A 57671-nucleotide genomic window follows, 5' to 3' on the forward strand; every position below is an offset into this window, starting at 1 on the left:
AGCCTCGTAAGCTATCGTTATCTGTTGAAAACAGTCGTCGCCGTGGTCATCGTGCTGGCCGCGACGATCTCCTACTTCAGCATGAGGTACGGTACGGTCATCGACTACAACATGATCGGCAACATCCTCGAAACCGACATCAGGGAGGCCGGTGAACTTCTCAGCCTCCCCCTTGTCCTTCATTACCTGCTTTTTGCCGGACTTCCCCTGCTCCTCCTGCAGCAGGTTTCCATCAGGTGGCGCACCCCACTGAAGCAATGCGCCATCAATATGGCCGCCGTCACCGTCGCCCTTGCCATTGCCGGGATAACGATCTACGGCAACTACAGCAGCCTTGTCCTTATCGGACGCCAGCACAAGTATCTGCGGATGGTCATCAACCCCACCTATGGCCTCTATTCGGCGAAAAAATACTACCAGATACAACACAAGGTGGGGCAAACGGTCACCCCGATTGCTGAAGATGCGGTCCTTGAGAAGCACGGCATCAGCGGAAAGAGGAAATTGCTGGGTATCGTTGTGGTCGGTGAGTCGGCCAGGGCAAAGGAATTCTCCCTCAACGGCTACCAGCGTGACACCAACCCCTGTCTTGCCCGGGAACAGGCGGTGAGCTTCACCAAGGCCTACGCCAGCGGCACCTCAACCGCGGAAGCCCTGCCCTGCATGTTTTCCCACCTCAAAAGGGAGGAGTATTCGGCCAAAAAAGCGGCCGGTTATGAGAATATTCTTGATATCCTCCAGCGCCTGGGGGTTGCCGTACTCTGGCGGGATAACAATTCCAGCTCTAAAGGGGTAGCCAAACGAATCCCCTATGAAAAGATCCTGCCATCGTTGATTCCGGCCGGCGAACAACCCGACCTGGTCCGTGACGGGGAATGTTTCGACATGGCCCTGCTTCTCAACCTGCAGCAGGAGATCGACCAGAATCCAAATGACAACATCCTGATTGTCCTGCACCAGAAAGGCAGTCACGGGCCGGCCTACTGGAAGCGCCATCCGGACAGTTTTTGCCGCTTCACCTCCGAATACCGGGGTAATGCCCCCCAGAACAGTCTGACGGCCGAACTGATCAACGCCTATGACAACACCATTCTCTACACCGACTACTTCCTCGGGCAGACCATCGCCCTGCTGAAAAAGAATGCCGCTGATTACGACACCTTCCTGCTCTATATGTCCGATCATGGCGAGTCACTGGGGGAAAAGGGGATCTACCTCCACAGTCTTCCCTATTTTATGGCTCCCGAGGAGCAGAAGCACATTGGCGCCGTCGTCTGGCTGTCGGAAAGCTGCGCCCGTAACCGGGGGGTCGCCAACCTGAAAACCCTCCTGGCACGGCGAGAACAGCCCATCTCCCATGACCATATCTTCCATTCCCTCCTGGGCATCTACCATGTCAGGAGTACCATCTACAAACCACAGTTGGATATCTTCCATATCGACCAGAGTGATGTACCGTGGAGGGGTGGTTTGGGATGAACTGGTTTTTTGATCTGGCTGGGGCTGGAAAGATTCAAAAGAAAAGGCGCCGTGCATAGAACTGCACGGCGCCTTCGTTGTTGAGCGGGGAAAAGAACGTTGGTAGGCTAGCCTAAAAGTCCCCAGCCTAAGAGCAGCAGGCAGATTAAACCCGCAGCCAAACCGGCAAAGCCGAGGAGCTGACCAATGGCTTCCCGCAGCACACCGGGATATTTGGTGACCAGCTGATCCAGCTTACCCTGGGCCTTGAGCCGTTCATACTGTTCCGGTCGTTCTTCCTCCATCTCATAGCCTCGCAGCACACCATTAAAAATCACCATATCCATGGGGAATTTTTCCGGACGGATATGGGTGTTGAAAAAGTGCACCGTGAAGATGAATCCGGAAGCCAGCAATGCTTCGTCGGAATGGACAACGATGGCGACGTTGAACATCCAGCCGGGCAGGAAGGCGGAGAAGAATTCCGGTATCCACAGCATCAGGCCGGTAAAGCCGATGGCGAACATCCCCCAGAAGACGGCGATGAAGTCAAATTTTTCCCAGTAGGTCCAGCGGTCGAAACGTGGCAGCCCACCCATCCCGAAGAACCATTTGAACATGCCGGTGATGTCGTCAAGATCTTTTTTGCGCGGACAAAGGGAGTCAGGTCCAAACAGTTTTTGCAGGAAGGTTTCACCGGTCTGTTTGATGAACAGGTAGTAGATCACCCAAAGCAGCGTGGTGCCGAAGTAGGAGAAGGTCACCACCGCGGCCCAGCGGTGAATAAGGCCAGCCATCTGCGGGCCGCCCATCAGATCGGCAAGGCTCTGGGCCCAGGGGGCATGGTTGAACTTCAAGGGCAGGCCGCTGAGTACCAGGGCAATGAAGCTGACCATCATGGCAAAATGGAGCAGGATTTCAAGGAAACTGAACCGTTTGTAGAATACCTTCGGGTTGTGGGCATGGGGAACAAAGATACCCTGCTTGCGCAGCTCGTTCTTTTCAATATAGCTGCGAATCAGCCACAGAACGGTATGGAACCAGAAGAAGGCAAAGGTGGAAACCAGCAGGCCGGTCATGGCGACAAAGGTCCAGTAAAGGAGCGGGTAGTTCTCTTTATCGTGGTAATCAGCGTGCGGCATGTACTTGGCAAAATTGGCATTGGCTTTCGGGTGACAGGCGCCGCAGGTTTCAACCAGGCCCTCGGGCGAAACGGATGATTCCGGGTTATCAGTGGGCAGCTGTTTATGAGCCGTATGGCAGTCGGCACAGCCGGCAACATAGGCTGCTCCACCGAGATGCTCGACCTTGCCATGGTAATCATGTTCGTAGGTTTTGAAAGCCAGGGTATAGACATTATTGCGTTTCATCATTTCACTGTCGGCATGACACTTTTGACAGGATTTGGTATGGAATTCGCGGGCTTCCCGGGCGGTGTCCGAGTGGATGTCCGTGACATGCTGCTCCTTGATGTCATGGAGTCCATGGCAGTCGGAACAGGAAGGCGAATCCGGGTTGCCAGCCAGCAGCCCTTTACCATGAACGCTTTCCAGGTAGTCGCCGCTATCATGACAGCCACTACACATCTGGATAACTTTGGTTTTATCTCCCCTGAATGACTGGGATTCATGGATGTTGGAGTGGCAGTCGGTGCAGGTGACATCATTATCCGCATGAACGGAAAGGGTGTGCGCCTTGGCTTCGGCCTTATGGCAGAAGCCGCAGTTAACCGGCTGCATGGGAACTTCGCAGTCGGCATGTTTTTCCAGGTCGTAGATGTCACGGTGACAGCTGGTACAGGCATTGGTCCCATGAGAAGAAGCAGCAAATGTCGAGTTGCTGATCTCATCGTGGCATTCCAGGCATTGACCGACTGAAATACATTCCAGGCAGATCTCTTGGGCCGCCTCTTTTGCCCACGAGTGCATGGGGGAGCCGAAGGCACAGAGGAGAACCAGAACCAGTGCCAAGAACCCACAATAGTTGGTCGCAAATTTCTTCATAATAATCTTACCCCGCTCCTTTTTATGTCCATAATGACTTGCTGGGTGTTATTTTCTTATATGTGTAATAACATATATGCAATTCAATATTTTGTATACATGGGTGCTGTAAAATAAAGCAGGCATCTAAAAATTCGATGCCTGCGACTGAACTATACTTGACCGAAAGGGGTTTGCAAAAAAGCAAACAAATTAGATCTTCAGAACCAGCATCAAAGCAATAACCAAAGCATAAATAACCAGGGATTCGATCATCGCCAGACCGATAATCATCGGTGTGGTGATTTTGCCAGCAGCGCTGGGATTCCGGCCGATACTGTCAAGTGCGGATTTGATTGCCATTGACTGACCGAATGCGCCACAGGATGCAGCAACGGCGATGGCGATAGCCGCGGCATAAGCAAATGCCTGGCCGCCCATACCACCGGTAGCTCCTTCAGCAGCCATGGCGGCGGTTGCCAGTCCCAAGACTGCCAACGTGGTCAACAGTTGAGTCATTTTTTTCATCAGATTCACCTCCTTCCAAAATGGTTTATGGTACTTTTCCTATCTTAGTGATCGTGGGAAATTGCCCCACTGAAATAGGCCATGGACAACAGGATAAAAACAAAGGTCTGCACAAAGGCAACGAAGAGCCCCAGAAAGGCAATGGGAATGGGAACCAGAAGAGGTGCCAGCATGATGAAAATCGCTGCCACCAGATGGTCGCCCATGATGTTGCCAAAGAGCCTCAAGGAGAGAGACATGGGCCGGGCGAGATGACCGATGATCTCGATGGGAATCATCAGCGGCGATAGCCAGAGAAATGGTCCGGTAAACTGACGTAAGTATTTCGCCCCATGTTCCTTCCAACCAAAATAATGGGTAAGGCCAAAGACCGTAAGGGCGCAGGCGGCAGTGGTGTTGAGGTTGTCAGTGGGCGGGTTCATTCCAGGTACCAGGCCGGCCAGGTTGCTGAACAGAATGAAAAAAACCGAGGCGCCGATAATAAAAAGAAAATCACGGGCAACCTCGGCTCCCAGGGTGTCACTGATGAGCTTGAGAATAACTTCTACTATGGATTCAAGCAGATTCTGCAGGCTGAATTTGCCATCAGGAATCAGATGGTCTTCCGGGGTTCCTTTACGCAGTTTGGCCGTGCCGACCAGGACCAGAGCAACAATGATCAAGGCAATGAGAATCGCATTAGCGACATAAGCCGGCAGGTGGTTTAGGCCGGGAATAAGATCGGCAAACGTGATAATGGGATCATGATGCATTGAAGAAAACCTCCCTGAGTTTTTACATTCTTAATGAGGATGGCTGGTAATTAGCTTTTAGGTTTCAGGGTGCCAAACATGCCGGTGAACACTGCATCCGACAGGATTGCCACAAACATTGCCGAAAAGCCGATCAAGAAACCCACCGGCTGACATATTTTCGGTACCAGCAGGACCAGAGTGATGATGACTGAAAACATGGTGAGCGCTGATATCTTTAAAACAAGACGGGGCGATATGGTAATCTCCTCCGGTCCTTCAGTAGGGCTGGTGAAAGCCCCGTGCATGGTTTTTGCCAAAAAATGAAAATAGAGGAAGGCCAGCACTCCGCCCGCCAAGGCATCCAGGCCACGGAACAAAGGTTGTTTCATCATAAAAGCAGTAACCGCTATCAGTATTCCGAAGGCAACAATCAGCTTTTCTATCCGCTTCAGCCGTTTCAGTTCTAAATCCTGGTCGGCACTCTGCTTTCCTGCCATCTGCTTACTCCTGATTGTTCTGCTTTTCCTCTTTTTCAATCTCTTTCAAGGCATAAAAAAGACGCTTGAAGCCGGAGACAACCCCACACAGCATCATGAAGATCGTCAGCCAAGGACTGGTGTCAAGCCATTTGTCAAGATAGTAGCCGATAGCCACACCGATGGCCACCGAAATCCCCAGCTCCAAGCCCACCGTGCCGTAGCGGCTTACTTGATTAAAAACCTGCTTGTATTTTGGTGCTTTGTCAACTGGCACGAGAGTTGATGTCCCTTAGTCGGGCAACACCTTCTGGCGCCTTGCCCCGGTCGCTCATTTACTGTTGCATGGTTTGGAAAAGAACATCTGCGGTGCTCAAAGCACGCATCCCTTATCACAAGCTTCCCGGCAAAGTCAAGATGAAAGTAATCATGAGGCCGACAACTCGGTAAGTGTTGCATCCAGGGCTGTCAGCGTCTGTTCCAGATCGTCATTGGTATGGGCGGCTGAAAGGAAACCGGCCTCAAACTGGGAAGGTGCCAGGTAGATGCCTCGCTCCAGCATGCCGGCAAAATAGCGGGCAAAGAGAGCGGTATCCGACTCTTGGGCCTGCTGGTAATTATAGACTTCAGTGTCCGTGAAATAGGTGCAGAACATGGAGCCGACCCGGGTGCAGTAATGGGGAACCTGGTGGCTTTTTAACAGCTTAGCTGTTTCCCGGGCTAAAAAGGCGGCCTTTTCTTCCAGTGCCGGATAGGGGTTTTCCTCTTTGAGAACCTGCAGCGTTGCCCGTCCGGCTGCCATGGCCAGAGGGTTGCCTGAAAGCGTTCCAGCCTGGTAGACGCTGCCCAGCGGGGCCAGTTGAGACATGATCTCCCGGCGGCCGCCAAAAGCACCCACCGGCAGGCCGCCGCCAATGATCTTGCCAAGGCAGGTCAGGTCAGGATTGATATTGTAAAGCGTCTGGGCACCGCCGTAGGCAACCCGGAAGCCGGTCATCACTTCATCAAAAATCAACACGATTCCCTGCTTGGTGCATCGTTCCCGTAATCCTTCGAGGAAGCCAGGAACGGGGGGGATGGTACCCATGTTGCCGGCTATCGGTTCAACAATAATGGCGGCGATATCACTGCCAAACTGGTCGATGAGGAGGTCAACGGAAGCCAGGTCGTTGTAGGTTGCCGAAAGGGTCAGGCTGGTGAATTCTGCCGGCACTCCGGAACTGTCCGGAACACCAAGGGTAGTCGCCCCCGAACCGGCTTTGACCAGCAGGGCATCAACGTGGCCGTGGTAGCAGCCGGCAAACTTGATAACCTTCTTGCGGCCGGTTGCCCCACGGGCCAGGCGGATGGCACTCATGGTGGCTTCAGTGCCTGAATTTACCATGCGGACCATTCCCATTGACGGCAGAGCCTCGAGCAGTAGTTCGGCCATCTCAATTTCCAGGGTTGTCGGGGCACCGAAACTGGACCCGCGGGAAGCCTGTTCTTTGATGGCATGGGTGACTGCCGGATGGTTGTGGCCGATAATCAAAGGGCCCCACGAGCCGACATAATCGATATACTGGTTGCCATCAGCATCAAAAATATGCCCGCCACGGCCGCGGACAATAAACCTGGGTGGCAGGCCGACAGCGCGAAATGCCCGTACGGGACTGTTGACTCCTCCGGGAATTACCTTTTGAGCCCGGGCAAAAAGTTTTTCCGACATGGTTGATTTCATCATGAGAGTTCTCCTAGCCTGGTGGGCAAATAGTCCATTGTAACAACGATGGGCTTACCTTATCTGCCGGCCGAAGTCAAGGGGTGATAGCCACTGATATTCACTTGCGCCATAAATCCTTCCTGTGCTAGTATCCCCAAAGGTTTTGGTGGGGAATGCACGCTATAATTTCCCGGCGTTGCCATGCTTTCAGTACCCACCAAAAAAGGGTTGTCAAACGGTTCTTAAAGGGTGGTTGGCGGCGCTGCCGGCCACTGACATAATATATGGAAAGGGTAGATGGTGAGAAATTTACAGGTACTTGGTGTCATGCTCCTGCTGCTGGTTTTTCTCGTGGGGCCTGCGGCAGCCAGCAGCGCGGGGAAATCGCTTCATATTTTCTATTCGGGCGACGAGCGCGGTGCCGTCACCCCGTGCGGTTGACAGAAAAATCCGCGTGGCGGTCTGGCCAAGCGAGCAACATACCTAGATGAAGTGAGACAGGAAGCGGGTCCCCTGCTGGTGGTCAATGCCGGCAACCTGCTGTTCCGGCGGGAAGAGGTGAAACCTGAAAAAATGGTGGAAGCGCAGCTGACTGCCGACCTGATAGTGGCCTCGTACAATACCATGGGGTGTGATGCCTTTAATGTTGGCGCCTATGATCTCTCCCTGGGGATTGATTATCTGATGCAAAAAAAGGCCAAGGCCCAATTTCCCTTCCTGTCGGCAAACCTTTGTGATCGGCACGGCAAGCTGCTGTTTCAGCCTTCGTTGATGAAAACGGTGCAGGGAGTCAAGGTGGCCATCTTTGGCTTGCTGTCCGATGATGTGAAGCTTGATAAAGTTGCCGGCGGCAACAAAATTATGGTCAAAGATCCCTATGCTGTGGCAACCGAGCTCGTCCCTGCATTGAAAAAGGCCGGCGCGGATTATGTAATTCTGTTGACCGATATGGTGGGTCGTGATTGCCGGCGGCTGGCCCAGCAGGATCTGCCCATCAACCTCATTGTCGGCAGCAGCAGGAAGAATCAAATTTCCCTGCCAATTAACATCAATCAGACCTATATTACTCATCTGGACCGGGGAGGAAAGAGTGTCGGCTTGTTGGAAGTCAAGTTCCTTGATGCGCAGGGGCTGATGGCGTTGCCGGTGGCTGAGCGGATGAAAGGCAGTGAAGTTGGTCGCTGCTTCTACCTCAATAAGTTTTTCCAGTTGCGGCTTTCAATTCCCGATCACCCTGTTATTGCTCCGAAAGTCGTAGCTCTGGCTGAAAAGATCAAACGTCTGCAACAGGTGAAGGCAACCCAGTCGATGACCATTCCCGGCAAGAAGTCCATGGGGGTTGATGGCGGCAACCAGTATGTTGGGGTCGAGGTCTGTGCAAAATGCCATCAGGATCGCTATGCATTGTGGCAGGCAAGTGAACATTCTCGGGCATACCAAGCCCTGGTCAAGAAAAATCAGCAATTTGATGCTGACTGTATTGCCTGTCATTCTCTGGCTTATGAACGGGAGGGCGGTTTTACGGATATGAAGCATATTGGTTTTTATACCAATGTTCAGTGTGAGTCATGCCACGGTCCGGGGCATCTGCATGTATCATCCGATGGCGACCCGAAAAAAATCGTCAAGGAGAGAAACGAGGCAATTTGCCTCCAATGCCATATCTCGGAAAAAAGCCCCGATTTTGATTTTGAAACCTATCAGATAAAGGTGTGCGGTGGGGCGAAGTAACCCACCTGCCTGCGGATGGTACCCATAATCTATGGAAAAACGGGAGCAGCCTTTGCAGCTGCTCCCGTTTTTTTGTGGCCGTCGGAGATGGTACTAGCAATTGCGGGGGAGGGGGGGCAGGTAGCAGCCGGTGTCCCCCTTTACGGTCCTCAACTAAGTGCCATGCTCTTGTGGTCCCTGGGGCCTATGGGCAGTGAACTTTGCCTGTCTGTCGTCCATGGTGGGAGTGGCCACAAATACCCAAACAAGTAGTATGTCGGCAGTCTTTGGCCGCTTCTGACTACATGATATCTCTGGGTGATCGTGGTTCCGGGGCACGCATGCTCAGCTGGCTTTTTCACCGAGAAGACCTTGCGTAAATCAGCGATCGGTAGGTAGGAAGGTGATTGGTGTGCCGCCCGCGGGCGGCAGGCCGGTGGACAGCAAGGATTGTTGATGCACCAGGGGAGTGTGAAACAAAAAGGGTGTGGTGAATGAACCATAAAGGGGCGGCTTTTCAGCCGCCCCTTTATGATTGCTTTTGCCAGCCGGTGAAGGATCTACTTATACTCTCCTTCGCTGAGCGTCTTAATGGTTGAATAGTGCAGCAGTTTTCCTTTAGCCTTCTCCAGCAGACTGCGGACTTTGCCGGCCAGATCCTTGGAGAACTCAAGGTTGTGAATCGGGTTGCCTTCCGCCAACTGCTTCAGGTTCTTCTCGGCGTTATTGAGCAGGTCCTGAGCGTCGTAGGTGTACTGGCCGTTTCTGATGGCGTTGAGGACCATCCGTTGGAGATTCTGCAGGTCCTGGGCAAGTTTTTCTATGTCCATGGCTTCCACCTGGGCCTGCCAGTCATCAACCATTGGTCCGTAACTGTGGTCATGACATTCGATGCAGGTGGCCTTGATGCCTTCAAGCGAGCTTTCCTCGCCGGCGGCAATCTGGACATGGCATTCCTGGCAGGTTACCCCTTCGGCCATGGAATTGGCTGCACCGCGAACGTCACAGCTGATCTCATCGCAGGCATTCTGGCCCTTGTAGAGGTTGAAAGCTGCTACGTGGCAATCTTCACACTGGACGGAGCCCATGCCGGAGCCGTGGTGGCAGCTGCTGCAGTTCTGCAAGAACGTCTTTCCGTGCTGTTCCCGGGCGCTGTGACATTCTTCACAACTGAGCCCTTCATCAATAACATGGGTATCGTGGGGGAACTGGACGTTGCCGAACGGTACCGGTTTAGTCTCAATACACTCGACACAGCTGTGGCAGAGGTCGGTGCAGCCGGTTGGTGAGAGCACCTCCTTGGCAACATATTTCGGTATCACCAGGGCAAGCGCCTTCTCCACGTTTTCCCGGCAGCTGGCAAGAATTTTCAAGGCGTAGTCGATGTTGTGCAGACCATGACCATTTTTGGTGAACTGCAGGTTATTGTGGGCCTGTTCCAACAGCAGGGAGGCGTCACCATAGCGGTCTGCTTTCTTGTAAGCAGCAATCTTGTTGCGGGCTTTCAGCAGCGTCTCTTCTGTGCTTTCCAGTTCCTTGTTCAGCAGTTTCTTCCAATGTTTGGCCATGTCGTCATAGCCGGGGCCGTGGCAGTCTGAACAGGATGTAATCAGTTCATCGTAGCCCTGCCGTTTTACGCCCTTAACCTGGCCGCTAGTTGTCTCGGTGAGGGCAACATGGCAGCTGGCACAATCCAGGTGAGCCAGATACATGGCGCTTGGCATATCGGTGATTCCTTCGGCCCCCTTACCCATGAACATCTGCCGTTTTACACTGTGCTCGCCGAAGGTATGGCACTTGATGCAGTTGCTGTCATAGTGATAGCCGCTGAGGACCGTTTTTTCCACCTGTTTTTTGCTTGGCACCGGGCTGTCCGAGGGCCGGGGAATGAAGTGATTGATGTCCGCATGGCAACGGAAACATTCCACCTTATGAAGGTTTACATGATTCAGGTGGATGTGTTCGCTGGTATGCTGACTTTCAAGAATTTCCGGTTCGGCATGGCACTGGACACAGATGTTGTCCTTAGTGTGTCCTTCTCCGAAAACCACGTCAAAATGGCACTGCTGGCAGGTAACCCCCCGATCGACATAATCCTTGTGGATGAAAGGCAGGTTTTCATTGGCATCAATAAAGATCTTGGCTTTGGTCTGCTGGTGGCACAGGGTGCAGTCGGCCATTTCAGGATGCTGGTCTTTCTTGTAGAAATGGCAGGTGAAGCAGGTGGTTTCCGTTACCGTCAGATGTGCCCCCTGGACGATCTGCGAGTGGCAGCTGGTGCATTTCAGCTTTTTCCCCCGGCGGAGTTCGCTCAGATGGGTGTCGTGACTGAAGTTTACCCCTTTGAAAACCACTTCACTTTTACTCAGGTCAGTCTTTGAATGGCAGCCTTCCCGCAGGCAGCTGGCATCGCTGACCTGGGTATGGGGACGGGGCGGAGCAGTGCCGGTGATTTTCAAAACCACATGCGTCTGGGCTTTCCATTTGCCTTTCAGTTCCCCCATCAGGCCCGGTTCAAAGTGGCATTCAAGACAGCTCACTTCCCGGTGGGAGGACTGTTTCCAGGACTCAATGTAGGTGCCCATATTGTGGCACATGGCGCAAAATTGATAATTCGCCGTCAGGTGCAGCAGGGTTGCCATCAGGGCAATCAGGCCGATAAACGAAACAACAAGGAAAATAATAATCCCTTTCTTGTGCTGCCTGGTTCCCCGGATTGCTTCGCCAATGAAATCCTTAAGGAAGGCGGTTAGCAACTCCCACATGCGTTTGAGATGGGTCATGGTTTTACTCCTTCTTACCTAAAATTTAATAATGCATGCTGTTTCATCTATTACTGAATAGAAAATTGCCTATATGGATAGTAGCATGAAAAGCCCGGTCAAACTTGGCAGATAGCATAGAATCGGAAGGGGTTGCAAGAAAAAAATATCAAACATTCCAACAGGTTAATACTATATATTGTATTCATAATAAAATCTATTTTATTGTTTGATGGTGCTGCTGTTGTTGGTTCGTCTGCCGGGATACAGAACTGGGCTTGCCTGGTGTAAAACGTCCGGTATGCCGACCACTCAGGTGATGAGCCGGGTCGAAGAATCATTTGTAAAAAAGGAGCTTTTTCGATGTCGATGATGTGCTCCGTGGGGCAAGGTCTGGTAGCTGTAATCTTGCTAAAAGTATCATTATGGCTCTGTCCCTAAAGGTATCTTATGCATTGCTTTTTGCCTAATGACTGCGTTGGGCTCACAGGTTACTCCTCATAATAGTCAATGTATTCCTGAGGTTAAAATATTCTCCTGCCTTATTCTTAAACAAAAATTCTCATTTTTCAAGACATAACCAAAGGTAGCCAGCTGACAGTTTTGGGTAATCAGCCTGTCCGAGTAAAACTATTTTTTGCTTTTATAGAGCTTTCATTGATTGATGTGGCCGTCAGCACCTTCGGTTTATAATCGTTGTGGGGGCATGCAACACGTGAGCAGGGATGATAATGGCAGTGGTCGTTTCCCATAAACGAATCTAAATGAATACGGATTATTGAAAATATAGGTTTTATTTTGTGTCGTGTCGACAGTATATTTTTTTGTTTCCCGCCTTTTTTTCCCTTGACAAGGGGGTTACCCTCAGATATAAATCCCTCGTTTAATAAAAGCTTCACAAGAATATTATCACCGTTTAAGAATTATGTTTTACCTCATATTTATAGAAGCTAACTATTAACTGCGCGAGGGGCAAACAATGTTGGTTAATTATGTTCCCGTTCTGGTGATGATGCTGGTGGGTATCGGTTTCGGCGTCTTTGCGGTCGCGGTATCCAGTATCCTGGGTCCGCGCCGCCGGTTCAAGGTCAAGCGCGAAACTTTTGAGTGTGGTATGCGTACCGAGGGCAATACCTTTGTCCGCACCCCGATCAAGTACTACGTCGTTGCCCTGCTCTTTCTGGTGTTTGATCTGGAATGTGTTTTCATGTATCCCTGGGCAGTGCATTATCGTAAACTCGGCCTCTTCGGTTTTGTCGAGATGCTGGTTTTTATGGTGATTCTTTTTATCTGTTATATCTATGTCTGGAAAAAGGGAGCGTTGGAATGGGAGTAGAGAGCGGCATAAAAGGGGATGGCTTCCTGCTGACCAACCTGAACGCGTTGGTCAACTGGGGGCGGAGTAATTCCGTCTGGCCATGCACCTTCGGCCTGGCCTGATGTGCCATCGAAATGATGGCTACCAGTTTGGCAAGCTACGATATTGCAAGGTTTGGTTCCGAAGTCTTCCGTCCTTCGCCCAGGCAGTCTGATCTTCTGATTGTGGCCGGGACGCTGACCAAGAAGATGTCGGTGATGGTGAAACGAATTTATGCCCAGATGGCGGAACCCAAGTGGGTGATAGCCATGGGGGCCTGCGCTTCCTGCGGCGGTATATTTAAGAGCTATGCCGTAGTTCAGGGGGTTGATCAGATTGTTCCGGTTGATGTGTATGTCCCTGGATGTCCGCCGCGGCCGGAAGCCCTGCTGGCCAGTTTGATGAAGCTGCAGCAGAAGATCAGGACAGAGCATTTCGATGACATCCGTCCTAATGTTGTTGAATAAGAGTCTTTTTTGACGGGGTGGTGCTGTACATGGAAAACGCTAAAATACTGGAACTCATCAAGGCAAAGTTTCCGGAAGCGGTCATCGACGATCAGGATTGTCGTGGTGACCTGCAGGTAACCGTCGCTAAGGATGCCTTCATGGAGATGATGACGTTTCTTCATGATGATCCGCAGCTCTCCTTTGATCTGTTGATCGATGTGCTGTCCATTGATAACTCGGAAAGGCGGCGTCAACCACGCTTTGAGGTTGTGTATGTCCTGTTGTCAACGGCTAGTTTCGCCCGGCTGCTGGTGAAGGTGCCGGTGCCTGAAGGCGAGGAGATGCCCTCGGTCATCGGGATCTGGCAGGCGGCGGACTTCCCCGAACGGGAAGTGTTCGATATGATGGGCATCCGTTTTGCCGGCCATCCTGATTTGCGAAGAATTCTCACCTGGGATGATTTTGATGGAAATCCCCTGCTCAAAGATTTTCCCCTGCTGGGGAAAGATTTCGATGAGGTCTGGGATCCTGATACGATTGAAGTACGGTAACATATTACTTGGGGAAAAAAGATGGCTGAAGGCAAATTGATGACCCTCAACATGGGGCCGCACCATCCGTCGACGCACGGTGTACTCCGGGTCGTGCTGGAACTGGATGGTGAGATTATTGTCAAGGCAACGCCGCATATCGGTCAGCTGCACCGCGGGATTGAGAAAATTGCTGAAAATATGAATTATCAGCAGATTATCACCCTTACCGACCGCCTTGACTACACGGCTGCCTCCCTGAACAACTTCGGATATTGTATGGCGGCTGAAAAGCTGATGGGGATTGATGTTCCCAAACGGGCCGAATACATCCGGGTGATTATGGGTGAATTGTCCAGAATTGCCGCCCACCAGCTATGGATCGGTACCCATGCGCTTGACATCGGGGCTATGACCCTGGTTTTTTATGCGTTTCGTGATCGGGAAATGATCTATGAAATTATCGAAGAGGCATCCGGCTATCGTTTGACGCCCACCTATCTGCGGGTCGGTGGTCTGGCGAATGATATAACGCCTGCTTTCATTAAGAAAGTTCGTGAATTCATCAAGTGGTTCCCCACCGCCCTCGAAGGTTACCATACCCTCCTGACTGACAATATCATCTGGCGCAAGCGGACCATGAATATCGGTGTCGTATCGGCCGCCGATGCGGCCAATTTCGGTTTTACCGGTCCCAGCCTGCGGGGTTCCGGGATTCCTTACGATGTGCGCAAGGCCATTCCCTACAGCAGTTATGAGGATTTCGATTTTCAAGTTCCGGTAGGTGACAAGGGTGATGTGTTTGACCGTTATCTGGTGCGCATGGAGGAGATGGCCCAGTCGTTGCGGATTGTGGAGCAGGCGCTGGAAAACCTGCCGGAAGGTCCGGTGAAGGTGGACAATCCCTGGGTTTCCAACCCGCCTCTGGACATGGTTCAGGAGGATATCAGCGCCCTTATCCGTCGGTTTAAGATTCAGTGTGAGGGACCACATGCGCCGGTGGGTGAAGTCTACCAGTCGGTTGAAGGGTCCAAAGGTGAGCTGGGCTACTATGTTGTTGGGGATGGCAGCGAGAATCCCTACCGGATGAAGATTCGATCCCCGGCCTTCATCCTTATTGGTGCTTTGTCAAGGATGCTTCCCGGACATTTCTTTACCGATGCGGTTGCTATTATCGGCAGCATCGATATCGTTCTGGGAGAGGTTGACCGCTAAAAACAGCGTGCGGGTTGATACAAGATTGGAAATGGGAGTGGGCTGATGGCAGAGATACTTTTCAGCTCCTGGGGTGGCGATGTAGTTGACAATCGCGGCAAGGAGCCTCAGGAATATGAAACGGTCAAGAATGTTTCATTGCCGGAATATTTTCAGCAGGATGAAGAGATCAATGCCTTGATGGGCTGGTATGGCATTGTCCTGCGGTCTTCCGAGGTCAACATCGTCGATCTCTGCCGCTCCTATATGGAGGCGGTTCAGGAAAAATCCTGCGGCAAGTGTTTTTTGTGCCGGATCGGTACCAAGGTGATCGCCGATACCCTGGGTAGGCTGTGCAACGGCAAGGGCCGTCAGGCTGACCTGGAGATCATGGCCCGGTTGGCGGAATCGATCAGTGAGTCGTCAAAATGCAATATCGGCCAGTCCGGTCCCGTTCCTTTGCGCCATGCGCTGGAATATTTTGCCGATGAATTTGCCCAGGCCGCCCAGGGTAAAAGTGTGAGCCCGGGGGTCTATCGTTCGAAATTAACGGCGCCGTGCATGGATGCCTGTCCTATTCATCTGGATATCCCCACCTACGTCGAATGCATCAGGGAAGGAAAGTTCCAGGAGTCGCTGGAGGTGATTCGTGAGCGGCTGCCGCTTCCCGGCGTGGTTGGCCGGGTGTGCGTTCGACCCTGTGAGGATCACTGTCGGCGCGCCAATCTGGATGAACCTGTCTCCATTAAGTTTCTCAAACGTTTTGTTGCTGACCATGAGCTGGGAAAGGGTAAGGAGCCTGGCTATCTGGTGGAACCCGCAGCCAAAACCGGAACGGTGGCCATTGTCGGCGCCGGCCCGGCGGGCGTTACCTGTGCCTATCATCTGGCCCGCAAAGGGCACCAGGTGACCATCTATGAAAAACTGGGTGAGCCCGGCGGCATGTCGGCCGTAGGAATTCCGGATTATCGGCTGCCGCGTCATATTCTTCGCGGTGAGGTGGAACAGGTCCAGAAGATGGGGGTGACCATCAACTACAATACCGAAGTCGGCAAGGATGTGAAGCTTTCGCAGCTGGAAGCCGACTACGATGTGGTGTTTATCGGTCACGGGGCCCATCTGAGTGCCTCCATGCGGGTGGATGGTGAAGATGCCGGCTATAAAGGCTTCATCACCGGTGTCCAATACCTGCTGGATATTAACAGTGGTATTGATCCTTATCCAGAAGGCAACAAAGTGGTGGTGGTTGGCGGCGGCAACGTGGCCATCGACTGCGTCCGCTGCTCCTTCAGGATGAATAAAAAGGATGTCAATCTGGTCTATCGGCGCACCGAGAAGGAGATGCCTGCCGATGACGTGGAAATCCATGATGCCCACGAGGAGGAAGTTACCTTCCATTACTTGACGCATCCGGTGAAGGTGCTGGCCGAAAACGGCAAGGTGGTGGGCCTTGAGTGCATCAAGATGCAGCTGGGTGAGCCGGATGAAAGCGGCCGGCAGCGGCCCGAACCGGTTGAAGGGTCTGAGTTTATTCTCGATTGCGACATTGTGGTGCCGGCCATCGGCCAGACCATCGACCTGTCCATGCTGGAAGGGGTTGACAAGGTAAAGACCACTCGCTGGCATACCCTGGTGGTCAACGAGGATACCAAGCAGACCGACAATCCGAAAATCTTTTCCGCCGGTGACTGTGAAACTGGTCCGGGAGCCCTGATTACCGCCTGCGCCGGCGGCCGTACGGCAGCCATCAACATTGATAAGTATATTAATGGTGAGCCGCTGGTAACCACGGAAGATGATTACTTCGACAAACTCTTTGATGCCGTCAAGGTTTATGACAAAGGGGAAGATGTGGGGTTTCTTGGCGGTCGGCAGCGTTACCAGCTCGGGATGCTGCCTCCTGAGACCCGCAAATGGACCTTTGACGAGGTGGAACAGGGCTTTTCTCCCCAGGAGGCCATGGCCGAGGCAGACCGCTGTCTTCGCTGCTATCGGGTAGCCACTATTGCGACGGCGAAGAAAGCGTAGAGAGTTCACCTTAAGCAATACCTCAATAATATAGTTTGCTAACTTAACGAGTGCAGGAATATGAGCATGGTCACGTTAACGATTGACGGCAAGGAAGTAAAGGTCCCGAAAGGGACGACGATTCTTGCAGCAGCAAGGACCGCCGGCATTCGCATTCCGACGCTTTGCTACCATGGACGGCTGGAACCCATCGGGTCGTGCCGGATGTGTGTGGTGGAGATTGACGGTTATGCCCATCCGATGGCGGCCTGTACCACTCCGGTGGGGGAGGGTGTCGCGGTAACCACCAACTCTGATCGGTTGCACCGGATCCGTCAGGACTCCCTGAAGCTGATACTGGTGAATCATCCTCTTGATTGTCCCATTTGTGACAAGGGTGGCGAGTGCCTGCTGCAGGACCTGGTCTATGAGTATGGTATTGATCAGGTTGAATATCAGGCTCCCAAGCCGGTTCGTGATGCGGTTTATGCAACGCCGTTGATCCGTTACTGGCCTGACCGCTGTATTATGTGCTTGCGCTGTGTCACGGCTTGCCGGGAAATTAAGGGTATTGGTGCCATCGAGATCAAGGGTGAGGGGTATGGCACCCAGGTGGCGGTGATTGATGCTGATAAATGTCAGTCCTGTGGTGAGTGTCTGAGCGTCTGTCCTACCGGGGCGTTGACCGAGAACCTCAGCCGTTATAAAGGACGGACCTGGCTTACCCAGCGGGTTCCCACCACCTGTACTTACTGCGGTTGCGGCTGCCAGTTGGAACTGAATGTGCAGAACAACCGGATCATCGGGGTGACCACCCAGGAGGGCAAAGGTGTTAACCTCGGCAGCCTTTGTGTCAAGGGGCGCTTCGGTTACGAGTTTGTTGGCAGTGAGGAACGGCTGACAACGCCGCTGATTAAAAAGGATGGTGAGTTTCACCAGGCCAGCTGGGAGGATGCCCTGACCCTGGTGGCCGAGAAGTTCAAAGCCATCAGGGAAGAAGCCGGTCCGGATGCCATCGGTGGTCTCTCCTCGGCCCGCTGTACCAACGAGGAAAACTACCTTTTCCAGAAATTCATGCGCGCGGTCATCGGCACCAACAGTGTCGACCACTGCGCCCGACTCTGACACAGCTCCACGGTGGCCGGACTGGCCGCCACGTTTGGCAGCGGAGCAATGACCAACCCGATCAAGGATGTCCTCAAAGCCGAGACCATCCTGGTGACCGGAACCAATACCACTGAAAATCATCCCATATTTGCCAATTACATCAAGGAAGCCGTCCTAAAGCGGGGGGCGAAGCTGTTGGTGATTGACCCGCGGCGCATCGGGCTGGTGGACTTTGCCGACCTCTGGCTGCAGCCCAAACCCGGTACCGATGTGGCCTGGATCAATGGCATGATGCACATCATTGTTAAAGAGAATCTGCAGGCCCAGCAGCATATCCAGGAATGTACCACCGGTTATGAGGCTTTTGTCAAGGGTCTGGAAAAGTATACGCCCGAGTATGTTGCCGGGATTACCGGGATTGCTGTTGATGATCTCTATGCCGCGGCCCGTATGTACGGTCAGGCAAAACCGGCTTCGATTCTCTATGCCATGGGCATTACCCAGCACACCAGTGGCACCGACAACGTCAAATGCCTGGGGAATCTGGCTATGCTCTGTGGCAACGTCGGGGTGGTCGGCGGCGGTGTTAACCCGCTCCGGGGCCAGAATAACGTTCAGGGAGCCTGTGACATGGGGGCGCTGCCCAATGTCTTTACCGGCTATCAGAAGGTGGCAGACGACGAGGTCCGGCAGAAATTTGCCAAAGTCTGGGGGCTGGAGGAGCTTTCCGCAGTTCCCGGTCTGACGGTCACCAAGATGTTTCCAGCCGCCGAGGAGGGGGTCCTCAAAGGTCTGTATATCATGGGTGAAAATCCCCTGGTCAGTGATCCTGATCTCCATCATATCGAGGAGGCGGTAAAAAAACTTGATTTTCTCGTGGTCCAGGATATCTTCCTGACCGAAACAGCCCAGCTGGCAGACGTGGTTTTGCCGGGGGTTTCCTTTGCCGAGAAAGATGGCACCTTCAGTAATTCCGAACGTAAGGTGCAACGGGTCAGGAAAGCGATTGAGCCGGTGGGCGAGGCTCGTGAGGACAGTTGGATTCTCTGTCAGTTGGCCACCAAAATGGGTTATTCCATGGAATACGCCGATGCCCGGCAGATCATGGAGGAGATTCGCAGCGTAACTCCGAGCTATGGCGGCATCAGCTATGAAAGGCTGGAGAAGAAAGCCCTGGCTTGGCCCTGCCCGGCTGAAGATCATCCCGGGACTCCGGTTCTGCATGTGGATAAATATGCCTGTGGTCTGGGAGTCTTTTTTGCCATCGATTATCGGCCACCGGCGGAAAACCCCGATGCTGAATATCCCTTTATTCTCAGTACCGGCCGGGTGCTGCAGCATTTCCATACCGGCACCATGACCCGCAAGGGCAAGGGTCTGAGTCAGCTCTATCCCGAGTTGCTGGCCGAGGTCAACCCCGATGATGCCGAAAAGCTGGGGGTTGAGGATGGCGATTTCATCACTATTGCTTCGCGGCGCGGGACCATCAAGGTGAAAAGCTGGTTGACGGATCGTGTGGCTGCCGGGGTGGTGTTTGTGCCGTTCCATTTCAGTGAATCGGCGGTCAACCAGTTAACCAACGCGGCTCTATGTCCCGACGCCGGGATTCCCGAATACAAAGTTTGCGCCGTCAAGGTGGAAAAGGCATCGTAAAGGAGGCTTTTCATGATTGAATTTACTGTCATCCTGCTCATCAAGACCCTGGTGGTATTCGGGGTGAGTATGCTGATCGTCGCCTATTCCACCTGGATTGAGCGCAAGGTCCTCGGTCTGGTGCAGCTCCGCCACGGGCCCATGCGGGTGGGGTTCCACGGACTGTTGCAGCCGCTGGCCGACGGCGTCAAGGGGTTCATGAAGGAAGAGGTGATTCCCGATAATGCCGATAAGCCAGTATTTATCATTGCGCCGATCATCAGTATTGCCGCAGCCCTCTCACTGCTGGTCATCATTCCCTTTGGTGATACGGTGACCATCATGGGCCGAAAAATAACCCTGTATCTGACGGACCTTGATATCGGTATTCTGTATGTCCTGGGGATTTCCACCATCGGTTCCTACGGTGCCATGCTTGGCGGCTGGTCGTCCGGCAACAAGTACGGCATGATGGGTGCCCTGCGGGCCGGTGCCCAGATGATCAGCTATGAATTGTCTCTGGCCCTGGCGGTGATCAGCGTAGTTATGGTGACCGGCACCTTGAGCCTGGTGGGGATCGTCGAGAGCCAGGCAGGCTTATGGAACATTGTCAAACAGCCGTTTGCGTTTTTCCTCTTTATTATCTGTGGTCTGGCGGAAATTAACCGGACTCCTTTTGATATGCCGGAAGCGGAGGCTGAACTGGCCTGCGGTTTCAACATCGAGTACAGCAGCATGAAGTTCGCCCTCTTCTTCATGGCTGAATACTGCCACATGTTCGTCTTCGGCACCCTGGTGACCACCCTTTTTCTGGGCGGCTGGCATGGTCCGCTGCTGCCGGGTCCGGTATGGTTCTTCATCAAAACGTTTCTGGTGGTCTTTTTCTGCGTTTGGGAACGTTCAACCTTCCCCCGTTATCGCTACGACCAGATCATGGAACTGGGCTGGAAAGTGCTATTGCCCTTCGGTCTGCTGAATATCGTGTTGACCGGCTTGTGGATGGTGATTTTCAACATTTAGAACAGAAGAGTTTCCACTACTGCTTGAAAAGGTTGTGAGCGATGGAAAAAAAAGACTATGTACTTAATATCAGTGATCGGCGGACGGAAAAGGGAAAATATCTGACGCCGCTCTTCAAGGGCCTGGCGTATACCCTGAAAAACTACTTTTCCAAGGCCGTTACCATTCAGTATCCCACTGAGCGTCGCCAGATTGCCGACCGCTGGCGGGGTCTGCACCGACTGAAGGTTGATGATCAGGGCAAGCTTAAATGCGTTGCCTGCGGCCTCTGTGCCAAAATCTGTCCTCCCCAGGCAATCACTATTGTTCCTTATGAGGAGGAGGGGGAAACCAGATACCCCAAAGAGTTCATGATTGATGAAATTCGCTGCATCTTCTGTGGCTACTGCCAGGAGGCATGTCCGAAAGATGCCATCGAACTGACTAAAGTGTATGATTTTGTCGACTACCACCGGGAAGATTTTAAGTTTGATATTGAAAAACTGAAAAATCCTGAACGGTTTGCATTCACCGGGAAATAATTTACGACCGAGAGCGGGGTTTATCCATGGAACTGATCATTCTCCTTATTTGCGGCGGCCTGACGATCGTCACCTCACTATTGGTGATTTTTTCCTCCAACACGGTCCATAGTGCCTTATGGATGGTCGCCTCCTTTTTCACGATGGCCATACTGTACCTCCTGCTGCGGGCTGAATTCATTGCCATACTGCAGATTATTGTTTATGCCGGTGCGATCATGATGTTTATCCTCTTCGCCATTATGATGCTTAATCTCCGTCAGGAGGAGGGTGACCGGGTGCCGGTGCGGAAAACCAAGGTGGTTGGCGTGATCTTTCTGCTGGTGCTCTTTCTTGAGATGATGGTGGTGGCTGTTGGCCGTGGTGTACTGGCCATGAAGGGGCCGGTAACTGATCAGCTGGTAGAAAAGTTCGGCCATGTTGCGGTGTTGTCAAATTTTCTTTTTTCCGACTATATCCTGCCCTTTGAAGTGGCCTCCCTGTTGCTGACCGCCGGTGTGGTGGGGGCCGTTGTCCTAGCGAAACAGAAGAAGTAATTGGAGAGAGGTAGAGACGATGGTGGCATATCATAACTTATATTTGGCCCTGGCCGTAGTCCTTTTTATCATTGGCGCTATCGGGGCGATCACCCGGCGGAATGCAATCATTATCTTCATGTGCATTGAGATCATGCTTGGGGGAGTAAATCTGGCATTCATAACCTTCAGCCGTGCCAACCAGTCGGTCGAGGGAATCTTTATGGTGTTGTTTGTCATGGCGGTGGCTGCCGCCGAGGCGGCGGTGGGGTTGGCAATCTTTGTCCTCATGTATCGCCGGAGCGGCTCCATTAATGTTGAGTCGTGCAACCTGATGAAATGGTAAGCAGATAGTTGAGCTTGGGATCATAAGCTAGATCAGCGTAGAGAAACAGGAGAGGGACATGTTCGACAAAGTGTGGTTGATTCCCATTTTCCCCATCATTGGTGTGCTTATCAATGGTTTGCTGGGGCGACGCATAGAAGCAATTAACAAGAGCATTGTACACTGGGTGGCCTGTTGCGCTGTGGCGCTCTCCTTTCTCGTTACCTGTACGATTTTCTTCCAGATGCTCAATTTGCCGCCTGACCAGCGGCTCTACGAGTTCACCTGGTTCAGCTGGATCGGGGGCGGGGTCATGCAGACCTACATTGCCTATCAGGTCGATCCGCTGTCTATGATGATGTGTATGTTTGTCACTGGGGTCGGTTTTCTCATCCATATTTACTCCATCGGCTATATGGCCCATGACGAGGGCCGCTACTACCGCTTTTTCACGTATCTGAACCTGTTCATGTTCTCGATGATCAATCTGATCCTGGCCAACAACTACCTGCTCATGTTTCTCGGATGGGAGGGGGTTGGTCTGTGTTCCTATCTGCTGATCGGCTTCTGGTTTTCCGTCGAAGCCAATGCCATTGCCGGCAAAAAGGCGTTCATTACCAACCGGGTGGGTGACTTTGCCTTTGTCATCGGCCTGCTGCTGCTCTTTACCAGCCTGGGGGAGCAGGGGGTCTGGAGCCTTCGCTTCTCGGAGGTCTTTCCCCATGTCCACCAGCTGCCGCCGCAGATAGCCACTGCTGTCTGCCTGCTCTTTTTTGTCGGCTGTACGGCCAAATCAGCCCAGATTCCGCTCTATGTCTGGCTGCCTGATGCCATGGCCGGCCCGACTCCCGTCAGTGCCCTGATCCATGCGGCTACCATGGTTACCTCCGGGATCTATCTGATTGCCCGTTCCAACATTCTCTACTCCCTGTCGCCTTTTGCCATGGGGGTGGTGGCCATCTTTGGGGCGATGACCGCCCTGTTTGCCGCTTCCATCGGTTTGGTGCAGAATGATATCAAGAAGGTGTTGGCCTATTCCACCGTCAGCCAGCTGGGCTACATGTTCCTTGGCCTGGGAGTGGGTGCTTTTGCCGCCGGCATGTTCCATGTATTGACCCACGCTTTTTTCAAAGCACTCCTCTTCCTTGGTTCGGGGGCGGTGATCCACAGCATGCACGAAGCCCTGCACCATGCCCACCTGCATGACGATGCTCAGGATATGCGCAACATGGGTGGCCTGAAAAGCAAAATGCCGATTACGTATGCCACCTTCCTCATTGGTACTCTGGCCATTGCTGGGATTCCCGGTCTTTCAGGCTTTTTCAGCAAGGATGAAATTCTCTGGCAAGCATACAGCAGTCCCCAGGGGCACATACTCCTTTGGCTGATTGGCGCCATCGCCGCCGGTATGACGGCTTTCTACATGTTTCGCCTGGTGTTCATGACCTTCTTCAATGAATGCCGGACCAATGAGAAGGCCCGTGACCATCTTCATGAATCGCCGAAGCCGATGACGGTTCCTCTGATGGTTCTGGCTTTTCTCTCGGTGGTCGGCGGCTACCTGGGTGTTCCGCACGCCCTGGGTGGCAGCAACCGGATTCACAGCTTTCTTGATCCGGTGATGGGGACCGGTCCCGGCAAACTCCTCCAGAAAGCCGGCAGTGTTGTCGCCCATGGCGCCGATCATGCCGCAGCTGCCGCCCATGGTGCCATGGAGCATGCCAAAGAGGCTGTTGGTCATGCAGCCGCAGCGGCCCATGGCGCTGCTGGCCATGCCGCTGAAGCCGTCCACGGAGCAGGTGGGGGACACCATTCCCTGGTGGCTGAATACCTGTTGATGGGTATCTCAGTGGCCATCGCCTTGACCGGGATTTTTCTGGCTTACACCATGTACATCAAAAGGCGGGAAATGCCGGAAAAGCTGGCAAAGCAATTTCCCTTTCTATACCGTCTGCTGCTCAATAAGTGGTATGTGGATGAACTGTATGAACTGATAGCGATCAAGCCCATTCATGGTTTCAGTCAACTGCTCTGGAAAGGGGTTGATGTGGCTGTGGTTGACGGGATTGTCAACGGTGTGGCCATGATCGTCGGCTGGTTCAGCGGGGTCGTCCGTTACCTGCAGTCTGGCTATGTCCAGAGTTATGCGGTTTCCATCGTACTCGGGACGGTGGTTATCATCGTCTATTATTTCATTCGCGCCATATCGTAATTACTGCATGCATGCTGGCAGCGTAGGCAGCATAGACGTCAAAACAAAGTTCCTTTCAGGTGTAAGGAGATAGGTAGATGAATCAGTTGGGTTTTCCGATTCTCAGTCTGGTGATGTTCTTCCCCGTGTTTGGCGCTCTCATTCTCATGATGATTGATAAAGAGAGCAAGGATGTACTTCGGGGGACGGCGGTTGCTTTTACGGTTATCGAGTTTTTCATCTCGCTGCCGTTGGTCGTCTATTTTAACGATGCTACGCACCAGATGCAGTTTGTTGAGCTGATCCCCTGGATCAAGAGTTTCGGTATCAATTATCATTTGGGCATTGACGGCATCAGTTTGTGGATCGTCATGCTGACGACCTTTCTGACCCCCATCTGCGTTCTCTGCTCCTGGACCTACATCCAGAAGCATGTAAAAGAATATATGGTCTGCCTGCTGATTCTCGAAACGGCCATGCTGGGCGCCCTGCTGGCCCTCGACTTGATTCTTTTCTATGTTTTCTGGGAACTGATGCTGATCCCCATGTACATGCTCATCGGTGTCTGGGGTGGTGTTCAGCGGATCTATGCCGCGGTCAAGTTCTTTATTTTTACTGCTGCCGGCAGTGTTTTCATGCTCCTGGCGATTCTGTTCCTCTACTACTACAATCATAAAGTTACCGGCATCTACACCTTCAACATTCTTGAACTTTACAACCTCGATGTGCCGGTATCGGTGCAGTTCTGGCTCTGCCTGGCCTTCTTTGTTTCCTTTGCGATCAAGGTTCCCATGTTTCCGCTGCATACCTGGCTGCCGGATGCCCATGTCCAGGCTCCCACGGCTGGCAGTGTTATCCTGGCCGGCGTACTGCTGAAGATGGGAACCTATGGGTTTCTGCGTTTTGCCATGCCGCTCTTTCCCTATGCAACCCATCAGTTTATCCCGGTGTTCGGCACTCTGGCGGTGATCGGGATAGTTTATGGGGCGCTGGTGGCCATGGTCCAGCCGGACATGAAAAAACTGGTGGCCTATTCCAGCGTCAGCCATCTTGGTTATGTGATGATTGGTCTCTTTGCCCTCAACATGCAGGGTATTGAAGGGGCTATCTACCAGATGCTCAACCACGGGATCAGCACCGGGGCACTGTTCCTCATCGTCGGCATGCTCTACGAGCGGCGCCACACCCGGATGATCAAGGACTTTGGCGGTGTTGCCAAGGTGATGCCGGTGTTTGCCACCTTCTTCATGATTGCCACCCTTTCCTCGGTTGCCGTACCCGGAACCAACGGGTTTGTCGGTGAGATTATGATTCTGGTGGGTGCCTTCCGCAGTTTCCCGGTCTTTGCCATCATTGCCGCTTCAGGGGCTATTTTGGGGGCTGTCTATATGCTGTGGATGTATCAGAGGGTAATGTTCTGCCCCCTTGATAACCCGGAAAACCAGAAGCTCAAGGATCTCAATGTGCGGGAGATTGTGACCCTGCTGCCGCTGGCGGTGCTGGTATTCGTCATGGGATTTTTTCCCGGTCTGTTTTTGCGGAAAATGGACGCCTCGGTGTCCTATTTCCTTAACGATTTCAACACCCGCTATGAACATTATGTCCAGCAGTATGAGGGCAACCTGGGTAGTAAGGTAGCCGCGGTGATGTCTGCGGAAGCCGCAGGCGGTTCAGTGGTGGAATAGAGCGTCGCAGCTGAGAGAAGAAATTATTCCTTTTTTTGTGGATTTGTGTGGAGGAACGAGATGGAGATGCTGGAATTTGTAGTCCCGGCGCTGAATGTAAAGGCAATCCTGCCTCAGGCTATCCTGGCGTTGACAGCGTTGACGGTCCTGTTGGTTGATGTTTTTAGCTCACAGGGCAAGAAGTCCTCGTCCCTTGGCTACCTGGTGGTCATTGGTGTGGTTGCGGCGATGATCAGCACGCTGATGATCAATGGCGCCCGCGAATCAGCCTACAGCGGCATGGTGATGGTTGACGGCTTCTCATCGTTTATTACCCTGATTGTCTGCGTTGTTACCCTGCTGACCGTGTTGTCAACGATCAATTATCAGCAGTTCTTCGAGGAGTTGAACTGCGGTGAATACTACTGCCTGCTGCTTTTTGCCGCCGTGGGCATGTCCTTTATGGGGTCGGCCAGCAATCTGCTGATGCTCTTTCTGGCGCTGGAGACCATGTCCATCTCCATCTATGTGCTGGCTGGTTTTAAATGGCATGACCGGAAATCTATTGAGTCGGCGCTGAAATATTTTCTCCTGGGTGCCTTTGCCTCCGGCTTTCTTCTCTTCGGTTTCGCCCTGATTTTCGGGACCACCGGTACCATGGACCTGGTGAAGATCAGCGCTTTCCTCACCGCCCATCCTGAGATGATTCATTCCCGGATGTTGATGGGCGGCGTTGCCCTGGTGACTGTCGGGTTCGGCTTCAAAGTGGCCATGTTTCCCTTCCACATGTGGACCCCGGATGTCTATGAAGGTGCGCCGACTTCGGTGACCGGCTTCATGGCTACCGGTGTTAAGGCGGCGGCCTTTGCCGCATTGGTGCGGGTCTTTTTTGTCGCTCTTGGCCATGTGCAGGCCGATTGGACCGGAATCATGTGGCTGCTGGCCTTTCTGACCATGACTATCGGCAACGTGGTTGCCCTTTCCCAGACCAACATCAAGCGGATGCTGGCCTACTCAAGTATCGCCCACGCCGGCTATCTGCTGGTGGGATTTGTGGCTGGCAGCAAGCAGGGTCAGGCTGGAATTCTCTTTTATCTGATGAGCTATGCCTTTACCAACCTTGGCGCTTTTGGGGTCATTGCCCTCCTGGGTAAAAAGGGTGGTGAATATACCGAACTGCAGGACTTTGCCGGTCTTGGCTTTAAATATCCGCTGATGGGCTTGGCAATGGGGATTTTCATGTTTTCCATGGCCGGCATCCCACCGATGGCTGGATTTATGGGCAAGTTCTATCTGTTCAGTTCGGCAATGAAAGCCGGTTTTGTCTGGCTGGCCATTTTCGGGGTGATCAACAGTGTTATCTCTCTCTATTACTACCTGCGGGTAGTGGTGGTCATGTATTTTCAGGAGGCTGAACAGAGTATCAGTATGCCGAAGCCGTCACCGGCAGTGGTGGTGGGTCTGGTCTTGGCCGCCATCGGCGTCATGCAGATGGGGATTTTTCCTTCCTATATCTGGGATATGGCCCAGCAATCGGTGCAGAGCATGCTCATGTAGGTTTTCCATCCCGAGCTATCTATCTTACAGGGGCGGCTTATAAGCCGCCCGTTGTTTTTTGTATGGGGGCAACATCAATATGCAAGTGGTTGACGCCTGGAACGTTCTTCGCTATAGTGCTGCTATCTTAATCTTTTGTTGAGGATGAACACATGACCCATAAGAAAATTACCAGTGATGAAGTAGGCCATGTCGCCCGCCTGGCCCGTCTGGCAATGTCTGAAACGGAGTTGGCGACGTATGGTAGTCAGCTTGATGGCATCCTGGGCTATGTGGCCAAGCTGAACGAGATAGATACGTCGGGCGTGCAGCCGACAGCCCATGTCATCTCCCTGGCAACCCCCTACCGGGAGGATGAACCGGGAGTTTCCTTCACCCATGAGGAAATCCTTGCCAACGCTCCGGTGCGGCAGGAGTTTTATTTCCAGGTACCGCAGGTGATTGAATAATGGCTTTTGCGACCATATCCTGGCAGCCTGAAGGGGTGGTTATGATCGACCAGACCCGGCTGCCTTCAGAAGAGGTCTATGTTACCTGCGGCAGCTATCAGGAGGTGGCAGCGGCCATTAAAACCATGATCATCCGCGGGGCGCCAGCAATCGGGGTAGCGGCTGCTATGGGAGTGGCGTTGGGGATTAAGCGGCATGCTGAAGCCGGGGGCCAGCTGAGTGAGGAATTTTTTCAGCAGGTGACCGGCACCTTGGCCGCCACCAGGCCGACAGCGGTTAATCTGTTCTGGGCTCTGGGTAAAATGCGTCTGGTGTGGGAGAAAGCTGCTGCCTCTGCGGTGGAGCCGGCGGAGATGGTTGTCAGGCTGGTTGATGAAGCCTGCCGGCTGTACCGGGAAGATATTGTCATCAACCAGCGTCTGGGAAGTGTCGGAGCCGAAATCGTTCCTCCCAGGGCGCGCGTTTTGACCCACTGCAATGCCGGCGCGCTGGCCTGCGCCGGCTATGGTACGGCCCTGGGGGTCATTCGGGCGGCCCATGCCGCCGGCAAGATAGAAAACGTGTTGGCGGATGAAACCAGACCGCTGCTCCAAGGGGCTCGACTGACGGCCTGGGAACTGCAGCGTGACGGTATTCCGGTGACCGTGATCAGTGATAATATGGCCGCCGCCTGTATGGCTCAGGGAATGGTTGATCTGGTGGTGGTGGGTGCCGACCGGATTGCCGCCAACGGCGACACGGCCAATAAGATAGGAACCTACGGGGTGGCCCTCCTGGCCCGGGCTCACCAGATTCCCTTCTATATTGCCGCACCCTGTTCGACCATCGATTGTTCTCTTGCCAGCGGGAATGAGATTCCCATTGAGGAGCGGGCGCCGGAGGAGATTGGTGTCATTGGCACCCGTCAGATGATTCCGGCCGGGGTGCCGGTTTACAACCCGGCCTTTGATGTGACACCAGCAGCCTTGATTGCTGGCATTATTACCGAAAAAGGGATTTTCCCGCCGTCAGAGCTGACGGCGGTACTGCAAGGAAAGGAGTGACACCGCCAGATTACTGCATTTCCTGGCCGGGGATAATCTTGACCCTGGCTTTCTGCTGCTCGCTGCCAAACACTTCCGCCTGGTTGCTGTTCAAGTAGATGAGGATCCGTTCGCCGGTTACCCGGTTGTTCCCCTGCCACATTACCGCATTTCCTTCCAGCATGACTGTCCGCCTGGCCTGTTCCAGGGTAGCCTGTTCACAGGTGGCAAATTTGTCCGCCTGGCTGAGTTTAACATTGCCGGTGGCTACGGCTCTCAGAAGTTCTCTGGTTTCCAGATCAAAATAGTTGGTAACCTGATCGGCGTAGAGCACCATATCCCGCTGCTTGGCAATGACTTTGCCGCCGAAGGTGATGGTTCCCTGCTGCCGATTTGCTTCCGTCCAATCAGAAATAATTTCCAGCGGTTCGCGCAGGTTGCGGACCTCAGCCTGTTGCTGGGTTTGACCCGTAGTCTGGCGGCCGCCATCAGCGGTTGGTGCAGCTTGACGAGCAGTGTTCTGGCGCTGCCCAGCAGTTGTCGGCTGCTCAGTGGTTGTCTGCCATCCCACTGATTGCGGTTGGGGTGGTGACGCCGCTGTCCGGTCCCGGCCGGCGTTCCAATCGGGGATTGTTTTTTGGCTCGCTGCCCCGACGGCAGTGGCATCGTGCATCTGTCGTTCCCGGAACAGAGATTCAAAGGTTACGACAGCGGGTGGTGGCCCCGATTCCTTGTCCCTGGGGCTGAGGAAGAGGCCTGCCAGCCTCGGGGAATAGCCAGCCGGCGTAAAGGTGGTGGTCAGGTAGCGGTCTTTGGCATCATCCTGTTTGTCGAGGAAGTAATCGCGTACCAGAAAACTTAGTTTGACTCCGGGTCCCTCCTCCTCGCTCATCAGCATCCGGGCTTCCGGTGCATAGGAGCTTCTGGGGTAGCCGCTGGTGAGGGTTAGGAAGGCTTTCTGGGCATCCTCCTTTTTTCCCTGGTTGAGCTGGGCAAGGCCGAGGTAGTAAAGGGCTTTATCATCGATAAAGCCGGGGTAGGTGGCCAGCAAGTAATTGAAGCGACCGGCGGCCGGCCCGTAACGCTGCTGTTTGAAATAAAACAGACCGACGTAGAATTCCCGTTTGGCAAAGCGCCGTTTGCAGTCATTGATTCGTTGAATGATCTTTGCCGTGTAGGGTGGTGAAGCGGGAAATTTCTTCAAGGCTTCCTGGAAGGTTGCCAGTGCTTCCCGCAGGGGGGCCAGGTCCCGGTCAATGGTTTTCAGGCGGACGTAGTGGGTCATTCCCAGCTGGTAGTAGGCGTAGGCAGCCTGGGGATGATCGGCGTTGAACTTGAGAAAATCATTGTAGTTGGTACCGGCTTCGTCCAACTCATTCTTGCGGTAGTGGCTGTCACCGACCCGGAGCAGGGCCAGCCGGGCATATTCTGATTCCGGGTATTCGTTCTGGACCTGCTGGTAGATCTCAATGGCCCGGGCGAACCGCTGCCGCTCATAAAAGCGTTCCCCCTGCTGGTAGATGGAGCGGGCGTCGCCGGTCACCGTTCCATGCCGGGCGCAGCCGCCCGTTGCCAGGAGCAGGAATCCAAGGGCAAGAACAATGAAGCACGTTGCGAGGAGAGATGATTGGTACCGCTTCATGGCAAAGTCATAATTCCTTGTAAAATCGGGTGCAGTCGGGTAAAAGGGACAGTCAGCTATGTTTCCAGCCACGGGCAGCTGTTTTTCCCTGAATGTGGCCGGTTGCTGCGGCTGTCGAGCGATTGCCGTAGCAAAAAAACAGGCGAAGATATGACCTGTTTGAACGCTTTATCCGCAAGGATGGACCTTAGTATACCTGTCAGTTGAAGTCAATGGAAAAGCGCGCTGCCATAACCCTGCTATATGCCGATTCGGAAGGGACAATTTTTGACCATCCGGAGCTGGAAATGCTGGCTGCCAGCGGCACCAAACTGGTATTTCCGCCAGCGGCGGAACTCATCCCTCTGCCTGCCGGCAGCCGGTTGTTCTACCTTCCCCAGTGTCCGCCCATGGGTTGGGATGCCGAGTCGGGTGAAGCGGTCTGTCTGGATGTCTTGGAAGACGGCGAACCCTGCTGCGGCGTCGCCGCTTTTTTGCCTCCGGCCTATACCCGCCTGCTGCTGCCGGCGGTTTCCTATGAACAGAAGAACTACCAGCTGCCTTTGTGGGCTTACACGGCGGTGGGCTGGTCGGAGGAACTGGGGCAGCATGTGGTTGCCGCCCGCCGGGTGGATGACAACCTCCAGTGGGAGCCGGATCGCTTTGATGATCGGGAGGTGGTTGCCGGCGTTGACCGGCAGCTGGCCCGTCTGTCCGGTAACCGGCTGGTCCGTCACCTGAGTCGCTGTGCCATCGATTACCATTGTTTTGCCGCCAAGAATTTTTTTCTCGGCCGCTGGGAATGTCCACTGCCCGTTTCCCCCACCTGCAATGCCCGCTGTCTGGGCTGCCTGTCGTGGCAGAGCGACAGCGGCTTTGAGGCCTCCCAGGAGCGGATTGCTTTTGTGCCGACCGCCAAAGAGCTGGTGGAGGTGGCTCTTGCCCACCTGGAGGTGGCGGAAAATCCGGTTTTGAGCTTCGGTCAGGGGTGTGAAGGGGATCCCATCCTCCAGGCGGAGACTATCTGCACCTTTGCCCGCCGGCTGCGGATGGCCACCGACCGGGGCACCCTTAATGTCAATACCAACGCCAGCCTGCCGAAGCAGGTGGCGGCCATGGCCGCCGCCGGCATGGACAGCATCCGGGTGAGCATTAATTCTCCCCGGCCGGAAACCTACCTGCCTTACTACCGGCCCCGGGGCTATACGTTTGATGATGTCCTGACCTCGCTGCAGGAGGCCAAGGATGGCGGCATGCAGCTGGCCATCAACCTGCTGGTGATGCCGGGGGTGACCGATGATCCGGCCGAGGTGGAGGCGCTCCTTGAGCTGGTGCAGTCCTACCGGGTGGACCAGGTGCAGATGCGCAATCTCAACATCGATCCCCAGCTCTATCTGGAGACCTTGAATCGGGAGTGGGGCGAGGCCATGGGGATCGGGGCATTGATCGATCTCCTCAAGCGGGAATGCCCGGGGCTGGCGATCGGGTACTTTAATCGGTACCTGGGCTGAGGAATGCACCACAGAGGCACAGAGGACACGGAGCATACATTGGCCACAGACGACCACAGACAAAATGACCACAGACGAATGATGCTCGGTTGTTTTTATGGTGTCGGTGTGCGTCTGTGTGTGTCAGTGGCACTTGGGTTATGAGTCGGCAAGTGCAAAGAGCCTGGATTCCATATGTCGTTCCTTTTGCGGTCTTTCTGCTGTTTACCGAAGCCGCCCATCTGCTGCCGGACTACCAACATCTGTTCTATATTGTAAAAACGGTTGTCGTTGCCGGCTTGCTCCTTTCATGGCGGCGGGTTTTTGCCCGAGAAGTTTTTGCACCTATGCCGGCCAGGGAGTGGCTGTTGGCGGTAGGTGCCGGCATCCTGGTTCTTGTCATCTGGGTGGCACCGGAAAAAATCCTGCCGAAACTGGGCGCCTGCAATGGCTTTGATCCCCACTCGTTCGACTGGTCGCCGACCGGCACGGTGCTGCTCATTACCGTCCGTCTGATCGGCGCGGCGCTGGTGGTGCCGGTGATGGAGGAGCTGTTCTGGCGCTCTTTTCTCCAGCGTTTTCTCATCAGGCACGATTTCACGGAACTTCCTTTAGGTACCTTCAGCTGGTTTTCCTTCCTTACCGTCGCGGCCCTCTTTGCCCTGGAACATCACCGGATTCTTCCAGGCCTGGCTGCCGGCATCATCTACGGTGCCCTGCTGATCCGCCAGCAGAAACTGAGCGGCTGCATCATCGCCCACGGGGTTACCAAACTGGGGCTGGGCCTCCACGTCCTGTTCACCGGCAGCTGGCACTTCTGGTAGAAATATTCCCCTTCAGTTCTCCGCTTCTTTGGGTCATTGCCAGTAAAATGGCCAGCGGCCCGCCATCTTTTTTGGCGGGTGAAAAAATTTTCCTACCCCAGCCAACCTTTCCAAACCATTACCTCTGTTTCTTCTGATCTGTAATCACCTGTTCATATATGGTTTATCTCTTTGCTTCGTGTGTTTGTCAGAAGGTGATGGCAGGTTGAGTTGCCCCGACACCGGCAAATGGTGGCCATGGGTGCAGAGTCTGCCCCTGATTATCAATAACTGCGCTTGCTAACGTATTGATATCATTGCGACGCGAAAAATCGTTATAGGAAAAGGAAAAAAGATAGTTAGAATGTGTAAAAAATTACCATTTTTTACTGGTTATAGAGCCAAGTCTTTATCATTTCTGTTGCTCCTTTTAATGTAAACATTATTTTCCATTAATTTAAGGGTGTTAGATGACAGATGAAAATACTATTGACCGTCATGGAATATGGCATGCTTTATGCTGTTATCTAATAAACGAAAAAAGATTGGGCAGAAACCGTGAATATCTTAAAGGTAAAGGGAGGGAAAGAGAGCATAGTAAGGTAGCTGGTTTTCAGCAACAAGATTATTTTTGATCATGAACTATATAAAGGGCAATTTTAAAAGCGAAGAAAAGGGGAAGAGTATGAAAAAATGTGCAGTAATGATGGTAACAGCAATGATAGCAGTCATGCTCATTGCCGGTGGGGCCTGGGCGTTGCCAATAGATGTTTCAGGTTTAAACCTGACGGAATTGCAGAGCGTCTTTACTGGTATAGGTTCAGATATTGTGGCATCTGGGGTTGGCAATGATGAAACTCAGAGTGAAGTGTTTCAGTTTCAAAGCTCTGGAGCAACAGCAACCTATGTTGCAAGTGTATCATGGTATGAAGGCTACTCACTGGAGTTTGGGATTTATGATGTGTTGAATCCTGATAGTAAGCTGACGCTTTTCAATACGGGGAGCAGTTGGCCGTCTCCTGCTGATGATACCCAAATTTATTTTCAACTTATCTCTGGTGTGGCGACAGCCTATACAATGGATGGTGGTTATAACGAAATCGATTCTGCTACTTTCTTGTCTGCTAATTTAGGTTTTTATGTCCAAAGCTTTGATTATAATGTAGGGACTTATTATTCCCAGTCTGATTTGAATGCGAATGGTGATGACCGTTTTCTGACCTATATGGGGCAGGGAGATTATGTGGATATTGATGGGAATCCTGATACATTTGCACAAAATGATTTTGCCCACTGGTATATTGCTGCAGAAAGCGGCCAATATGCTACTTCTGATCTCGATTTTTCTGATTTTGTCGTTCAGGTTGAATCGTTGCAGCCTGCTCCTGTTCCCGAACCCGGCACCATGATGCTCATGGGTGTTGGCCTGCTGGGTCTGGTGGCTGTGACTCGCCGGAAAATGAAATAACTGCCAGCAGCAGTTTATGGTTGATAAAAAAAGCCGCTCGAATGAGCGGCTTTTTTTATGGATGGTTTTTTCTCGGTGCTCTCTGGGTCTCGGTGGTGAACGCTATCTTTGCTGGTGTTTTTTTAGATAGATCATCAGCACCGATAATGCCGCCGGGGTGATGCCCGGCAGGCGGGAGGCCTGGCCGAGGGAGGCGGGACGGACCTCTTCCAGCTTCTGGATCAGTTCGTTGGTCAGCCCGGCAACGGTGCGGTAGTCAAAATCAGGGGGGATCTTCTTTTTCTCCAGGGATTTGAATTTCTCCACTTCGCCCTGCTGGCGGTCGATATAGCCCTGGTACTTGATCTGAATTTCCACCTGGCGGGCGGCTTCAGCGCCCAGCTCTTCGCAGAGTTTCCTGGTTGCCGGGGAGCTTTCTGTCAGCAGGAGCAGGGAGATTTCCGGCCGTTTGAGCAGTTCATCAGCGGGCATCGTTTCTTTGAGGGGTGCGGTGCCGCCGGTGGCGGCCAACTGGTCGTTGATCTGCTCCGGGGTAATCCTGATGGCGTGCAGCCTTTTCTTCCCCTCAGTTGTTCTGCGGCTTTTCTCAACCGCCATCTCCCGCTGTTCATCACTGACCAGCCCCAGTTGGTGGGCCTTTTCAGTGAGCCGCAGGTCGGCGTTGTCTTCGCGCAGCAGCAGACGGTATTCGGCCCGCGAGGTGAACATCCGGTAGGGCTCGTTGGTGCCTTTGGTGATCAGGTCGTCAACCATCACCGCCAGGTAGGCTTCGGAGCGGTCGAGAACAAAAGGCGGCAGCTGTTTGATCTGGCAGGCGGCATTGATGCCGGCCCAGATGCCCTGGCCGGCGGCCTCTTCGTAGCCGGAGGTGCCGTTGATCTGGCCGGCCATGAACAGTCCCTTGATCTGTTTGGTTTCCAGGCTAGTGGTCAGCTGGGTGGGATGGACAATATCGTATTCAATGGCGTAGGCCGGCCGGATGACCACCGCCTCCTCGAGGCCGGGGACAGTCTTGAACAGCTGGTGCTGGATGGCTACCGGCAGGCAGTTCCCCAGTCCCTTGACATAGATCTCCTCGGTTTCCCAGCCTTCCGGCTCCAAGGTCACCTGGTGGCTGTCATGGTGAGGGAACTTCATGATCTTGTCCTCCAGCGACGGGCAGTAGCGGGCACTGATGCCGTCAATGGTGCCGTTGTAGAGGGGCGAGAGGTGGATATGATCGCTCAGAATCCGGTGGGTTTCACTGGTGGTTCTGGTGATGAAACAGGGCAGTTGTTCCTGATTGAAGGTCCGGGTATGGACGGAAAACGGCCGGGGATCGGAATCGCCGTCCTGGCGTTCCAGCCGGTCAAAGTCGATTGAGCGTTTCAACATCCGTGGCGGGGTGCCGGTTTTCATTCTTCCCATGCTGAAGCCCAGCTCTTCAAGGTGCCGGGGCAGGGCCAGGGAGGCGAACTCACCGGTGCGCCCGGCCTGCTGCTGAAAAGTGCCGATGTGAATCAGGCCGTTGAGGAAGGTGCCGGTGGTGATGATTGCCGCCCGACAGTGGTAGGAATAGCCGGTTTCATCCACCACACCGATCACCGTGCCATTTTCCACCAGCAGGCGGTTGACCATTGCCTGACGGATTTCAATGCCGGGCTGCTGTTCCAGCAGGTGCTTCATGGTCCGGTGGTAGAGCAGTTTGTCACACTGGATCCTGGTTCCCTGGACTGCCGGGCCCTTGGAGGTATTGAGGGTGCGAAACTGGATGCCGCACCGGTCGCTCACCAGCCCCATGGCGCCCCCCAGGGCATCAATCTCCTTCACCAGATGACCTTTGGCCAGGCCGCCGATGGCCGGATTGCACGACATCTGGGCGATGGTATCGGCATTGATGGTGAAAACCAGGACCGATACCCCCATCCGGGCGGCCGCCAGAGCTGCTTCACTGCCGGCGTGGCCGGCGCCGATAACAATCAGGTCGTGCGATGAGGTCATTGATGTACCGTTTGATCTTTTCCTCAATGGGCGATCAGTTTCACATCATCGATAAAGGAAAAATCGGGATCGGTCTGGGAGGTGTGGCAGACAACGCAGGTATCCTCGTCGATGGGTGTCCCGTAGGACAGGTCCGGCTTGGTGACGTGCAGATGGCCCGAACCGTGGCACTGTTCACACTGGATATTGAACAGGTGCGGGGTTTTCTTCGGGGTGAGAAAGCCGATGCCGCCCTGGGGGTTGTTTTTGCCGGTGACATGGCAGGGGAGACAGTCGGGGCAGTAGTCCTTGCATTTTTTCTCCAGGCTGGCATATGCTTTCGCGTGGCGGCTCAGCTGCCAGGAACCGACAATGGCCTGATGGCAGGGTGCGCAGGCCTGGACCCCCATATAGGTGGAGTCCTGCTGATCCGGTTGGGTTTCCTCCGCTTTTTGTTCCAGTTCAATATAGTGGCGGCGCAGCCACTCTTCATAGTCGCTCACTTGCCGGTCAACCGCCGGATCCGGGACAATATCTTTTTTACTGACCGGGAAGATGCCATGGGCGGCCGGCTGTCGGCTCGTCATATCCCAGTCCAGGTAGGAGATGGTTTTGCCCTGGTTGTTGTTTTTCACCAGATAGGTCTCGCCGACCTTTTCCGGTTCGGTGATCACCCCCCGCTGAGTTGCCAGGATGGCCAGATCGAAGCCGGGAATCTCGGCGAGCAGTTCGCGGGCTTTTCGATCGGAAAAATGGAGGACAATGATGGCCAGATCATGGGGTTCGGTGGTGAGGATCTTTTGCAGCACCGGCAGCGGATTGAGAACCGTCAGCCCATGGATGGCCTTCTGCTCAAGTCGTTGATCGATCGCTGATGCCACCAGAATCTTCTTCCCCCCTTTTTCCAAGACGACATGAGAAACAAGTCCGGGGAACAGCCCGGCAGGCAGATTGCTGCAGACCAGCGGCATCGCCTTGGCGGCGGAGGTTATGCCGGTAATGATCTCCCGGCCATAGATCAGCTCCTGGCCACCGGGAGTGAGGAGATCGGCGCCCATCTGTTCATAGACGCCGGTGATCAGAGAGGTCTGCCGGCGGTCAACCTGGAAATCCTTCTTGATGGTCGGTTTGGTCAACTCACCGGTATTGATCAGCAGCAACCGGTCGGCAGGGGTGGTTTGTCGCAGGGTGTTGATGATCGTTTGCTGCCGGGCAAGACCGCCGGCCTGATTTCGGTGTCAGCCGCAGGGTTTGACATAGCCATTGAGAGAACCAATGTAGATAATGCGCAGCGGTGCCGGTGGCTGCGCTGCTGCCGGTAGCAGAACGCCGCAGCTGAGAATCAGGAGTGTCGCTAGGATAAGTATAACGCGCATGTTCTTTGTTGTGCCGCCGCAGCTGTTTGCTGTCTTTGACTCTTTTTCTGAAAAGAGGTACTATTTGAAAATAGTTTGCCATTTTAACGTATTCCTCCGCTAAATAGCAAGGAGGTTTTCTTTGAGGTTAGGCATGGATTGGATTGTTGTCAAAGGGGCCCGGGAGCATAATCTGAAGAATATTGATGTGGAGATTCCCCGCAATAAGCTGGTGGTGGTCACCGGCCTGAGCGGTTCCGGCAAATCATCACTGGCCTTTGATACGGTGTATGCTGAAGGGCAGCGCCGCTATGTTGAATCATTGTCAGCTTATGCCCGGCAGTTTCTGCAATTGATGGATAAGCCCGATGTGGATGAAATCACCGGTCTTTCGCCGGCGATTGCCATCGAACAGAAACGAGTGTCCCATAACCCCCGGTCAACGGTGGGTACGGTGACCGAGATTTATGACTATCTGCGGCTGTTATTTGCCCGGGTGGGAACGCCGTCATGTTACCAATGCGGCCGGGAGATCGCGCCTCAAACCGTTAGTCAGATAGTTGATACGGTGGCCGGCCTGCCGGCCGGCAGCCGCATCCTGATTTTGGCACCCCTGGTGCGTGGACGCAAAGGGGAGTATCGTAAACTGTTCGCCGATTTGGTCCGCCAGGGTTTCCTCCGGGTTGAAGTGGATGGTTGCATGTATGCTCTGGAGGAGGTGCCGGAACTGGATCGTTACCAGAACCATGATATTGATCTGGTGGTTGATCGGCTGATTATTGGTGGAGATCTGCAGCGTCGGCTCACCGATTCGGTTGAACTGGCTCTGGCCAAAACCGATGGTGTGGTGGCTGTTCAGGTGATGGAGGGCCAGCGGCAGCTGTTTTCCACCCGGCTGGCCTGTGTCCACTGTGGCATCAGTTTTGCCGAAATTTCTCCCCGTCTTTTTTCCTTCAACAACCCCCACGGTGCCTGCCCCCGTTGTGCCGGGTTGGGGAATGAGGTTTTTTTTGATCCCCACCTGGTGGTGCCCAATCCTTCCCTGTCCCTGCGGGAGGGGGCGGTGGCCCCCTGGCACCGCTCCCAACCTTTTTATCAGGAGCATGTGCTGTTGCCGCTCGCCCGCCACTATGGTTTTGATCTCTATCAGCCGTTTCAGGATTTGTCCCGTGAGGTCCAGGATATCATCCTCTACGGCAGCGGTGATGAGAAAATTCCCGGTCTGCTGGCCGAGGGGCGCCGTGGCCGCATCCCGGCCCGCATCTTTGAGGGCGTTATCCCGGCACTGGAGCGCAAACACCGGTTGCAGGAGGGTGCTGATGATGAGCTGCGCAAATATCTCTCGCCGGCAGCCTGTCCCGACTGCGGCGGCAGCCGCCTGAAAAAGGAAAGCCTCCATGTCACGATTGGCGGCCAAAACATCTATCAACTGGCCTCCCTGTCGTTGCCGGAGACATTGGCTTTTATCCGGCAGATAACGTTGCCGCCGGCCCGCCAGGCCATAGCCAGCCGAGTGCTCCAGGAGGTGGAGCAGCGTCTCTCGTTTCTCCTCGATGTGGGACTTGACTATCTGACCCTGGCGCGGGAATCGGCCACCCTCTCGGGCGGTGAATCCCAGCGCATCCGCCTGGCAACCCAGATCGGTTCGGGGCTTACCGGTGTGCTCTATGTTCTTGATGAGCCCAGCATCGGCCTGCATCAGCGGGATAATGAAAAGTTGCTGGCGTCGCTTTTCCGGCTCCGTGATCTTGGCAATACCCTGCTGGTGGTGGAGCATGACCAGGATACCATCATGCGTGCCGACCATGTTATCGACATGGGCCCCGGGGCCGGTCGGCTGGGAGGTGAGGTGGTGGCCCAGGGGACGTCGGCGGCTATTGCTGCCGGAGATTCCCTCACCGGTCAATACCTGGCCGGCAGGCTGTCCATCGAGGTTCCCGCCCACCGGCGGACGGATCCCGGCCGGGTGCTGTCCATCAAAGGGGCGTCAATTCATAATCTGAAACGGCTTGCGGTCGATTTCCCCCTTGGCAAGTTCATCTGCGTCACCGGGGTATCCGGCTCGGGCAAGAGCAGCCTGGTGAATGATACCCTCTTTCCCGTGCTTCATAATCATCTCCATGGTTCCTATAAATCAGCCGGCCCGATTGAGGAGATTGATGGTCTGCAGTATCTTGACAAAGTCATCAATATCGACCAGAGTCCCATCGGTCGGACGCCCCGTTCCAATCCGGCCACCTATACCGGTGTCTTTACCGCCATTCGAGAACTCTTTGCCGCCCTTCCTGAAGCCAGGGTGCGGGGCTACCGTCCCGGCCGCTTCAGTTTCAATATCAAGGGTGGCCGCTGCGAAGCCTGCCGGGGGGAGGGAATGATGCGGGTGGAGATGCATTTTCTGCCCGATGTTTTCGTTACCTGTGACACCTGCGGTGGCAGCCGTTTTAACCGGGATACCCTTGAAGTGCACTACAAGGGCAAGCAGATTGCTGAAGTGTTGGCCATGACCGTCAATCAGGCGGCGGAGTTTTTTGCCGCTATTCCAAAAATTGTCACCAAACTGCAGACCCTCCAGGATGTGGGGCTGGGCTATATTGCCTTGGGACAGGCGGCGGTAACCCTGTCGGGCGGTGAAGCTCAGCGAGTCAAACTTTCCCGGGAACTGGGCAAACGGGCCACCGGCAGGACCTTCTATCTATTGGATGAACCGACCACCGGTCTGCATTTTCATGACGTCCGTCAGCTGCTTCAGGTTCTCCAGCGGTTGGTTGACGAGGGGAACACGGTACTGGTGGTCGAACATAATCTGGAAGTCATCAAGGTTGCTGATTACCTGGTTGATCTGGGACCTGAGGGTGGGGCACGAGGTGGTGAACTGATCGCCTGCGGGACGCCGGAAGAGGTGGCGGCAGTCAGCCGATCGGCGACCGGTTTCTATCTGCGGGCTGTGCTGTGAGCAGGTCGTGAAGAGGGTGACGTGCCGCAGGAGGAAAAACACCCTCCAGAAGAAAACTCTGGAGGGTGCCTGGACGGGGTTCGACTATCTGTTCTTTTTTATCTGCCGCCGTCGTCGGGGGTGTTTACTGGACAGGAGATAGGCTAAATTGTCCAGTTCGCTGAGGATGGAGACATTGCGCATGGTGACATGTTCAGGAACTTTAACTTTAAAGGGCGCAAAGTTGAGAATGCCGGTCACGCCGCCCTTGACCAGCAGGTCGGCGGTTCCCTGGGCATACTGAGCGGGAACGGTTACGATGCCGATCATTGCTTTTTCACGGCTGGTGGTTTCCGCCAGTTCGTCCACGGACTGGATGATAACCCCTTCAGTGACTTCGGTGCCGATCTTGCGGGGGTCGCTGTCAAATGCGGCCACCATGCGGAAACCATGGATGCGGAAAAAGGTGAAGTTCAACAGGGCCTGGCCCAGATGGCCAACCCCCACCAGGACCGTCGGCCAGATGATGTCCAGGCCGAGAATGATCTTGATTTGTTCAGCCAGCTCTTTTGTATCGTAGCCGACGCCGCGGACGCCGAATTCGCCAAAATAGGAGAGATCTTTTCTGATCTGTGCAGGGCTTATCTGGCAAGAATCTCCCAGCAATTCCGAAGAAACGACCTGAAACCCTTCATCGTCAAGCCTTTCCAGGCAGTTGATGTAGGTGGAAAGACGCTTGATGGTTGCTTCCGGTATTTTTACCTCTTTCTGCTTCATAATCACTCCACTGCTTTTCCCTGATTCCAGACCCCCTGTGTGTTGGTGGAAATTTCAGGATAGAATAGCTGGTAATCGCCATCAATAAGACAAAAAATATCGTGATAGTTATCACATTAACAAGAATAAACTCAAGAAAAAAAAGGAATAGCAGCTATTTTTTTAGTGGTTTCGAGGTGAGGGTGCAAACCGTTGACAAGCGAGGTCTTTTCCTTTAGAAACGAAAGAAAAGAAGTGTTCGATCGGGAGGTAACGTAAGGGTTATGCAGGAACAGCAGGAGTCGGTGGCAGGTCGGCTTGGGGGCCGCCAATCATACCTGGAAACACCCCATCTGGTGGTGGTCAAGTTGGGCAGTGCCGTGCTGACGGATGCTCAGGGGCGATTGGATGGAGAATTTTTCAGCCGCTTTGCCACGGAAATTTCCCTGTTGATCGGGAGTGGCTACCGTTTTGTCATTGTTACCTCCGGGGCGGTTGCAGCCGGCCGCGAAGTGTTGGGTTACCGGCAGGCGCCGGCGACGATTCCGGAGAAGCAGGCGTGCGCCGCGGTCGGTCAGGTCCGCCTCATGTGGCAGTATGAACAGGCTTTTGCCGCCCACCGGCAGATTGTTGGCCAGGTGCTGTTGACTGGCGATGATATCTACAACCGGCGGCGCTATCTGAATGCCAGACATACCATCACCACCCTGCTGCAGAAAGGGGTTATTCCGATTGTCAACGAAAATGACACGGTGGTGGTGCGGGAGATAAAGTTTGGTGATAATGATAACCTGGCGGCCCTGCTCACCTCGCTGGCTGAAGTTGATCTGCTGATCATGTTGACCGATATTGATGGTTTCTATGCCGAGGACCCCAAAGTAAATCCCGGCGCCGACCTTATCTCGATGGTTTCTGAAGTTGATAGTGATATTGAATCACTGGCCAGCCTGACCAAAAGTTCACTCGGCAGCGGCGGGATGGTGGGTAAACTGCAGGGAGTCAAAAAAGCGGCCGCCTACGGCATCCCCAGCGTCATTGCCAATGGTAAGCGGGCCGGTGTTGTGACCAGGATTCTGGCCGGTGATCAAGAGGGAACGTTGTTTCTCCCCCGGCAGAACCGCCTTACCTGTCGTAAGCATTGGCTTGCCTATGCGGTCCAGCCCCGCGGGGTGCTGACGCTTGATCCGGGGGCGGTGCGGGCGCTGGTCAACGGTGGTAAGAGCCTCTTGTCTTCGGGCATTATCGGGGTGGAGGGCAGCTTTGGGGTTGGCGAGCCGGTATCCTGCTGTGACGAAGGTGGCCGGGAAATTGCCAGGGGTCTGGTCAATTATGCCGCTGAAGAGATCTCTAAGCTGCGGGGAAGCCATTCCCGGGATATTGAAGCAGTGTTGGGGTACTGTTCCGTTGATGAAATAATTCATCGGGATAATCTGGTGGTGCTCGCTGAACAGTGACCGTGAGTGCCGTGTATGCCGAAACAATCGTAGTGCTGGATCAATTGCGGATATCGTGTTTCGATGGTCTGCTGGACGAATGCAAAGGGGATAGATAGCATGTCAATGGTGCAGGAAATTACGGCCATGGCCCGCCAGGTCAAGGATGCTTCCAGAGTGCTGGCGACCATGGGAACCACAGAGAAAGATCATGCCCTGAGATTGATGGCCGCCGGGCTTCGGGAGCGGCGGGCTTTTTTGCAGGAGCAGAACCGCCTGGATCTGACGGCCGCACGGCAGCAGGGTCTGTCACCGGCGATGATTGACCGGCTGACGTTGAGTGACGGGGTGATCGAAGCGATGGCTGTCGGTCTCGAGGAGGTTGCCGCTTTTGCCGATCCGGTGGGTGAAGTGACCCGGATGTGGAAACGGCCCAACGGTCTGCTGGTGGGTAAAATGAGGATTCCTTTGGGGGTTATCGGGATGATTTATGAGTCCCGACCCAATGTTACTGCCGATGCTGCCGGTCTCTGTTTGAAAGCCGGCAACGGGGTTATCCTGCGGGGCGGATCGGAGGCGATCCATTCCAATCTGGCCATTCTCAAGGTTCTCCATGACGCGCTGGCAGCTACGTCGATTCCCCGGGAGGTCATCCAGGTTATTCCGCTGACCGACCGGCAGGCGATTACCGAGATGCTCAAACTGGAAGACTGTATTGATCTGGTCATTCCCCGTGGCGGTGAAGGCCTCATCCGTTTTGTGGTGGAGCATTCCCGAATTCCGGTGATTAAACACTATAAAGGGGTTTGTCATGTTTTTGTTGATCAGGATGCTGACTTGGTGATGGCCAGGGAGATTGTCATTAATGCCAAAACCCACCGTCCTGGAGTCTGTAATGCCCTTGAAACCCTGCTAGTTCACCGGGACATTGCGCCGGCTTTTCTGCCCCTGATTGTTGACGCTTTGCGCCGGGCCCACGTGGAGGTCCGCGGCTGTGAGCAGGCCAGGGTTCTGGTTCCCGATCTGGTGGCAGCGACGGAAGAGGACTGGCATGCGGAGTATCTCTCCCTGATTCTGGCGGTGCGGGTGGTTGATGACTTGGACCGGGCTGTGGAACATATCAACCGTTACGGCTCAGACCATACCGAGACCATAGTGACCAGCAGCTACGAACGTTCCCAGGAATTTCTCCAGCGGGTCAATTCTTCGGTGGTCATGGTGAATGCCTCAACCCGTTTCAGTGACGGCGGCCAGATGGGGCTGGGGGCCGAGATCGGTATCAGTACCACCAAATTGCACGCTTACGGACCCATGGGGCTGGAAGGGTTAACAACGACCAAGTATATCATCTATGGCAATGGACAGATCAGACAGTAAACGGGTGGGTGTTTTTGGCGGTACCTTTGACCCAATTCACTATGGTCATCTGCGGCCAGCTCTCGAGGTTTTTCAGGCCTGCAGCCTTGATGAGCTCTATTTTATGCCGGCGGCCGTCCCCCCTCATAAGCAACAGCGGCCTGTTTCTCCGGCAGCCATGAGACTGGCCATGATCGACCTGGCGGTCAGCGGTACGCCGGGCTTTTACAGCTCTTCCTATGAATTGGACAAAGGGGGTACCTCCTATTCCATCGACACCCTGAGTGCATTTCAGAATGTCATCGGTGGCCGCCTTTTTTTTATTGTCGGTCGGGATGCTTTTGCTGATATTGCCACCTGGAAATCCTATGGGAACCTTTTTGGCGTGGCCAATTTCATCGTCATGTCCCGGGCCGGAATTGAGTCGAAAGGGGTAGATGCTGGAAATCTCGAGGTTTTTCCCGTTGCTATCAGGGGTGATTTTTGTTATGAGGGGGAAGGAGCCTATCGGCACCGCTCCGGCAACCTGGTTTTGTTCCAGTCGGTTACCCGGTTTGATATCTCTTCGAGCATGATCAGAGGAGAAAGATTGGCGGGGCGTTCCATCGCCTATCTGGTGCCGGCGGCGGTCGAGCATTATATTCGTGAGCACGATTTGTATCTGAGCTGAATAGCGTACTCACTGCTGGTTTGTTGATCTGTTGTTCGGCCGGGTGACCGGCCGCTTATCCCGCCATCCGGGCTGTTGCCCCATGGTTGTTGCGAGGTTATCATCGAAACATCTAATCTGTTGGCAAAAGTAGCCGTGGTTTTTCGGGCCGTTGAAGATAAAAAAGGCGAACGGCCGGTAGTTCTCGATCTACGGGGCATCTCTTCCGTTACTGATATTCTGGTGGTGTGCAGCGGTCATTCCGACCGGCACGTGCAGGCGGTGGCTGAGAATATTTACGTGACGATGAAGCATGAGGGGATTATGCCTCTGGGAGTAGAAGGGATGCATGAGGGGCGCTGGGCGCTTCTGGATTACGACGACATTATCGTCCATGTCTTTCATGAGCCGGTCCGGGAGTTCTATGATCTGGAAGGGGTCTGGCGTGATGCCCCCCGCTTGGATCTTGCCGGGAGTTCTTAAGGGTGCAGCTGAAGTTCCTGTTTGTCGGCAAAACCAAGCAGTTCCGCTGGCAGCAGGAAATCGATGATTATCTGGGCCGGCTTGGACGTTATGCTCCGGTCCAGTTGCAGGAGCTGAAGGAAGGTCATCTGGGGAGCAAGGAAGAGCCGAGACTCTTCTGTCAGCGTCAGGCGCCGAAGCTGGTGCAGGCCTTGAACCGGGATAACTTTTTCCGGGTGGTGCTGGCCGAACAGGGGAAGACCAGTACCACCAGCCAGCTGGCGGCCCAGTTGGAGCGATGGTTGCTGAGCGGCCGGCGGGGGATTGTTTTTCTGGTTGGTGGTCCTTTCGGCATGGCGCCGGCAGTCAAAGATGAGGCGGATTATCTGCTCTCCCTTTCCCCACTCACCTTTACCCACGACATGGCCCGGTTGATCCTGCTGGAGCAGCTCTATCGGGCGATGACGATTATCAAGGGGGAACCGTACCATTATTAATGGCGGTGGAAGGTGGATTGTGCAAAGCCGGCGGTCCCATGGTTGTCCGTTGTTGTAGGTGAAATTTGTCTGGTGCCGCTGGTTTTTAAACGTGGCAGACATCATCCTTTAACCCTTGACCTGCAGCCTAATACGTTAAAGCCGACCACCATTCCCCATAACCCTTGAGCTTGTAGATGATTCGATGACCTACCGTTTGCTGCTCTTCCTGGGCCTTACCTTTCTGCTGCTGTTTTCCTATCTGCTGTATCTTAATCCCCAACCTTTGACCTTTACTCTGGGCAGCGGTCTGAAGACCGAGGGAACGCTGCCACTTTTTATTCTGATCTCTTTTGCGGCGGGCGGTTTGGGGATGATCTTCCTACTGGCGCTGAAAGCTGCGGTCCAGTATATCGGCAATTTTCGCCAGCTGAAACGGCGGCATCGGGGCATGCGGGCTGAAAACCTCCAGCGCCAGGGGGTGGAAAAGTGGTTCATGGCCGATTACCGCAAAGGGGCGAAACTGTTGCAGAAAGCGGCCAGTCGTGAAGCCGGTCTAAGTGCTTGTCAGGATCTTGCCCGTCTGCAGCTCGATGCCGGCAAGCCCCAGGAGGCACTGGCAGCGGTTGAGCAGGGATTAAAGCGGGAGCCTGAAAACCCCCAATTGCACTGGCTGAAGGTTGAAGTCCTTGAGCGCCTGGGTGACGATCTTCGGCTGCTCAATCAGCTGGTATATCTGAAAAACCGTTATCCCCACAATCGTTATGTCCTGACGATGTTGGCGGAAAAGATGATGGCCCAGTCCTACTGGCAGGAGGCGATGGCCGCCTGGCAGGAGCTGATAAAACTGGCGGCTGTCAAAAAGGATAAGGTGCGGCAGGCTGAAGTCAGCGGCCTGATTCGCAACTGCCGCTATGAACTGGCGGTCCAGCGCGGCCTGGCTGGAGATCAAGAGGCTGCCCGTCAGCTGCTTAAAGAGCTGCTGGATGATGATCCTGCCTATGTTCCTGCCTATATCCTGCAGGCATCCCTGGCCGAGGCTGAGACAACAAATGCCAAGCGGATCAGTGAGGCGATTGCGATCCTGAAGCAGGGCTATCGCCGCCAGCCAAACGCCTGGTACCTCCTTAAAGGGGAGCGGCTGCTGTCAGCAGGCGATGGTGGCCATGATCAGGTGGAAAAATATTATCGTAAAGCGATCTCCCGTGCCGAAGACTACTGGCCGGCGCGGCTGTTGCTGGCCTTTTTCCTCCTCGACCATCAGGCACTGGAGCAGGCCGACAGCCTGCTGGCCGGCCTGCAGCGGCAGTTGGCCGACAGCCCCCTGGTGGAACTTCTTGCCGGTGAACTGAGTTACCGGCAATCACGGCAGCTTAACGAAGCTGCCGATCATTTCAAGAGAGCTCTGGGCTTGGGGGATAAATTGCCCTTGACGTTCTCCTGTTCCAACTGCCAGCGCTATGATAACCATTGGCTTCCCCGCTGCCCCCGGTGCGGCGCCTACAATACCTATGATCTTTCGCCGGAGGTTATTGCGGTGAAGGGGGGGTGTTCATGAAGATTTCACCGGCATGCGTGGTGTTGATCATTGCTGATGGCTGGGGGCTCTCACCGCTGCAGGAGGGCAATGCCATTGCCCTGGCCAAAACCCCGGTTGTCGATCGGCTGCTGCGGGAGTATCCCCAGACAGCGCTGACCGCTTCCGGCCTGGCGGTCGGCCTGCCGGCCGGGCAGATGGGCAATTCGGAGGTTGGTCATCTGAATATTGGTGCTGGCCGGGTTGTTTATCAGGAGCTGACCAGAATTTCCAAAGCAATAGCCGATGGCGACTTCGAGCGCAACCAGGTGCTCCTGCAGGCGATGGGGGCGGTGAAGAAAGCCGGCGGCACCCTGCACCTGATGGGGCTCTTGTCCGATGGCGGAGTTCACAGTCACCTGGATCATCTGCAAGCCCTGGTGTCGATGGCCGCTGCTCAAGGGACCACGATTGCCGTGCATGCGTTCCTGGATGGTCGTGATACGCCGCCGACCAGCGGCAAAGACTATCTTGAGAAGTTGCAGACCTATCTTGCAAAAGGGGGCAATGGTAGCATTGCCACCGTCATGGGCCGGTTTTATGCCATGGACCGGGATCAGCGCTGGGACAGGGTTGCCCAGGCATATGATGCCCTGGTCTGCGGCCAGGGCCGTCGTGCCGATGATGCCCTGTCTGCCATTGAATCGGCTTACGGGTCCGGGGAGGTGGATGAATTTGTTCTGCCCACGGTTATTGTTGATCACCAGGGGCAGCCTACGGTGATCAACGATGGTGACGGTATCATTTTCTTTAATTTCCGGGCTGATCGGGCCCGGGAAATTACCCGGGCTTTGACATCGCCGTCCTTCAGCGAGTTTGCCCGCCGCCGGGTTCCCAAACTGGGCAGCTATGTCTGTTTTACCGAATACGATGCTTCTTTTGATCTGCCGGTGGCCTTTCCGCCGGAGTCATTGACCAATGTTTTGGGAGAAGTAATAGCAGCTGCCGGTCTACGGCAGCTGCATATTGCCGAAACGGAAAAATATGCCCATGTCACCTTCTTTTTCAATGGTGGTCGGGAAGAACCGTTCCCCGGTGAAGATCGCTGTCTCATTCCCTCACCACGCGACGTCAGAACCTATGATGAAAAACCGGCAATGAGTGCCTTTGAGGTGGCGGCCGAAACCCTCAAACGGCTTGAGAGCGGTCGCTATCAGCTGATTGTCCTTAACTTTGCCAATTGCGATATGGTCGGTCATACGGGCGGCATCAAAGCCGCGGTACTGGCCTGTGAAGCGGTTGATACCTGTATCGGTAAGGTGGTCGACAAGGTGCTGGAGATGGATGGGGTGGCACTGCTTACCGCTGATCATGGCAATGCGGAACAGATGGTTGACGGTACCGGCCGGCCACAGACCGCCCATTCTACCAATCCGGTTCCCTGTGTCCTGGTGGGCCGCCAGTCTTCCGACCTCTCTTTACGGACTGACGGCGTGTTGGCAGATATCGCACCAACCATCCTTGATCTCCTGGGCATAGAATGCCCTGACGAAATGACCGGGAGATCTCTGTTGGCCTGCTGACCGTGAAGATATTCTTCCGCTTTGCGGTACTTCCCTGCTTTCCATGAAATCGTCCTTTGGCGCCTTGCTGCTGCCCCGGCGCTGTCTGCTATGCCGTTGTTACACTACTCACCCTTTTTTTGCTGAGCGTCATTCTTCTGCCTATGCTCCCTTTGTTTGCCAGGCGTGCGCCACAGGTTTTGAGCCGTTTGTCAGGCCGGTGTGTTCCTTGTGTGGGCACCCCTTCCCCGGCGGGCATGCTGCTGACCATCACTGTCTGCCGTTGGCCGGTGACCGGGGCTTGAAAGGAGGCCTGATCCGCTCAGGATACCGCTATGCCGGCGGCATGGTCGAGATCATTCACCAGTGGAAGTACGGCAAGCGTTCACTGGTTGTGCCGCTGGTGGAAAAGCTGGTTGATCTGGCGCTTGAACGATGGGCTGTTGATTTTCAGGATGTGGCGGTGGTCGGGGCCATTCCGCTGGCCCCCCCTTCGTTCCGTTCTCGGGGATTCAATCAGGCACTGATCATTGCCTCCCGCTGTGCTTCCCGGCTTGACAAACCCCTGCAAAGGCGCCTATTGGTAAAAGCCAGAGAAACAAAGAAACAGGCCTCCCTGGGCAGGGAACAGCGGCGGCAGAATCTGGCCGGGGTGTTTCACGTTGGCAGCCCTGATGGGGTGGCGGCGAAAACAGTGATGCTCTGCGATGATGTCATGACCTCCGGTGCAACCCTGTCGGCTGCTTCCGAGGCCCTGCTGCTGGCTGGCGCTGCGGCGGTAAAGTGTTTTACTCTCTGCCGGGTAGAGCGTGGCCGCGATCAGTCTAAAATAGCAGACCACGGAGTTCCGCAACCGCGTTAACAGGCCCGCATGAAAGAAACGGTAAAAAAACTTGCTGTGCGCAGTGGTGCGATTTCTCTCCTGCTGCTGTTTCTGGTAGTTATATCCCTGCCCAACTTAGTGGATTTGGAGAACTATCGTTCCCTGGTGGTGGCCGCCATCCAGAGCCGGGTGCCCGGCACGGTGACCGTTCACCGTCTTCGGCTTTCCATCTCCCGAGAAATCGGCGTGAAAATGGTCGGCTTTTCTATCGCCGATGGTGATCACCAGGAGATCAGTGCCGCCGCGGTAAAGATCGGCTTTCGCATCTGGCCGCTGCTCCACCGGCAGCTGCAGATCTCGTCAGTGCGTTTGTACCGGCCCACCATCCGCCTGCGGGCGGACCAGGAGCTGCCGTTCGGCAGCGGGCTGTTCCGTTCTGGAGTTCCCCTACTGCCGTCCGAATCCTCCTGTACCACCATTGCCCCTGTGAACGCCCCGCTGCTGGTTTGGTGCAACAGGGTGGAAAATATCCTGCTGCAGATCAAAGATGGTACTGTGATCTTTGAAGACCAGAAGTTTTGTGCGGTTCCGGTTGTCACCCGGCTGGAAGATCTGCAGCTTTCCCTGTGTTTTCCTGGAGGAAAAGAGCCGGCTCCTTTTACCCTGTCGACCGCGGCCAAAAGCCGGCGCCATGCAGGAACACTCACGCTTGAAGGGACACTGGGCGGCGTCGGATGGCCCCTTGACTGGGGCAGGATGATGCTTGTTTGCCGGGTGCGGGGAGCAGGCCTGGATGCCGATCAGTACTGGCCCTATTATCAACGTTGGGTGCCCATGCGGCATATCGGTGCCCTGGTTTCTGTCGATGGCAGCTATGATGGCGACTTGCTCGGCCATTTCTCCTCCCGGGGGACCGTTTCGTTGGCTGATGTTGACCTTGATTATCAGCAGGTTTTTGCCGAACAGCTGCCCATCAAAAGGCTGGCGGTTTCTTATCAGTTTAGCCTTGGTGAAAACTATAATTCGATTGCTATCCCTGAGGTCAAGGTTGTTTCCCCTGATTTTACCATCTGGGGCAGCTGTTTTCTGGATGATATTCGCTCCGGCAGGAAGGGGCGGATCAGGGCCCGGGCCAACAGCAATGCCATCAATCTTGCCAGGTTGTACCGCTATCTGCCCAGCCGCATCATGTCGGACCGGTTCAGGGATTTCTGGTCTGAAGCGGCTCCCGGTGGGCAGGTTATGTTGCAGAACGGCTATCTTGCCGGCAGCTACGATGAGATTGCCGGCATCGGCCGACAGCCTATCGAAGCGCACCTGGTCGGTGGTTCCCTGCAGTTTGCAGGAGTGTCGTTGCAATTTCCCGGCCTGCCTGAGCGTTGGCAGAATGTTGCCGGGACCCTGGAGCTTGCCGGGGAAGGACTCAGTTTTCGTGATCTTGACGCTGAGCTGCCGCCGGTCCTGCGGCAGCGTCTGAATGGCCGGCTTAAAAACTGTTTCCGGGCGCCAGAGGTGAAGATGACTGGCAAGGTTTCTTTGGCTCTAACCAAACGGCTGCCGTTGGCGAATGATCTCAGGATTGCCGGTGCTGCGCTACTGAGCCGGCGAATGCCGGCTGTCGGTCGCTTTCTGGCCGAGTGCAGCCAGTTCAACGGCCGGTTGACCGGCAGTTTTGAAGTGGAAGGTGGGGGGGCTGGCCACCAACTGGTCTGGGGGCTTACCTGTGCCGGTGAACAGGTGGTGGTCGGCCATCCATTGCTGGGCCGGCCATTGACGATTAATTCGGGCCAGCTGTCTGCTTCTCCGCGGCAACTGAAATGCATGGATGTCCTTTGTGATGTGGGCAGCTCGACGGTCCGCCTGGCTGGCCAGCTTGACGATTATGGTGATCGCCAGCGGCGGCACGGTGCCTTTTCCGTTCACGCCGATGCCCTGCAGCCGGAGGATTTTTCCATCATTCCCCATTGTCAGGTCACCTGGGGCGGCGAAGTGGGGAAACGTGAACCTTCCCGTCTGGCGCTGTGGCTCAGTATGGCCTCCGGTGATCTCTCAACCCTGACGGTCGACGGCATGGTTGATCTGCGACATCTCAAGGTGGCGACGTCCTATCTGCCCCACGAGGTGGAGGACTTTTCGCTGCTGGCTGAAAGCCGCGGTCAAGAGGTGGCCATCCGGCACTGCCGCTGTCGGACCGGGGAGTCTGATGTTAAGGTGGCCGGCACCGTCGCCTACCGGGGCAACCGTTTCAGGGTTTCACTGGCTGGTAATGCTGAAACCCTCTTCCTGGATGACTTCCATCGGGTGCTTCCGGCACAGGACTACCATAAGGCTGGTGAATTACCTGCCACCGGGCCGGCAGGTCCGGTGATCGGCGAAAGGGGATTGACCGATTATCGGCAGCTATGGCAGAGATGGCGGTCTAGATTTGCCGAACTTGCCATCGACGGTGTTGTCACAAGGCTGAAGCTGAAGCAGGCGGAACTGTTTCCCGGTGAACCGGTCCTATCGTCTGCCGATTCCGGGGTGCTCAGTGATCTTGTCCTGCGTTTTCGCCTGGCAGATGATCAGCTTGAGCTTGATCGCCTTTCATTTGTCAAAGGGAGGTCTGATCTGCAGGTGAGCGGTCAGCTGCTGGTGGATCAACAGGGTAACCTGCATGGATCCCTTGACCATCAGTCACGACAGCTGGTATTGGCTGATTTTACCGCCAACCGCCAATCACCCCCGGCCGCTGCGGCAACGGCGGCGGATTCCAGTGGCCAGAAGCAGGATGGCGGCGGGCGCCGGCAGCCGCTGCAGCAATGGCGGCATTTCTGGCGGGGCCATGAAATTTCCTTTACCAGCCGGATAGAGTTGCTCACCGGTCGTGCCATTGAATTGATGGATATGGCCTGTCAGGTTGAGGTGACCGGCGACCGGCTGCTCCTTACCTCGTTCAACAGCGCCGTCTGGCAGGGTAACGTGAAGGCAGCCGGCAGCTGGGATCTTGCCGGTGATCGTGTTTCCCTGACGCTGCACCTGGATCAGGTTGATCTGGCCAAGCTCAATGAATCACTGACCTTATATCCTGAAAAAGACCTGCCCCTTGAGGGCGCAGGTGCTTTGAATATGGAACTGCAATGGCAGGGGATGGGGGACGACCAGTGGCGCCATAGCCTTGATGGAGAGGCGGATTTTTCCTTTGCCGCCGGCCGGTTGAAACGGTTCAAGATGCTGGCCAATATTGCCTCTCTGCTCAATGTCTCGCAGTTGTTAACCCTGAAACTCCCTGACTTGAGTGAAGGTGTTCCCTATGATACCCTGACCGGCAGGATTCTCTTTGCTGATGGTGTGATGCATACGGATGACCTCCTGCTCAAAGGTCCGGCGGCCAACATCTCAGCGGCGGGGACCATTTCCCTGCCGGCAAAGATGGTGGATATGGAGATTGGGGTGCAACCCTTGCAGACGATTGATAAAGCTATTGCCGCCGTTCCCGTGGTGGGGTATATCATTACCGGTGAAGGCAAAACCCTGATCGTCATGCCCTTTGCCGTCAGCGGTCCTTTCGGCCAGACCAGGGTCAGTGCCATTCCGGTGCAGGGACTGGTGGGCAGGACCGGGGGCATTTTAAAACGCCTGATTACCACCCCGGTACGGGTTTTGAGCTGGCCGGGGAAAGTGATCTCCCCGGCGGGCGAGGAACGGCCTGCAGAACAAGGGTCCTCCAAAAAGACAGAGGATAAACAACCATGATCCGATTACTCTTTATTGGTTTATTGTGCTATTTTTTTTATCGGCTGTTAGCGGGGATGCTGTCCGGTCCCCGGAAGGATCGGTCGACACCGAAGGAAACGGCAACGGAAGGGAAAATGGTCAAGTGTGATGCTTGCGGACTCTATGTTCCTGAACAGGATGCCGTTGTGCGTCACGCGCTGGGAAAGACGACCAGTTTTTGCAGCGAGGCGTGTGCCCGGAAAAAAAAGCAGAGCTGATGAGGAAGGACAGCGCAGAATCGTCCGTTTTCTCCATCAGCTCTGAGCCGAGTCGCTGCTTCCGGCTTGCCTATGCCGGTGAAGGTTCGGTAAGTGTCAGATGCCGGCAGAGGTTGTCGTAAATGCCCTGAACGGCGGCCACCACCTCAGGATTGACATCATAGGGTGCCTGGTCCCGGCGGTCAGCTTCAACGATTGCCGGATTATAGTCCATGCCGCCCAGAATAATCATGTCATCGAGGTTGTCCGCGATAAACTGCCGGTCTTCAGGGGTGTGGATTTTGTTGCCGACCACATAGACCTGCTGAATACCCAGATCGGCAGCCAGTTTTTTCACCTGACGGGCGGTCTGGAGGCTGCGGGTTCCCGGTTCGACAACGACAATGAAGGCGTCAATACCCCGGGTTGAGCCGCGGCCCAGATGCTCCAGGCCGGCTTCCATATCGAGAATGATGCTCTCGTCCCGCTGCAGAAAGATATGGCGGAGGAGATATTTTAACAGAACTCCTTCAGGGCAATAGCAGCCGCCGCCGCCTTCGGGAATGGTGCCCAGGATCAGCAGCTTGATGTTTTCTTTCACCAGACTGAATTTTTCCGGGATATCATCTACCTTGGGGTTCAGCTTGAAGATGCCGCCGAAAGTTCCTTTTTTTGCCCCGGTGCGGGACTCGATCTCTTCGGTCATCTGGGCCAGCGGTGTTACGCTGCTTGCTTCCTGCATAGTAAAACCGATGGCCGAAGCCAGGTTGGCATCGGGATCGGCATCAATGGCCAGAACTTTTCTTCCTTGGGCGGCCATTAGCCGGGCCAGGGTCCCGGCGAGGGTGGTTTTACCAACTCCTCCTTTGCCGGATATGGCGATTTTCATGGAAACTCCTTGTGGAAAACGGTGAAGGTTATGCGCGATGACAAACAATTTACGTGCAACTACCTTAAACATGATTAGTAAAAAAATCAAGTGGTGCTAACGATATTGTTGTTGGGCGACCATGGGAAACACTAAGATGCCAGACGGCAGTTATCGGCAATGGACGGCCGGCCATCGCCGGCGGCTGAAAAAGCGTTTTGTCCAGCATGGCCTCCATGGCTTTGCCGATTATGAGGTGATTGAGCTGCTCTTGACCTACGCCTTGCCCCGTCGGGATGTCAAACCGCTGGCAAAAGAGCTGCTGCAGCGTTTCGGTTCCCTGAAGGGGGTTCTTGATGCCCCGGCGGAGAAGCTGATGGCAGTGGTTGGTATCAGCGATCATACCGCCGTGTTAATCACCTTGAGCCGGGCGCTGCTCTCCCGCTATCTTCTGCAGGAGGTGAAAAAGGGCGAGGCCATAACATCGCCGCTCCAGGCCGGGGAATTGTGCCGCAGTTATCTGGAAGGCCAGCCGGACGAGTATTTTTTTGCGGTTTTTCTTGATAATCAGCACCATGTGCTGGAGGCGGAGATTATCCACCATGGTACGGTTTCCATGAGCGCAGTGTATCCCCGCTCGGTGATGGAAAGGGCACTCTATCACAAAGCAGCGGCAGTTATCGTCGCCCATAACCATCCGGGGGGCAGCACTACTCCTTCTGCCGATGATCTGGCGGTGACCCGTGAGTTGCAGCAGGCGGCCAGGGTCCTCGGTCTGCGACTGCTTGATCATCTGATTGTCGCCGGATCAACGGTGATCAGTCTGCAGGAGCTGGGACATGTGTGAGCTGAAGCGGTTGTCTCTGGCGATAGTTTTGAGCTATGAGTGCTCACCATGGCATGTTCCCTGCTCAACCTTGGGTATGGTGATGGCAATCATGCAAGGTGGGTGCTTTCCGGCATCTGTCGGCTATCAACGTAAAGAATTGCATACTCGATGAATCTTATTCGACGTTATATCTGCCTGGAGATCCTGGTGCCTTTCTTTCTGGCCCTGGCAGTGCTGGTTTTTGTGCTGCTGCTGGGGAATCTCTACAAGATGGCTGAAATGGTTGTCGCTGAAGGGGTCCGACTGGTGGATGTTGCCGGTCTGATCCTGGCTATGATTCCCTACCTGCTAACCATGGCAATCCCCATGTCTTTTTTTTTCGCCCTCATGGTGGGGTTGGGCCGGATGGGGTCCGACGGCGAGATGACTGCCCTGAAAGCATTGGGCATCAGTCCCTTTCATCTCTTGCCGCCGGTTCTCACCCTGGCCGTCCTGTCCACCTGCTGCGTCCTGGTCCTGGAGGTCTGGCTGGCACCCCTGGGGATGAAGCAGATGCAGACCATTGCCCTTGATATCCTGAAAAACAAAACCGTCCTGGCGCTGCGCCCCCGGGCCTTAAGTATGGAACTGCAGGGACTGGCCATCTATGTCAATGATGTTGACCGGGAAAGCGGCACGATGAGCAGGGTTGTCATTTTTGATCAGCGCAATACCGGCCAGGAGTATACGGTGACGGCCCGGGATGGAATGGTGATTCCTGATCAAGAGACCGGCAATCTTGTCTTTCTCCTTCGCCAGGGAACCATCCATGGTCTGGGTAAAGATGGCAGCAGTTACCAGTTGACTGATTTCAAGGAATATACGCTTAATCTGGAGATGGATGCCTTGCTGGGAAAAGGCGGCGTAGCCAGGCGGCAGCGGAACAACTCCCTGACTGTTCCTGAACTCCGTCGGCGGATTGCGCGATTGGAAAAGGGGGGCAAGGATGCCGGTGGCGTCCGAAACCATCTCCATAAGCGTTTTGCCCAGCCGTTTTCCTGCATCGTGTTTGCCTTGCTGGGTATCCCTTTGGCCCTGGAGCCGGTACGCACTTCCGGCCGTTTCCGCGGTTTCGTTTTCGCTCTCATTCTCCTGCTGGCCTACTATGTTCTTTTCTCGTTCGGCCAGGCGATTGGTGAACGGGGCGGCCCGTTGCAGCTGCCGGCCCTGTGGTTTGCCAATGTCGTGTTTGCCGTGCTTGGTGGATTTCTCTTCTGGAAGAAACAGCAGGAGCGTGAGCTGCCTCTGGTGCAGGCAGCCAACAACCTCTATCGCCGGCTGGTGCTCATCTGGAAGGCTGAATAACGCCCCTGTGACCCCTTTCTCACCGGCCACTCATCCGGCTATCCGGCTGTCCATGAGCTGGGGAAAAAGTTCTGCCAGGGCAATGGCGGCTTTTTGCCGTCTGCTTTCCCGGTAGTGTTGCGACAGCGGTGTGGCTTCCGGATTGATTTCAATCGTTCGGGCACCGCGCTCCATGGCAATCAGCGGCAGTCGGGCGGCTGGATAGACGACCGCTGACGTGCCGATGCTAAGGAACAGATCACAATCCCCAAGGGCCGCTACAGCTTCATTGATGGTTTCCTCCCGCAAGGGGTCGCCGAACCAGACGATATCCGGGCGCCAGTAGGTGCCTGCGGAGGTATGGCGGTTGCCCAGGGGGAGCTCGAAATTCTCCACCACCTCATCGGTGGCTTCACAGCGCAACCGCCAGATGCTGCCATGGAGTTCAATAACCCTTGTTGAGCCGGCCCGTTGGTGAAGCCCGTCGATATTCTGGGTGATGACGGTTACACGGGGGTAAAAAGTTTCCGCGGCGGCGATGATCCGGTGTCCCCGGTTCGGCTGGCAGCCGGCAATCTTCTCCCGCCGCTGGTCGTGAAAATCCCAGACCTTTTCCGGATTCTGTTCAAAAGCCTCCTGACAGGCGTATTCCTGATAGCGATACTGGGCCCAGACGCCCCCTGCGCCCCGGTAGGTGGGGATGCCGCTTTCCACCGACATCCCGGCACCGGTGAAAAAAACCAGGTGTTGATAGGGTTCCATGTTTTTATTGTCCCCCAGTGACCAGTTATGCGATTTTCACTTCTTCTTTTGGCAGCAGCGGCTGCCGGCTGATCTTGAGACCTTCCTTGGCTGCCTGGTCAAAGGCGGCGGCGCTGCCCAAGACGGTCACCGCTTTGCGGGGCTCATCAAGCAGCTGCCGGGCTTTTGCTGCCAGCGACGCCGGCGTTCCCGCCAGCACCGACTCCCTGACCTGCTGCCGGAATGCCGTCGTCCGACCGCTGAACAACGCTATTGTTTCGCCGAAACCTTTGGCATGGGGACTTTTGGGTGCATCAATCCGGCCGATTGTGCCGATGATGCTCTGGTTAACCTCGACTACCGGAGTGCCCGCCGCCAGGGTTGCCAGACTGTCGCTAAAGGTG

49 protein-coding genes and 1 pseudogene (1 of these 50 running past the window's edge) are annotated in these 57671 nt (G+C 54.6%); 35 read left to right on the forward strand and 15 right to left on the reverse strand.

Going from position 1 to position 57671, the window contains the following annotated elements:
• Window positions 1-1479: phosphoethanolamine--lipid A transferase (locus JXO50_00585; GenBank protein ID MBN2331582.1), on the forward strand; the 1479-nt coding region annotated here is incomplete at its 5' end.
• 107 nt (window positions 1480-1586) lie between these two features.
• Here JXO50_00585 and JXO50_00590 read toward each other — a convergent pair.
• The 6 genes from JXO50_00590 to hemL all read right to left on the reverse strand — a co-directional run bounded on the left by JXO50_00590 (window position 1587) and on the right by hemL (window position 6898).
• Window positions 1587-3461 carry a cytochrome c3 family protein gene (locus tag JXO50_00590; protein MBN2331583.1) on the reverse strand — a complete coding sequence of 625 codons (1875 nt, stop codon included), beginning with the start codon at window positions 3459-3461 and terminating at the stop codon, window positions 1587-1589.
• A gap of 192 nt (window positions 3462-3653) precedes the next feature.
• Window positions 3654-3968 carry an ATP synthase F0 subunit C gene (locus JXO50_00595; protein MBN2331584.1) on the reverse strand — a complete coding sequence of 105 codons (315 nt, stop codon included), beginning with the start codon at window positions 3966-3968 and terminating at the stop codon, window positions 3654-3656.
• Window positions 3969-4012: 44 nt separating this feature from the next.
• Window positions 4013-4720 (reverse strand): F0F1 ATP synthase subunit A, encoded by a 708-nt coding sequence (gene atpB / locus JXO50_00600; GenBank protein MBN2331585.1) that lies wholly within the window; start codon window positions 4718-4720, stop codon window positions 4013-4015.
• A 50-nt stretch (window positions 4721-4770) separates the two neighbouring features.
• Complete coding sequence (locus JXO50_00605; protein MBN2331586.1) at window positions 4771-5199, reverse strand: hypothetical protein; 429 nt, start codon at window positions 5197-5199, stop codon at window positions 4771-4773.
• Window positions 5200-5203: 4 nt separating this feature from the next.
• Window positions 5204-5392 carry an AtpZ/AtpI family protein gene (locus JXO50_00610; protein MBN2331587.1) on the reverse strand — a complete coding sequence of 63 codons (189 nt, stop codon included), beginning with the start codon at window positions 5390-5392 and terminating at the stop codon, window positions 5204-5206.
• 213 nt (window positions 5393-5605) lie between these two features.
• A complete protein-coding gene (hemL, locus tag JXO50_00615) occupies window positions 5606-6898 on the reverse strand; it encodes a glutamate-1-semialdehyde 2,1-aminomutase (GenBank protein ID MBN2331588.1) in 1293 nt (430 codons plus the stop codon).
• A 279-nt stretch (window positions 6899-7177) separates the two neighbouring features.
• On the opposite strand from hemL, the gene JXO50_00620 reads away from it, so the two are divergent.
• Together JXO50_00620 and JXO50_00625 are read left to right on the forward strand one after the other, a co-directional pair.
• Window positions 7178-7321: a hypothetical protein gene (locus JXO50_00620; GenBank protein ID MBN2331589.1), complete on the forward strand. Its 144-nt coding sequence runs from the start codon at window positions 7178-7180 to the stop codon at window positions 7319-7321.
• A 51-nt stretch (window positions 7322-7372) separates the two neighbouring features.
• Entirely contained in the window at window positions 7373-8611 is a 1239-nt protein-coding gene (locus JXO50_00625; protein ID MBN2331590.1) for a hypothetical protein, read from the forward strand.
• A 539-nt stretch (window positions 8612-9150) separates the two neighbouring features.
• On the opposite strand, the gene JXO50_00630 is transcribed toward JXO50_00625, so the two are convergent.
• Window positions 9151-11373 carry a NapC/NirT family cytochrome c gene (locus JXO50_00630; GenBank protein ID MBN2331591.1) on the reverse strand — a complete coding sequence of 741 codons (2223 nt, stop codon included), beginning with the start codon at window positions 11371-11373 and terminating at the stop codon, window positions 9151-9153.
• 958 nt (window positions 11374-12331) lie between these two features.
• On the opposite strand from JXO50_00630, the gene ndhC reads away from it, so the two are divergent.
• From ndhC to mtnA, 15 genes and pseudogenes are all read left to right on the forward strand, one after another.
• The gene (ndhC, locus tag JXO50_00635; GenBank protein MBN2331592.1) at window positions 12332-12688 is read left to right on the forward strand and encodes an NADH-quinone oxidoreductase subunit A; all 357 of its coding nucleotides are present in this window, start codon (window positions 12332-12334) and stop codon (window positions 12686-12688) included.
• Window positions 12679-13176, forward strand: a pseudogene (locus JXO50_00640) (NADH-quinone oxidoreductase subunit B). The gene ndhC and the pseudogene JXO50_00640 overlap by 10 nt, the downstream one beginning before the upstream one ends.
• Before the next feature lie 29 nt (window positions 13177-13205).
• Window positions 13206-13709 (forward strand): NADH-quinone oxidoreductase subunit C, encoded by a 504-nt coding sequence (locus JXO50_00645; protein MBN2331593.1) that lies wholly within the window; start codon window positions 13206-13208, stop codon window positions 13707-13709.
• Between the two features lie 21 nt (window positions 13710-13730).
• Window positions 13731-14903 carry an NADH dehydrogenase (quinone) subunit D gene (nuoD, locus tag JXO50_00650; GenBank protein MBN2331594.1) on the forward strand — a complete coding sequence of 391 codons (1173 nt, stop codon included), beginning with the start codon at window positions 13731-13733 and terminating at the stop codon, window positions 14901-14903.
• Between the two features lie 45 nt (window positions 14904-14948).
• A complete protein-coding gene (locus tag JXO50_00655) occupies window positions 14949-16910 on the forward strand; it encodes an FAD-dependent oxidoreductase (GenBank protein MBN2331595.1) in 1962 nt (653 codons plus the stop codon).
• A 60-nt stretch (window positions 16911-16970) separates the two neighbouring features.
• Window positions 16971-19649 carry a formate dehydrogenase subunit alpha gene (gene fdhF, locus JXO50_00660; protein ID MBN2331596.1) on the forward strand — a complete coding sequence of 893 codons (2679 nt, stop codon included), beginning with the start codon at window positions 16971-16973 and terminating at the stop codon, window positions 19647-19649.
• Between the two features lie 12 nt (window positions 19650-19661).
• Window positions 19662-20648, forward strand: a complete 987-nt coding sequence (gene nuoH, locus JXO50_00665) for an NADH-quinone oxidoreductase subunit NuoH (GenBank protein MBN2331597.1) — start codon at window positions 19662-19664, stop codon at window positions 20646-20648.
• Window positions 20649-20689: 41 nt separating this feature from the next.
• A complete protein-coding gene (locus JXO50_00670; protein ID MBN2331598.1) occupies window positions 20690-21169 on the forward strand; it encodes an NADH-quinone oxidoreductase subunit I in 480 nt (159 codons plus the stop codon).
• Between the two features lie 26 nt (window positions 21170-21195).
• Window positions 21196-21705, forward strand: a complete 510-nt coding sequence (locus JXO50_00675; GenBank protein ID MBN2331599.1) for an NADH-quinone oxidoreductase subunit J — start codon at window positions 21196-21198, stop codon at window positions 21703-21705.
• A gap of 19 nt (window positions 21706-21724) precedes the next feature.
• On the forward strand, window positions 21725-22030 hold the full coding sequence (nuoK, locus tag JXO50_00680; protein ID MBN2331600.1) for an NADH-quinone oxidoreductase subunit NuoK: 306 nt from the start codon (window positions 21725-21727) through the stop codon (window positions 22028-22030).
• A 58-nt stretch (window positions 22031-22088) separates the two neighbouring features.
• Window positions 22089-24221, forward strand: a complete 2133-nt coding sequence (nuoL, locus tag JXO50_00685) for an NADH-quinone oxidoreductase subunit L (protein ID MBN2331601.1) — start codon at window positions 22089-22091, stop codon at window positions 24219-24221.
• 77 nt (window positions 24222-24298) lie between these two features.
• Window positions 24299-25885 carry an NADH-quinone oxidoreductase subunit M gene (locus tag JXO50_00690; GenBank protein MBN2331602.1) on the forward strand — a complete coding sequence of 529 codons (1587 nt, stop codon included), beginning with the start codon at window positions 24299-24301 and terminating at the stop codon, window positions 25883-25885.
• A gap of 66 nt (window positions 25886-25951) precedes the next feature.
• Window positions 25952-27421 (forward strand): NADH-quinone oxidoreductase subunit N, encoded by a 1470-nt coding sequence (locus JXO50_00695; GenBank protein ID MBN2331603.1) that lies wholly within the window; start codon window positions 25952-25954, stop codon window positions 27419-27421.
• 152 nt (window positions 27422-27573) lie between these two features.
• Window positions 27574-27870 (forward strand): Asp-tRNA(Asn)/Glu-tRNA(Gln) amidotransferase subunit GatC, encoded by a 297-nt coding sequence (gene gatC, locus JXO50_00700; protein MBN2331604.1) that lies wholly within the window; start codon window positions 27574-27576, stop codon window positions 27868-27870.
• Window positions 27870-28913 carry an S-methyl-5-thioribose-1-phosphate isomerase gene (mtnA, locus tag JXO50_00705; protein ID MBN2331605.1) on the forward strand — a complete coding sequence of 348 codons (1044 nt, stop codon included), beginning with the start codon at window positions 27870-27872 and terminating at the stop codon, window positions 28911-28913. Before gatC ends, mtnA begins: the two co-directional genes overlap by 1 nt.
• 10 nt (window positions 28914-28923) lie before the next feature.
• Here the strand turns inward: mtnA and bamD are convergent, their stop codons facing one another.
• Window positions 28924-30534: an outer membrane protein assembly factor BamD gene (gene bamD / locus JXO50_00710; protein MBN2331606.1), complete on the reverse strand. Its 1611-nt coding sequence runs from the start codon at window positions 30532-30534 to the stop codon at window positions 28924-28926.
• A gap of 212 nt (window positions 30535-30746) precedes the next feature.
• Here bamD and JXO50_00715 point away from each other — a divergent pair, with 212 nt between their 5' ends.
• The 4 genes from JXO50_00715 (at window position 30747) to JXO50_00730 (ending at window position 34274) form a co-directional block, all read left to right on the forward strand.
• Window positions 30747-32024: a radical SAM protein gene (locus JXO50_00715; GenBank protein ID MBN2331607.1), complete on the forward strand. Its 1278-nt coding sequence runs from the start codon at window positions 30747-30749 to the stop codon at window positions 32022-32024.
• 152 nt (window positions 32025-32176) lie between these two features.
• Window positions 32177-32827 carry a CAAX prenyl protease-related protein gene (locus tag JXO50_00720; GenBank protein MBN2331608.1) on the forward strand — a complete coding sequence of 217 codons (651 nt, stop codon included), beginning with the start codon at window positions 32177-32179 and terminating at the stop codon, window positions 32825-32827.
• 449 nt (window positions 32828-33276) lie between these two features.
• On the forward strand, window positions 33277-33441 hold the full coding sequence (locus JXO50_00725) for a hypothetical protein (protein MBN2331609.1): 165 nt from the start codon (window positions 33277-33279) through the stop codon (window positions 33439-33441).
• Between the two features lie 2 nt (window positions 33442-33443).
• Window positions 33444-34274: a PEP-CTERM sorting domain-containing protein gene (locus JXO50_00730; protein ID MBN2331610.1), complete on the forward strand. Its 831-nt coding sequence runs from the start codon at window positions 33444-33446 to the stop codon at window positions 34272-34274.
• Window positions 34275-34376: 102 nt separating this feature from the next.
• On the opposite strand, the gene mnmG is transcribed toward JXO50_00730, so the two are convergent.
• The 3 genes from mnmG to JXO50_00745 all read right to left on the reverse strand — a co-directional run bounded on the left by mnmG (window position 34377) and on the right by JXO50_00745 (window position 37609).
• Window positions 34377-36254, reverse strand: coding sequence for a tRNA uridine-5-carboxymethylaminomethyl(34) synthesis enzyme MnmG (gene mnmG, locus JXO50_00735; GenBank protein ID MBN2331611.1), 1878 nt, complete (start codon window positions 36252-36254; stop codon window positions 34377-34379).
• 23 nt (window positions 36255-36277) lie between these two features.
• Window positions 36278-37393 (reverse strand): hypothetical protein, encoded by a 1116-nt coding sequence (locus tag JXO50_00740; GenBank protein MBN2331612.1) that lies wholly within the window; start codon window positions 37391-37393, stop codon window positions 36278-36280.
• 78 nt (window positions 37394-37471) lie between these two features.
• Complete coding sequence (locus JXO50_00745) at window positions 37472-37609, reverse strand: hypothetical protein (GenBank protein ID MBN2331613.1); 138 nt, start codon at window positions 37607-37609, stop codon at window positions 37472-37474.
• Between the two features lie 133 nt (window positions 37610-37742).
• Between JXO50_00745 and uvrA the strand changes: the two genes are divergently transcribed.
• Complete coding sequence (uvrA, locus tag JXO50_00750) at window positions 37743-40541, forward strand: excinuclease ABC subunit UvrA (GenBank protein ID MBN2331614.1); 2799 nt, start codon at window positions 37743-37745, stop codon at window positions 40539-40541.
• Between the two features lie 84 nt (window positions 40542-40625).
• On the opposite strand, the gene JXO50_00755 is transcribed toward uvrA, so the two are convergent.
• A complete protein-coding gene (locus JXO50_00755) occupies window positions 40626-41297 on the reverse strand; it encodes a redox-sensing transcriptional repressor Rex (protein MBN2331615.1) in 672 nt (223 codons plus the stop codon).
• Between the two features lie 263 nt (window positions 41298-41560).
• On the opposite strand from JXO50_00755, the gene proB reads away from it, so the two are divergent.
• The 10 genes from proB (at window position 41561) to JXO50_00805 (ending at window position 53527) form a co-directional block, all read left to right on the forward strand.
• Entirely contained in the window at window positions 41561-42730 is a 1170-nt protein-coding gene (proB, locus tag JXO50_00760) for a glutamate 5-kinase (protein ID MBN2331616.1), read from the forward strand.
• Between the two features lie 99 nt (window positions 42731-42829).
• A complete protein-coding gene (locus tag JXO50_00765; GenBank protein MBN2331617.1) occupies window positions 42830-44086 on the forward strand; it encodes a glutamate-5-semialdehyde dehydrogenase in 1257 nt (418 codons plus the stop codon).
• The gene (gene nadD / locus JXO50_00770) at window positions 44061-44735 is read left to right on the forward strand and encodes a nicotinate (nicotinamide) nucleotide adenylyltransferase (GenBank protein MBN2331618.1); all 675 of its coding nucleotides are present in this window, start codon (window positions 44061-44063) and stop codon (window positions 44733-44735) included. The genes JXO50_00765 and nadD overlap by 26 nt, the downstream gene beginning before the upstream one ends.
• Window positions 44736-44870: 135 nt before the next feature.
• Entirely contained in the window at window positions 44871-45197 is a 327-nt protein-coding gene (rsfS, locus tag JXO50_00775) for a ribosome silencing factor (protein ID MBN2331619.1), read from the forward strand.
• Between the two features lie 2 nt (window positions 45198-45199).
• Complete coding sequence (locus tag JXO50_00780) at window positions 45200-45673, forward strand: 23S rRNA (pseudouridine(1915)-N(3))-methyltransferase RlmH (protein MBN2331620.1); 474 nt, start codon at window positions 45200-45202, stop codon at window positions 45671-45673.
• Window positions 45674-45857: 184 nt separating this feature from the next.
• On the forward strand, window positions 45858-47210 hold the full coding sequence (locus JXO50_00785) for a tetratricopeptide repeat protein (GenBank protein MBN2331621.1): 1353 nt from the start codon (window positions 45858-45860) through the stop codon (window positions 47208-47210).
• Window positions 47207-48751 carry a 2,3-bisphosphoglycerate-independent phosphoglycerate mutase gene (locus JXO50_00790; protein MBN2331622.1) on the forward strand — a complete coding sequence of 515 codons (1545 nt, stop codon included), beginning with the start codon at window positions 47207-47209 and terminating at the stop codon, window positions 48749-48751. Before JXO50_00785 ends, JXO50_00790 begins: the two co-directional genes overlap by 4 nt.
• 43 nt (window positions 48752-48794) lie before the next feature.
• Window positions 48795-49592 carry a ComF family protein gene (locus JXO50_00795; GenBank protein ID MBN2331623.1) on the forward strand — a complete coding sequence of 266 codons (798 nt, stop codon included), beginning with the start codon at window positions 48795-48797 and terminating at the stop codon, window positions 49590-49592.
• Between the two features lie 9 nt (window positions 49593-49601).
• A complete protein-coding gene (locus JXO50_00800; protein MBN2331624.1) occupies window positions 49602-53288 on the forward strand; it encodes an AsmA-like C-terminal domain-containing protein in 3687 nt (1228 codons plus the stop codon).
• Window positions 53285-53527 carry a hypothetical protein gene (locus JXO50_00805; protein MBN2331625.1) on the forward strand — a complete coding sequence of 81 codons (243 nt, stop codon included), beginning with the start codon at window positions 53285-53287 and terminating at the stop codon, window positions 53525-53527. The genes JXO50_00800 and JXO50_00805 overlap by 4 nt, the downstream gene beginning before the upstream one ends.
• 70 nt (window positions 53528-53597) lie before the next feature.
• Here the strand turns inward: JXO50_00805 and JXO50_00810 are convergent, their stop codons facing one another.
• On the reverse strand, window positions 53598-54395 hold the full coding sequence (locus tag JXO50_00810; GenBank protein ID MBN2331626.1) for an AAA family ATPase: 798 nt from the start codon (window positions 54393-54395) through the stop codon (window positions 53598-53600).
• Window positions 54396-54531: 136 nt separating this feature from the next.
• Between JXO50_00810 and radC the strand changes: the two genes are divergently transcribed.
• Window positions 54532-55221, forward strand: a complete 690-nt coding sequence (gene radC, locus JXO50_00815; GenBank protein MBN2331627.1) for a DNA repair protein RadC — start codon at window positions 54532-54534, stop codon at window positions 55219-55221.
• Between the two features lie 150 nt (window positions 55222-55371).
• Window positions 55372-56547, forward strand: coding sequence for an LPS export ABC transporter permease LptF (gene lptF / locus JXO50_00820; GenBank protein MBN2331628.1), 1176 nt, complete (start codon window positions 55372-55374; stop codon window positions 56545-56547).
• A 30-nt stretch (window positions 56548-56577) separates the two neighbouring features.
• Here lptF and JXO50_00825 read toward each other — a convergent pair whose 3' ends face one another.
• Window positions 56578-57288: an NAD-dependent deacylase gene (locus JXO50_00825; protein ID MBN2331629.1), complete on the reverse strand. Its 711-nt coding sequence runs from the start codon at window positions 57286-57288 to the stop codon at window positions 56578-56580.
• A gap of 25 nt (window positions 57289-57313) precedes the next feature.
• Window positions 57314-57671, reverse strand: partial view of an insulinase family protein gene (locus JXO50_00830; protein MBN2331630.1) — the 3' portion only. 2600 nt of this gene lie beyond the right edge of the window; 358 of the gene's 2958 nt are visible here — the last part of the coding sequence; its start codon lies off the right edge, out of view; its stop codon occupies window positions 57314-57316.

It is taken from the genome of Candidatus Anaeroferrophillus wilburensis (assembly GCA_016934315.1).
Lineage (GTDB): Bacteria > Desulfobacterota > Anaeroferrophillalia > Anaeroferrophillales > Anaeroferrophillaceae > Anaeroferrophillus > Anaeroferrophillus wilburensis.

Bases quoted from the DNA above. Each gene is read 5' to 3' on its own strand.
- JXO50_00590 (MBN2331583.1), bottom strand. From the start codon at position 3,461: ATGAAGAAATTTGCGACCAACTATTGTGGGTTCTTGGCACTGGTTCTG.
- JXO50_00595 (MBN2331584.1), bottom strand. From the start codon at position 3,968: ATGAAAAAAATGACTCAACTGTTGACCACGTTGGCAGTCTTGGGACTG.
- atpB (MBN2331585.1), bottom strand. From the start codon at position 4,720: ATGCATCATGATCCCATTATCACGTTTGCCGATCTTATTCCCGGCCTA.
- JXO50_00605 (MBN2331586.1), bottom strand. From the start codon at position 5,199: ATGGCAGGAAAGCAGAGTGCCGACCAGGATTTAGAACTGAAACGGCTG.
- hemL (MBN2331588.1), bottom strand. From the start codon at position 6,898: ATGAAATCAACCATGTCGGAAAAACTTTTTGCCCGGGCTCAAAAGGTA.
- JXO50_00620 (MBN2331589.1), top strand. From the start codon at position 7,178: ATGGTGAGAAATTTACAGGTACTTGGTGTCATGCTCCTGCTGCTGGTT.
- JXO50_00630 (MBN2331591.1), bottom strand. From the start codon at position 11,373: ATGACCCATCTCAAACGCATGTGGGAGTTGCTAACCGCCTTCCTTAAG.
- ndhC (MBN2331592.1), top strand. From the start codon at position 12,332: ATGTTGGTTAATTATGTTCCCGTTCTGGTGATGATGCTGGTGGGTATC.
- JXO50_00645 (MBN2331593.1), top strand. From the start codon at position 13,206: ATGGAAAACGCTAAAATACTGGAACTCATCAAGGCAAAGTTTCCGGAA.
- nuoD (MBN2331594.1), top strand. From the start codon at position 13,731: ATGGCTGAAGGCAAATTGATGACCCTCAACATGGGGCCGCACCATCCG.
- JXO50_00655 (MBN2331595.1), top strand. From the start codon at position 14,949: ATGGCAGAGATACTTTTCAGCTCCTGGGGTGGCGATGTAGTTGACAAT.
- nuoH (MBN2331597.1), top strand. From the start codon at position 19,662: ATGATTGAATTTACTGTCATCCTGCTCATCAAGACCCTGGTGGTATTC.
- JXO50_00670 (MBN2331598.1), top strand. From the start codon at position 20,690: ATGGAAAAAAAAGACTATGTACTTAATATCAGTGATCGGCGGACGGAA.
- JXO50_00675 (MBN2331599.1), top strand. From the start codon at position 21,196: ATGGAACTGATCATTCTCCTTATTTGCGGCGGCCTGACGATCGTCACC.
- nuoK (MBN2331600.1), top strand. From the start codon at position 21,725: ATGGTGGCATATCATAACTTATATTTGGCCCTGGCCGTAGTCCTTTTT.
- nuoL (MBN2331601.1), top strand. From the start codon at position 22,089: ATGTTCGACAAAGTGTGGTTGATTCCCATTTTCCCCATCATTGGTGTG.
- JXO50_00690 (MBN2331602.1), top strand. From the start codon at position 24,299: ATGAATCAGTTGGGTTTTCCGATTCTCAGTCTGGTGATGTTCTTCCCC.
- JXO50_00695 (MBN2331603.1), top strand. From the start codon at position 25,952: ATGCTGGAATTTGTAGTCCCGGCGCTGAATGTAAAGGCAATCCTGCCT.
- gatC (MBN2331604.1), top strand. From the start codon at position 27,574: ATGACCCATAAGAAAATTACCAGTGATGAAGTAGGCCATGTCGCCCGC.
- mtnA (MBN2331605.1), top strand. From the start codon at position 27,870: ATGGCTTTTGCGACCATATCCTGGCAGCCTGAAGGGGTGGTTATGATC.
- bamD (MBN2331606.1), bottom strand. From the start codon at position 30,534: ATGAAGCGGTACCAATCATCTCTCCTCGCAACGTGCTTCATTGTTCTT.
- JXO50_00715 (MBN2331607.1), top strand. From the start codon at position 30,747: ATGGAAAAGCGCGCTGCCATAACCCTGCTATATGCCGATTCGGAAGGG.
- JXO50_00725 (MBN2331609.1), top strand. From the start codon at position 33,277: ATGACAGATGAAAATACTATTGACCGTCATGGAATATGGCATGCTTTA.
- JXO50_00730 (MBN2331610.1), top strand. From the start codon at position 33,444: ATGAACTATATAAAGGGCAATTTTAAAAGCGAAGAAAAGGGGAAGAGT.
- mnmG (MBN2331611.1), bottom strand. From the start codon at position 36,254: ATGACCTCATCGCACGACCTGATTGTTATCGGCGCCGGCCACGCCGGC.
- JXO50_00745 (MBN2331613.1), bottom strand. From the start codon at position 37,609: ATGCGCGTTATACTTATCCTAGCGACACTCCTGATTCTCAGCTGCGGC.
- uvrA (MBN2331614.1), top strand. From the start codon at position 37,743: ATGGATTGGATTGTTGTCAAAGGGGCCCGGGAGCATAATCTGAAGAAT.
- JXO50_00755 (MBN2331615.1), bottom strand. From the start codon at position 41,297: ATGAAGCAGAAAGAGGTAAAAATACCGGAAGCAACCATCAAGCGTCTT.
- proB (MBN2331616.1), top strand. From the start codon at position 41,561: ATGCAGGAACAGCAGGAGTCGGTGGCAGGTCGGCTTGGGGGCCGCCAA.
- JXO50_00765 (MBN2331617.1), top strand. From the start codon at position 42,830: ATGTCAATGGTGCAGGAAATTACGGCCATGGCCCGCCAGGTCAAGGAT.
- nadD (MBN2331618.1), top strand. From the start codon at position 44,061: ATGGCAATGGACAGATCAGACAGTAAACGGGTGGGTGTTTTTGGCGGT.
- JXO50_00785 (MBN2331621.1), top strand. From the start codon at position 45,858: ATGACCTACCGTTTGCTGCTCTTCCTGGGCCTTACCTTTCTGCTGCTG.
- JXO50_00790 (MBN2331622.1), top strand. From the start codon at position 47,207: ATGAAGATTTCACCGGCATGCGTGGTGTTGATCATTGCTGATGGCTGG.
- JXO50_00795 (MBN2331623.1), top strand. From the start codon at position 48,795: ATGAAATCGTCCTTTGGCGCCTTGCTGCTGCCCCGGCGCTGTCTGCTA.
- JXO50_00800 (MBN2331624.1), top strand. From the start codon at position 49,602: ATGAAAGAAACGGTAAAAAAACTTGCTGTGCGCAGTGGTGCGATTTCT.
- JXO50_00805 (MBN2331625.1), top strand. From the start codon at position 53,285: ATGATCCGATTACTCTTTATTGGTTTATTGTGCTATTTTTTTTATCGG.
- JXO50_00810 (MBN2331626.1), bottom strand. From the start codon at position 54,395: ATGAAAATCGCCATATCCGGCAAAGGAGGAGTTGGTAAAACCACCCTC.
- radC (MBN2331627.1), top strand. From the start codon at position 54,532: ATGCCAGACGGCAGTTATCGGCAATGGACGGCCGGCCATCGCCGGCGG.
- lptF (MBN2331628.1), top strand. From the start codon at position 55,372: ATGAATCTTATTCGACGTTATATCTGCCTGGAGATCCTGGTGCCTTTC.
- JXO50_00825 (MBN2331629.1), bottom strand. From the start codon at position 57,288: ATGGAACCCTATCAACACCTGGTTTTTTTCACCGGTGCCGGGATGTCG.